The sequence below is a fragment of the Runella sp. R0.1_18 genome (genome assembly GCF_057652155.1).
Map to the genome: position 1 here is coordinate 1 of NZ_JBYFCK010000032.1, position 56,841 is coordinate 56,841.

The 56,841-nt window shown below is 43.1% G+C and carries 51 protein-coding genes; 28 read left to right on the plus strand and 23 right to left on the minus strand.

Annotated elements, in window-relative coordinates; all coding sequences use genetic code 11:
* Positions 1 to 163 precede the first annotated feature (163 nt).
* Both AC23P2_RS28975 and AC23P2_RS28980 read right to left on the minus strand, forming a co-directional pair.
* Positions 164 to 991: a transposase gene (locus AC23P2_RS28975; protein ID WP_487776480.1), complete on the minus strand. Its 828-nt coding sequence runs from the start codon at positions 989 to 991 to the stop codon at positions 164 to 166.
* 24 nt (positions 992 to 1,015) lie between these two features.
* Positions 1,016 to 1,360: a hypothetical protein gene (locus AC23P2_RS28980; protein ID WP_487776437.1), complete on the minus strand. Its 345-nt coding sequence runs from the start codon at positions 1,358 to 1,360 to the stop codon at positions 1,016 to 1,018.
* Between the two features lie 293 nt (positions 1,361 to 1,653).
* On the opposite strand from AC23P2_RS28980, the gene AC23P2_RS28985 reads away from it, so the two are divergent.
* Positions 1,654 to 2,397 carry a hypothetical protein gene (locus AC23P2_RS28985; RefSeq protein ID WP_487776438.1) on the plus strand — a complete coding sequence of 248 codons (744 nt, stop codon included), beginning with the start codon at positions 1,654 to 1,656 and terminating at the stop codon, positions 2,395 to 2,397.
* A gap of 74 nt (positions 2,398 to 2,471) precedes the next feature.
* Positions 2,472 to 2,663, plus strand: coding sequence for a hypothetical protein (locus tag AC23P2_RS28990; RefSeq protein WP_487776439.1), 192 nt, complete (start codon positions 2,472 to 2,474; stop codon positions 2,661 to 2,663).
* Positions 2,664 to 2,678: 15 nt separating this feature from the next.
* On the opposite strand, the gene AC23P2_RS28995 is transcribed toward AC23P2_RS28990, so the two are convergent.
* A complete protein-coding gene (locus AC23P2_RS28995) occupies positions 2,679 to 3,188 on the minus strand; it encodes a peptidylprolyl isomerase (RefSeq protein WP_487776440.1) in 510 nt (169 codons plus the stop codon).
* 461 nt (positions 3,189 to 3,649) lie between these two features.
* On the opposite strand from AC23P2_RS28995, the gene AC23P2_RS29000 reads away from it, so the two are divergent.
* From AC23P2_RS29000 to AC23P2_RS29010, 3 genes are all read left to right on the plus strand, one after another.
* Positions 3,650 to 6,727 (plus strand): PVC-type heme-binding CxxCH protein, encoded by a 3,078-nt coding sequence (locus AC23P2_RS29000; protein ID WP_487776441.1) that lies wholly within the window; start codon positions 3,650 to 3,652, stop codon positions 6,725 to 6,727.
* On the plus strand, positions 6,728 to 7,567 hold the full coding sequence (locus AC23P2_RS29005) for an endonuclease/exonuclease/phosphatase family protein (protein ID WP_487776442.1): 840 nt from the start codon (positions 6,728 to 6,730) through the stop codon (positions 7,565 to 7,567). It abuts the gene before it with no gap.
* Between the two features lie 220 nt (positions 7,568 to 7,787).
* Entirely contained in the window at positions 7,788 to 8,606 is an 819-nt protein-coding gene (locus tag AC23P2_RS29010) for a DUF6973 domain-containing protein (RefSeq protein ID WP_487776443.1), read from the plus strand.
* A 4-nt stretch (positions 8,607 to 8,610) separates the two neighbouring features.
* Here AC23P2_RS29010 and AC23P2_RS29015 read toward each other — a convergent pair whose 3' ends face one another.
* The gene (locus tag AC23P2_RS29015) at positions 8,611 to 9,258 is read right to left on the minus strand and encodes an alpha/beta hydrolase (protein ID WP_487776444.1); all 648 of its coding nucleotides are present in this window, start codon (positions 9,256 to 9,258) and stop codon (positions 8,611 to 8,613) included.
* A gap of 53 nt (positions 9,259 to 9,311) precedes the next feature.
* On the opposite strand from AC23P2_RS29015, the gene AC23P2_RS29020 reads away from it, so the two are divergent.
* The gene (locus AC23P2_RS29020; RefSeq protein ID WP_487776445.1) at positions 9,312 to 9,716 is read left to right on the plus strand and encodes a hypothetical protein; all 405 of its coding nucleotides are present in this window, start codon (positions 9,312 to 9,314) and stop codon (positions 9,714 to 9,716) included.
* Positions 9,717 to 9,857: 141 nt separating this feature from the next.
* Here the strand turns inward: AC23P2_RS29020 and AC23P2_RS29025 are convergent, their stop codons facing one another.
* Both AC23P2_RS29025 and AC23P2_RS29030 read right to left on the minus strand, forming a co-directional pair.
* The gene (locus tag AC23P2_RS29025) at positions 9,858 to 10,103 is read right to left on the minus strand and encodes a hypothetical protein (protein WP_164489995.1); all 246 of its coding nucleotides are present in this window, start codon (positions 10,101 to 10,103) and stop codon (positions 9,858 to 9,860) included.
* A 430-nt stretch (positions 10,104 to 10,533) separates the two neighbouring features.
* Positions 10,534 to 12,621 carry a TonB-dependent receptor family protein gene (locus AC23P2_RS29030; RefSeq protein ID WP_487776446.1) on the minus strand — a complete coding sequence of 696 codons (2,088 nt, stop codon included), beginning with the start codon at positions 12,619 to 12,621 and terminating at the stop codon, positions 10,534 to 10,536.
* Positions 12,622 to 12,687: 66 nt separating this feature from the next.
* Between AC23P2_RS29030 and AC23P2_RS29035 the strand changes: the two genes are divergently transcribed.
* The 5 genes from AC23P2_RS29035 (at position 12,688) to AC23P2_RS29055 (ending at position 18,233) form a co-directional block, all read left to right on the plus strand.
* Positions 12,688 to 13,605 carry an AraC family transcriptional regulator gene (locus AC23P2_RS29035; RefSeq protein WP_487776447.1) on the plus strand — a complete coding sequence of 306 codons (918 nt, stop codon included), beginning with the start codon at positions 12,688 to 12,690 and terminating at the stop codon, positions 13,603 to 13,605.
* Between the two features lie 126 nt (positions 13,606 to 13,731).
* Positions 13,732 to 14,178, plus strand: coding sequence for an SRPBCC family protein (locus tag AC23P2_RS29040; RefSeq protein WP_487776448.1), 447 nt, complete (start codon positions 13,732 to 13,734; stop codon positions 14,176 to 14,178).
* A 147-nt stretch (positions 14,179 to 14,325) separates the two neighbouring features.
* Positions 14,326 to 14,799, plus strand: a complete 474-nt coding sequence (locus AC23P2_RS29045; protein ID WP_487776449.1) for a (2Fe-2S)-binding protein — start codon at positions 14,326 to 14,328, stop codon at positions 14,797 to 14,799.
* A gap of 123 nt (positions 14,800 to 14,922) precedes the next feature.
* The gene (locus AC23P2_RS29050; RefSeq protein ID WP_487776450.1) at positions 14,923 to 17,289 is read left to right on the plus strand and encodes a xanthine dehydrogenase family protein molybdopterin-binding subunit; all 2,367 of its coding nucleotides are present in this window, start codon (positions 14,923 to 14,925) and stop codon (positions 17,287 to 17,289) included.
* Positions 17,290 to 17,375: 86 nt separating this feature from the next.
* A complete protein-coding gene (locus AC23P2_RS29055) occupies positions 17,376 to 18,233 on the plus strand; it encodes an FAD binding domain-containing protein (RefSeq protein WP_472491211.1) in 858 nt (285 codons plus the stop codon).
* 65 nt (positions 18,234 to 18,298) lie between these two features.
* Here AC23P2_RS29055 and AC23P2_RS29060 read toward each other — a convergent pair whose 3' ends face one another.
* From AC23P2_RS29060 to AC23P2_RS29105, 10 genes are all read right to left on the minus strand, one after another.
* Positions 18,299 to 18,871, minus strand: coding sequence for a dihydrofolate reductase family protein (locus tag AC23P2_RS29060; protein WP_472491213.1), 573 nt, complete (start codon positions 18,869 to 18,871; stop codon positions 18,299 to 18,301).
* A gap of 107 nt (positions 18,872 to 18,978) precedes the next feature.
* Positions 18,979 to 19,575 carry a hypothetical protein gene (locus AC23P2_RS29065; RefSeq protein ID WP_487776451.1) on the minus strand — a complete coding sequence of 199 codons (597 nt, stop codon included), beginning with the start codon at positions 19,573 to 19,575 and terminating at the stop codon, positions 18,979 to 18,981.
* 526 nt (positions 19,576 to 20,101) lie between these two features.
* The gene (gene ccsA, locus AC23P2_RS29070; RefSeq protein WP_487776452.1) at positions 20,102 to 22,666 is read right to left on the minus strand and encodes a cytochrome c biogenesis protein CcsA; all 2,565 of its coding nucleotides are present in this window, start codon (positions 22,664 to 22,666) and stop codon (positions 20,102 to 20,104) included.
* 13 nt (positions 22,667 to 22,679) lie between these two features.
* Entirely contained in the window at positions 22,680 to 23,114 is a 435-nt protein-coding gene (locus AC23P2_RS29075) for a cytochrome c maturation protein CcmE domain-containing protein (RefSeq protein WP_487776453.1), read from the minus strand.
* On the minus strand, positions 23,111 to 23,353 hold the full coding sequence (locus AC23P2_RS29080; protein WP_487776454.1) for a CcmD family protein: 243 nt from the start codon (positions 23,351 to 23,353) through the stop codon (positions 23,111 to 23,113). Before AC23P2_RS29080 ends, AC23P2_RS29075 begins: the two co-directional genes overlap by 4 nt.
* A gap of 19 nt (positions 23,354 to 23,372) precedes the next feature.
* A complete protein-coding gene (locus AC23P2_RS29085; RefSeq protein ID WP_487776455.1) occupies positions 23,373 to 24,050 on the minus strand; it encodes a hypothetical protein in 678 nt (225 codons plus the stop codon).
* Between the two features lie 9 nt (positions 24,051 to 24,059).
* Entirely contained in the window at positions 24,060 to 24,716 is a 657-nt protein-coding gene (gene ccsA / locus AC23P2_RS29090; protein WP_472491221.1) for a cytochrome c biogenesis protein CcsA, read from the minus strand.
* A 19-nt stretch (positions 24,717 to 24,735) separates the two neighbouring features.
* Entirely contained in the window at positions 24,736 to 25,398 is a 663-nt protein-coding gene (locus AC23P2_RS29095) for a heme exporter protein CcmB (RefSeq protein ID WP_487776456.1), read from the minus strand.
* 63 nt (positions 25,399 to 25,461) lie between these two features.
* Positions 25,462 to 26,619 (minus strand): MFS transporter, encoded by a 1,158-nt coding sequence (locus AC23P2_RS29100; protein WP_487776457.1) that lies wholly within the window; start codon positions 26,617 to 26,619, stop codon positions 25,462 to 25,464.
* Positions 26,620 to 26,713: 94 nt separating this feature from the next.
* Positions 26,714 to 27,346, minus strand: coding sequence for a Uma2 family endonuclease (locus AC23P2_RS29105; protein WP_487776458.1), 633 nt, complete (start codon positions 27,344 to 27,346; stop codon positions 26,714 to 26,716).
* 106 nt (positions 27,347 to 27,452) lie between these two features.
* On the opposite strand from AC23P2_RS29105, the gene AC23P2_RS29110 reads away from it, so the two are divergent.
* Together AC23P2_RS29110 and AC23P2_RS29115 are read left to right on the plus strand one after the other, a co-directional pair.
* Entirely contained in the window at positions 27,453 to 27,791 is a 339-nt protein-coding gene (locus AC23P2_RS29110; protein WP_472491227.1) for a PadR family transcriptional regulator, read from the plus strand.
* Positions 27,788 to 28,519: a hypothetical protein gene (locus tag AC23P2_RS29115; protein ID WP_487776459.1), complete on the plus strand. Its 732-nt coding sequence runs from the start codon at positions 27,788 to 27,790 to the stop codon at positions 28,517 to 28,519. The genes AC23P2_RS29110 and AC23P2_RS29115 overlap by 4 nt, the downstream gene beginning before the upstream one ends.
* Positions 28,520 to 28,883: 364 nt before the next feature.
* Here AC23P2_RS29115 and AC23P2_RS29120 read toward each other — a convergent pair whose 3' ends face one another.
* A complete protein-coding gene (locus AC23P2_RS29120) occupies positions 28,884 to 30,368 on the minus strand; it encodes a glycine--tRNA ligase (protein ID WP_487776460.1) in 1,485 nt (494 codons plus the stop codon).
* Positions 30,369 to 30,511: 143 nt separating this feature from the next.
* Between AC23P2_RS29120 and AC23P2_RS29125 the strand changes: the two genes are divergently transcribed.
* The 3 genes from AC23P2_RS29125 (at position 30,512) to AC23P2_RS29135 (ending at position 32,233) form a co-directional block, all read left to right on the plus strand.
* Complete coding sequence (locus tag AC23P2_RS29125; RefSeq protein WP_037299252.1) at positions 30,512 to 30,718, plus strand: type II toxin-antitoxin system VapB family antitoxin; 207 nt, start codon at positions 30,512 to 30,514, stop codon at positions 30,716 to 30,718.
* Positions 30,699 to 31,100, plus strand: a complete 402-nt coding sequence (gene vapC / locus AC23P2_RS29130; RefSeq protein ID WP_487776461.1) for a type II toxin-antitoxin system VapC family toxin — start codon at positions 30,699 to 30,701, stop codon at positions 31,098 to 31,100. Before AC23P2_RS29125 ends, vapC begins: the two co-directional genes overlap by 20 nt.
* 164 nt (positions 31,101 to 31,264) lie before the next feature.
* Positions 31,265 to 32,233 (plus strand): ComEA family DNA-binding protein, encoded by a 969-nt coding sequence (locus AC23P2_RS29135; protein WP_487776462.1) that lies wholly within the window; start codon positions 31,265 to 31,267, stop codon positions 32,231 to 32,233.
* Positions 32,234 to 32,240: 7 nt separating this feature from the next.
* Here the strand turns inward: AC23P2_RS29135 and AC23P2_RS29140 are convergent, their stop codons facing one another.
* Entirely contained in the window at positions 32,241 to 33,269 is a 1,029-nt protein-coding gene (locus tag AC23P2_RS29140; protein WP_487776463.1) for a WD40/YVTN/BNR-like repeat-containing protein, read from the minus strand.
* An 81-nt stretch (positions 33,270 to 33,350) separates the two neighbouring features.
* Here AC23P2_RS29140 and AC23P2_RS29145 point away from each other — a divergent pair, with 81 nt between their 5' ends.
* Positions 33,351 to 34,751, plus strand: coding sequence for a S41 family peptidase (locus tag AC23P2_RS29145; RefSeq protein ID WP_487776464.1), 1,401 nt, complete (start codon positions 33,351 to 33,353; stop codon positions 34,749 to 34,751).
* 144 nt (positions 34,752 to 34,895) lie between these two features.
* Here the strand turns inward: AC23P2_RS29145 and AC23P2_RS29150 are convergent, their stop codons facing one another.
* The 5 genes from AC23P2_RS29150 to AC23P2_RS29170 form a co-directional block, all read right to left on the minus strand.
* Positions 34,896 to 35,618: an ABC transporter ATP-binding protein gene (locus tag AC23P2_RS29150; RefSeq protein WP_472491987.1), complete on the minus strand. Its 723-nt coding sequence runs from the start codon at positions 35,616 to 35,618 to the stop codon at positions 34,896 to 34,898.
* Positions 35,615 to 36,706: a serine hydrolase gene (locus AC23P2_RS29155; protein WP_487776465.1), complete on the minus strand. Its 1,092-nt coding sequence runs from the start codon at positions 36,704 to 36,706 to the stop codon at positions 35,615 to 35,617. The genes AC23P2_RS29150 and AC23P2_RS29155 overlap by 4 nt, the downstream gene beginning before the upstream one ends.
* 69 nt (positions 36,707 to 36,775) lie before the next feature.
* The gene (locus AC23P2_RS29160; RefSeq protein WP_487776466.1) at positions 36,776 to 39,301 is read right to left on the minus strand and encodes a tetratricopeptide repeat protein; all 2,526 of its coding nucleotides are present in this window, start codon (positions 39,299 to 39,301) and stop codon (positions 36,776 to 36,778) included.
* Between the two features lie 52 nt (positions 39,302 to 39,353).
* Positions 39,354 to 40,832: a TolC family protein gene (locus AC23P2_RS29165; protein ID WP_487776467.1), complete on the minus strand. Its 1,479-nt coding sequence runs from the start codon at positions 40,830 to 40,832 to the stop codon at positions 39,354 to 39,356.
* Between the two features lie 26 nt (positions 40,833 to 40,858).
* The gene (locus AC23P2_RS29170; protein WP_487776468.1) at positions 40,859 to 44,095 is read right to left on the minus strand and encodes an efflux RND transporter permease subunit; all 3,237 of its coding nucleotides are present in this window, start codon (positions 44,093 to 44,095) and stop codon (positions 40,859 to 40,861) included.
* A gap of 457 nt (positions 44,096 to 44,552) precedes the next feature.
* Here AC23P2_RS29170 and AC23P2_RS29175 point away from each other — a divergent pair, with 457 nt between their 5' ends.
* The 11 genes from AC23P2_RS29175 to AC23P2_RS29225 all read left to right on the plus strand — a co-directional run.
* Entirely contained in the window at positions 44,553 to 44,807 is a 255-nt protein-coding gene (locus AC23P2_RS29175) for a helix-turn-helix domain-containing protein (RefSeq protein WP_487776469.1), read from the plus strand.
* Positions 44,808 to 45,479: 672 nt separating this feature from the next.
* Positions 45,480 to 46,679, plus strand: a complete 1,200-nt coding sequence (locus tag AC23P2_RS29180) for a hypothetical protein (RefSeq protein ID WP_487776470.1) — start codon at positions 45,480 to 45,482, stop codon at positions 46,677 to 46,679.
* Between the two features lie 512 nt (positions 46,680 to 47,191).
* Positions 47,192 to 47,365 (plus strand): hypothetical protein, encoded by a 174-nt coding sequence (locus AC23P2_RS29185; RefSeq protein WP_487776471.1) that lies wholly within the window; start codon positions 47,192 to 47,194, stop codon positions 47,363 to 47,365.
* An 82-nt stretch (positions 47,366 to 47,447) separates the two neighbouring features.
* Complete coding sequence (locus AC23P2_RS29190; RefSeq protein WP_487776472.1) at positions 47,448 to 48,632, plus strand: DUF4221 family protein; 1,185 nt, start codon at positions 47,448 to 47,450, stop codon at positions 48,630 to 48,632.
* A 30-nt stretch (positions 48,633 to 48,662) separates the two neighbouring features.
* Positions 48,663 to 49,733 (plus strand): efflux RND transporter periplasmic adaptor subunit, encoded by a 1,071-nt coding sequence (locus tag AC23P2_RS29195; protein WP_487776473.1) that lies wholly within the window; start codon positions 48,663 to 48,665, stop codon positions 49,731 to 49,733.
* Between the two features lie 7 nt (positions 49,734 to 49,740).
* Positions 49,741 to 50,394, plus strand: coding sequence for a response regulator transcription factor (locus AC23P2_RS29200; protein WP_487776474.1), 654 nt, complete (start codon positions 49,741 to 49,743; stop codon positions 50,392 to 50,394).
* A gap of 87 nt (positions 50,395 to 50,481) precedes the next feature.
* Entirely contained in the window at positions 50,482 to 50,682 is a 201-nt protein-coding gene (locus AC23P2_RS29205) for a hypothetical protein (protein ID WP_487776475.1), read from the plus strand.
* 306 nt (positions 50,683 to 50,988) lie between these two features.
* Positions 50,989 to 52,095 (plus strand): 6-bladed beta-propeller, encoded by a 1,107-nt coding sequence (locus tag AC23P2_RS29210; protein WP_487776476.1) that lies wholly within the window; start codon positions 50,989 to 50,991, stop codon positions 52,093 to 52,095.
* Positions 52,092 to 52,967, plus strand: coding sequence for a carboxypeptidase-like regulatory domain-containing protein (locus AC23P2_RS29215; RefSeq protein ID WP_487776477.1), 876 nt, complete (start codon positions 52,092 to 52,094; stop codon positions 52,965 to 52,967). The genes AC23P2_RS29210 and AC23P2_RS29215 overlap by 4 nt, the downstream gene beginning before the upstream one ends.
* A 15-nt stretch (positions 52,968 to 52,982) precedes the next feature.
* On the plus strand, positions 52,983 to 56,027 hold the full coding sequence (locus AC23P2_RS29220; RefSeq protein ID WP_487776478.1) for an efflux RND transporter permease subunit: 3,045 nt from the start codon (positions 52,983 to 52,985) through the stop codon (positions 56,025 to 56,027).
* A 176-nt stretch (positions 56,028 to 56,203) separates the two neighbouring features.
* A partial coding sequence (locus AC23P2_RS29225; RefSeq protein ID WP_487776479.1) for a hypothetical protein occupies positions 56,204 to 56,841 on the plus strand: 638 nt, incomplete at its 3' end.

Genomic DNA, 56,841 nt, shown 5'->3' on the forward strand with positions numbered 1-56,841 from the left:
CTCTTTTTACCGATGGACAAGATGCCGCCATTGTAACTATAGAAACGGCCAAAAACACCAAAACTGTCGCTCAGTTTTGGTTAGTGAATAATTTAAGTTTTGAAAACAATAGATACCTTGCAAATCAGCCATTAACATTAAAAGATTGAAAACTCAGTAAAATTCAAGATACTCTGTTATATAATTGTATTACCTCCTGATGTGACAACTTGTGTTGTTTGATGAATTGTTGAAATATGATCGAATGGGCGATTATTTTCAGCCCCTGCAAGTAAAAGTGTTTGGTAATTTTGCCTTTGCTGTTCGCCAGTGAGCAAATGAATTTAGCTTGTGAATCATTGACTATCTGTGTTTGATGTTCATAGAAGTACCCAGCCACAAAGAAGCAGAGAGATAAGACATTTTGGATAGCGAGAAAATCATGGATACGAAAAGTTTGCCACCCCATATTTTCTTTTAAGAATTTGAATACGGTCTCTATTTTAGAGCGTCTCAAATAACTTTCATAGATAGCAAAAGCATGGTCAAAATCTTTCACCAACTCATTTGTTATGAGCAACATAGGTTCTTTAAATATACTTTTACCCTCACGGTCGAAGACTTTAATTCTAATGATTCGATAGCTATTTTGGCCTAATGTAAGCCCAGTGATAGCAATATCAAGTTGGGCTTGTTGGTAACATTTATTTTTCCAAACGAATTTTTCTAAAGGTTTAACAAAACTATGCGCAAAACTAGCCTCCATGAGTTTGATAGCTTGTTTTTTAGCGTTGGCATCAACTTGAAACTCATCTGAATTGCGATTTGATTTGACTCGTATGACAAAAGTGCTTTGTAGTCGGTCAATATGCTCAAAAGTACTTTGGTCATCGTGACCTCTATCAAGAATATGGCGTATAGCAAGCCCGCCAAACTGCGATTTGAGTGCTTGGTCACAGCGAGTGATTTGTTCAAAAATAATGTCTTGGGCATTAAAACCTGCCCCTACCATCAAGTTATAGTGAGGGTCTGATGTTTAATATGGAGTTGAGTTTAATAAATGAATACTTTTGTCTAGGTCACTGATAACCAAGCTATTGAAAGTGCTATACCCATTAATAATGTCCCCATCAAGGTCTCGTACCTTCCCCAAATCTGGCAAGCTTTTGCTATGAGGTTTGCGGATGTCGCTGCCATCATGGACAAGCTCTATACAATCTTTAAAACCAACCTTAGACATACCCATTGCTAAGGTTTGGGCATTGATAGATTCGGGCGTTACACTATTTTTTAGCCGACCGCTCAACAGATTCCGAAAACGTTCATATTCGTTGCTATCTGAGCTCATTGCCCATAATTGTGTATGTTGAGACGTTAACATCTTTTTTAAAAGTTGCTCGTAGTTTTTTTACAACGTGAATCTTTGATGCCTAATAATAGGCTTGAAATATAGCTATCAAAATTTTCCATAACCAATATTAACTCTCGTAAGAATACTATTCAACGCTATTTTAAACAAAATGCCTACAATAAATTGAAAACCAATACATTATCTTGGCACGAAAGTTTTACTGAGTTTTCAATAAAAGAAGTTTCCAAAGTAGCCACCCAAACAACAAGCGGCCAAGTAAATTTGGTGCGGCGTATAGAAATAGAACAATAACCTTTTTTGATATGGTACATTTTGAAGATGTAGAAAAATACCTGATTGAGATAGCAACTGACTACCTCAAAAGCCAAGGTTTCGAGCATTTGGCAGAAGACCCTGCTTATGTATTTACCCGATTACTTCCGTTTGGATTTGACCAAATCACTTTTGATGTTTCTAAAGTGATTCATGGCAGTAGCATAAAATATGACCTCATCAGGGGATACAAAGATATTGAAAAATACTGGGATAAGTATTTTGAGCAGGCAAGGGGATTTACATTTTTATCTCATTTGCCAACATTAGCCACATTCGGGACCAATGCTATTTGTATTGATAAAAAATATGAAAAATATCCCGACGACGCTATGATGCATGGCGGGGCTGATTTAATTAGATACAACAGCGAGGAAGAGGATATAGTGCGTTATTTCGAGGAGTTCAAATGGCAATATGAGAATCTGATTATCCCCGTTTTGGAAAAGTCGAGAGATGTAAGGTGGTTAGACCAAAAAATAAATACCGAACCATTGAAATTTAATTATTTTGGAGAAATTGGGCCAATAGGATATAGTATTGAATTTCACAAACTCATTATTGCCAAGTTAGCAGGCAATCCTAATTATGAGCAAATCTATCAGCTCGTCAGAGGCACGCTGGTAGAGTGGGCTAATGAAGAAGAGGAAGGCAAAAATATGCTGGCTGCTTTTGATAAAGTCTATGAGGATTTAAAACAGGTAAAGCCTTTGGAAAATCCTATTTTAGAGTGATTATCAAACCCCATCCATCAACCTTTCATGACCTTCAACACATTCAATAATTCATTTCATTTAACCATTTATTTATGTTCAAACACCTTGCTGCTTTTTTCATTATTGCTGTTTTATTTATCGGCTGTAGCTCCAAATCCGAGGAGTGCGTTGCCCCCACCATTGAAAAAAACCTAGTCGGTACGTGGAAAGCCGTCATAGTGGAAGATGGAAAAGCCACTGGCGAGCCTCGCCCCAAACTACAATTTGGGGCGCGCTCGGTCTAGCGTCTCCGACGCCCACTAGCTCACAGTACTAATTTCACCACAATCACTTATCACAATCTTCTTAGAAGTCCGCCCACTCGGGCTGCCGTAGCTTTCGGCTTGTAGCACCACATCCATTCCCTCTATCACTTCCCCAAAAACGACGTGGTTTCCGTCGAGCCATGCGGTAGTTACCGTCGTGATAAAAAACTGAGAACCATTGGTATTGCGGCCTGCATTGGCCATGCTCAATATTCCTGGCCCTGTGTGCTTCAACTGAAAATTTTCATCGGCAAACTTTTCTCCGTAAATAGACTTTCCACCCGTTCCGTTGCCTTTGGTAATATCGCCCCCTTGGAGCATGAAACGAGGAATAATGCGGTGAAAGACGCTTCCTTTGAAGCCAAAACCCTTTTCACCCGTAGCCAACGCTCGGAAATTCTCGGCTGTTTTGGGCACCACATCTGCCCTAAGTTCAAAAATAACTCTACCCAACGGAGCGCCATCGGCGGTAATATCAAAGAAAACTTTTGGATTTGCTGACATCTGTTTTGTACGTTTTAAATAAGCCCTAAAGGTAGCTCTTTCTTCAATTTTCTCCTATTTCTTGGGTTTCGGCCAGTTGAACACATTAAAATAAAAAGCTACTATTTATTGCTCCAATAGAGCTACATTCTAGTAGAAAAAATGAAGCAGGTCTGAGGCTTACTTTGTTTAGTAGTTGCGCAAACGCACAAAGTTGTGCTTCTCCGAAGCAAAGATTTAAAAAAAATCTCTTGCTACTACTACAAATGTTGCACCTCTACCGAGGCTGCTTTAAATTCCTCAAAAACTTTTGATCAAATACTTAAAATGTTTAAACAAAAAAGCTTCCAAAGAGCAATCTATGTCAATATTGAATATTACCAATCCTTAACACGAGTTAGTTACCCACAGATAGGTTAAAAAGAAAGGGCTTCGGCCTTTTACTGAAGTTGTTGTACCATCACCTAAAATGAACGACCTCCATGAAAAAATACCTTTGGGGACTAGGCGCACTGGCCATGACCAGTGGATTAGTCGCTAGTTATCAAAACGATAACCCAAGTCGAGGCGCACAAAACAGCCTCGATAGCGTGTATGCCAAGCTTACGCAAGAGCAAAAACACGACCTAAAGTATGCCACAGGAGCGCTGGAAGTGGCCGATGGCTTGGAAGCTAATCTCTTCGCTTCTGAACCCATGATTACCAACCCTACCAACATCGACATCGACCATCGGGGACGGGTTTGGGTGCTCGAAGCCTACAACTACCGCCCTGCCATTACGGGAAATCCCACCCATACCGAAGGTGACCGCATTCTTATCTTGGAAGATACCAACGGCGACGGCAAAGCTGACCTTAGCAAAGTATTTTATCAAGGGCCAGAAGTGGCCGCTCCACTGGGAGTTTTGGTGATGGGCAATAAGGTACTGGTATCTCAAAGCCCTTATGTGTGGCTCTTTACCGACGAAAACGGTGACGACAAAGCCGACAAAAAAGAAATTATTTTTCAGGGAATCAAAGGCGAACAACACGACCACGGGATGCACGCCTTTACCTTTGGCCCCGACGGAAAACTGTATTTTAACTTTGGAAACGAAGGAAATCAGCTGTTGGACGGCAAAGGTCAACCCGTACTCGACCAAGACGGGCAGCCCATCGACCGCAAAAAATACAAGCAAGGGATGGTGTTCCGCTGCGACCCTGATTTTAAAAATGTAGAAGTACTTGGGCACAATTTCCGCAATAACTACGAAGTGGCCGTGGACAGCTACGGCACCATGTGGCAGTCGGACAACGACGATGATGGCAACAAGGGAGTCCGTATCAATTACGTGATGGAATACGGCAACTACGGCTACACCGACGAGATGACGGGGGCGGGTTGGAGTGCCAATCGCACCAATATCGAAACCGAAATCCCGCACCGCCACTGGCACCTCAACGACCCAGGCGTAGTTCCGAACTTGCTTCAGACGGGCGCAGGCTCGCCTACGGGTATGGTGATTTATGAAGGCGATATGTTGCCAAGTGTTTTTCAAAATCAAATGATTCACTGTGATGCAGGACCAAACGTAGTTCGTTCGTATCCCGTTGAAAAAAATGGCGCGGGCTACAAAGCCAACATGGTAAACGTACTGTACGGCAAACGCAACCAGTGGTTCCGCCCGTCGGATGTGTGCGTGGCTCCTGATGGTTCGCTTTTTGCCGCCGACTGGTACGACCCAGGCGTAGGTGGTCACCAAGCGGGCGATTTGAACCGTGGACGCATCTACCGCATCACGCCCCCAAATACTTCATACAAAACTCCTGCCCACGATTTCACAACGTTGGAAGGTGCGCTCAAAGCTATTCAAAGTCCTAACGTTTCGGTGCGCTATTTGGCGTGGAACAAAATTCGTAGCCTCGGCCAAGCTGCTGAAGGTGAGCTTTCTAAAATGTACCAAACGTCGCCCAACCCCCGCATCAAAGCGCGCGCGTTGTGGTTGTTGAGCAAACTTCCCAACGGGCATTCATACGTCAGTGCGGCTTTAAAAGATGCCAACGCTGATTTACGCATTACCGCCATTCGGGCCGCGCGCCAAATTACGGCCAAAGGAGTATTGCCGTTGACTGTTGAGCAATTGAATCTCTTAGCTTCTGACTCAGAACCGCAGGTCCGTCGTGAAGTGGCATTAGCGATTCGTCATAATACCGACGACCTCGCGGCGGATATTTGGGCTCAATTGGCCAACCGCTACGACGGACAAGACCGCTGGTACCTCGAAGCCTTGGGGGTATCGGCCGATGGTCAATGGGATAAGTTTTTTGGCACTTGGCTCAAACTTGCTGGGCCTAACCCAACTGCCTCAGCCAAAGGAAAAGACCTCGTTTGGCGGGCACGGACGGCAGCTTCGGTGCCGTTGTTGGCCTCGTTGGCGGGTGATAAAAACGTGGCGTTGAAAGACCGTCTTCGTTATTTCAGGGCTTTTGATTTTAACCCAGGGGCTACCGAAAAATCGACGGCGTTGCTGGATTTGATGAAAACCAATACCGACACCGAAATCACTAAATTATGCCTCCGTCACCTCGACCCAGGTTTTGTTAAAACTTCGCCTTTAGCGCAGCAAAACCTTCAAAAACTACTCGACGCCAGCTACGGTACGGGTGAATACATGGATTTGGTACAACGGTTTGAGCCTGCCAGCGAAGCAAAACGGTTGTTGCAACTCGCCCTCGACAAACCCATGCAGCGCGAAGGCCGCGACGCGGCTCGACAGTTGCTGAAACAAGAGCAAACTCCGCTTCTTTGGGCTACCATCAACGGTAAAGACGCCGCCAAAGCCCAAAATACGTTGATTGCACTTCGTGGAATTGGTAGCAAACAATCATTGGACATCCTAAAAACCGTAGCACTAGACCCCAAACGTCCCAAGGCCATTCGGACGGAAGCTACGCGGGCATTGGGCGGAAGTATGGACGGCGAAGACCTCGTGCTTGACTTACTCCAACAAGGTAAAATCGCCAACGATTACAAAGCGGTGGCCGTGCAGGGTGTAAGCGGTGCTTGGCGCAAAAACGTCAAGATTCAGGCGGCCAAATACCTTGACGCAGCTCCAACTAAAACGGGCAAAAAACTCCCTCCTGTCAGCGAGCTAATGACCCTCACAGGAAACATAACCAACGGTAAAACGGTGTTTGCAAACTACTGCGCTATTTGCCACCAAGTCAACGGCGAAGGGTCAGATTTTGGGCCTAAATTATCCGAAATTGGCAGCAAACTTGGCAAAGACGGTCAATACATGGCTATTTTTTACCCAAGTGCGGGGGTAAGTTTTGGCTATGAAGGCTACGAAGTGAAATTCAAAGATGGCAGCACGACAGTCGGAATTGTAGCCAGCAAGACCGAAACTGACTTGCTGCTCAAATTCCCAGGAGGAACTTCCCAAAGCTATAAAATGAGTCAGGTGGTTTCGATGAAAAAACTTGACGAATCGCTGATGACGGCTGGCCTTCACGAATCCATGAGTCAGCAAGAGTTGGTTGATTTAATTGAGTATTTATCCAGTCTTAAACGTAAATAAATGAAAACACTATTTCTAGTTCCAATTCTCACCTTTTGTGCATTTTTTGCCAGTCACGCACAGCCATCAAAGGCCATCAATGTAGCCACCTACAATTTGCGCTACGATACGCCCAACGACGGCCCGAACGCTTGGCCAAACCGCAAAGAAAATGTCAAAGCGCTTGTTCGTTTTCACGAATGGGATATTTTTGGAACACAAGAGGCATTACGACACCAACTTAACGGGGTTGCTGAATTAACTGAATTTGCGTTTGTTGGCAAAGGTCGTGACGACGGAAAAGAAGCAGGCGAGCACTCAGCGATTTTTTACAAAAAAGACCGTTTTAAATTACTCCAATCAGGAGATTTTTGGCTCCGTGAAACCCCCGAAACGCCAGGAAAAGGCTGGGACGCCACTTGCTGTAATCGAATTTGCAGTTGGGCAAAATTCAAAGACCTCAACACCAAAAAAGAGTTTTACTTTTTCAACGTCCACTTCGACCACCAAGGGGTAGAAGCGCGCCGTCAATCGGGGCATTTGATGGTCAAAAAAATGAAGGAAATTGCGGGTAATGCGTTGGTCATTTGCACGGGAGATTTTAACTCAACCCCCGAAACTGAACAAATTCAACTCATGAAAGGCGCACTTAACGATACCCACGATGTATCAGTAACTCCAGCCTATGGTCCCGAAGGAACTTTCAACGCTTTCAAATTCGACGCTCCTATGAAACAGCGCATCGACTATATCTTTGTCAGTTCGCCCATCAAAGTGTTGAAATACGGTGTTTTAACCGATGCCAAAGACCAACGCTATCCATCTGACCATCAGCCTGTAGTTGCCAAAATTATATTTTAAGTAAAGTTTAAGGCTAATTTAATCTTGTTTTAAGAATATTTTTGCAGCTTTGAATATCAAACAAAGGCGTTTGGTACAAGCAAAAGCCTTCTGTTTTTTGTGGTGTTATCAAGGACATTGATACCCGATCCGCCAATTTAGAGTGGGTCGGGTATTTTGTTGTAAAATATCCCTATTTTCACGTACCTTTACTAGCCTAACTCCTCCCTAACCAACCAATATGCTACGTCGTTTTATTACGTCGCTACTGCTTATTTTTGTCGTACTTTCGGTTCATTCCAAAGGACATTTCTCTACTTCATTTTTGGGATTTAATCCGCGCGTTCAAGCACTGGTCTATCAGTATCCCGTCCAAGCCCAATTAATTTTTGACGCAGGAAACGAAGCTAACACCTATACCGACCAGCGCTTTGGGGCGGGTGCGCAGGCACAAAACGACAATAGCTCCAATGCCTTTCGGCACTCGGTTTGGAATGCCTTGGCGGTCAAAAAACTCAAAGATATCGGGGCTACTGAAGCTACGGCTACTGAAGTGGTGAGGCTGTTTACCTCGGCTTACGAATACAACGACGCAGGTACGGCGCTGGTCAAAAATGCTGCTTCCGCCATGGATTTGCACAACAATTTGGTAGGTCGTTCTTTCAAAAACTACACAACCGTCAATCAGCTCCTTGACAGTTTGCATTTAAAAGCCATTGAACCTAAAGTGGTTACGGTTAGTCTTGAACAAAATTTAGCCAGCCATGACGCAGATACCGATACCGCTTGGACACTGCTCGAAAACACCGCAAGTTCGCCGCTGGAGGTGAATAAACTTTTGTACCGAATCGACCCTTGTACAACCGTTTTGCTTTTAAATCACCCCATAACAGAGGCTGTAAAATTTGAAGTGAGCGCAAACATTCAAGCCAAAAACGTCATCACAGCCACGGCAAAAGTGACCTACGACGCCCAAAAATACGTGCAGTTAAACCCAGGTTTTAAGGCCGAAACTGGCAGTGTTTTTACGGCCTATATTGATGGCTGTGGTAATAAATAGGTATTTACCCTTTCACAATTTGGTGTAAAACAGCACTGCCAACGGTGTGGCGGCCTTCAAATGTCACCACTTCTATGTGTGGAATGGCCATTCGTATATCTTCTTCGTACTTTTTGGTATCAATTTGCACCAAATACTCATCTTGCAAACCATACACAAGCGTAGTGGGAACAGTAGCCAGTTTGTTGGGCTCAATCACGTCGGCTATGCCATTCCCAAAAAAGCCCGCCCAAATAAGTAAACGGTCACAGCGAACGTGGTCGCTGTTGAGCCACCGAAGCAAAGTCGCATTTCCCTGCGAAAACCCGAGAAAATTAATGGTCAACGTAGATATATCTCTGCCTTCCAACAGCGTGTCGTACAGGTGATTGAGGTAATAAATATAGTCTGAGATTTCGTGGGTACGTTCTTCTTTCGTCATCCACGTCGCTCCTACCCTACCCGAAACGCCTTCTAGGTAAAACCGAGATAAAGCTTCAGGGGCAACGACAAAGGTTTGGCCGTCGTTCAACACTTCAAATTTTCGGATAAAAAACTGCGCCAATTGTCCGTATCCGTGCAACACAAACCAAACGTTTTGGGTGGACTCGTTGAGTTCGCCCAGCGTAAAATAACGCGCCGTTCGCTTTACCTCTAAGTGATGTTCTTGCATAAAATGAAGTATATTTGTTGGCAATATTCGTACTTAAAACCCGAACCGACAACATGAAATCAAACCTTTTTTTCTACCTTATTTTAGCTGTATTGGTAGTTGTAGATGCGTGGCTGCTCGCTCATCCCAATCTTCTAGGCAAAATAGGGGTAATGATGTTCAAATATGACATGATTAGAACCTTTCCCCGAGCCCTTGCCACGGTAGGGCTTACGGCATTGGTATGCCAAGGGATTGTGCTAGGTCTTCACTTAAAAGCCACCAAAAAGACTACCTTCGCCGTGTTAGGTGCTTTTCTTGTGCTATCTATCGGTATATTAATCAATACTTATTTCAAATTTTCGTCAGGCACTTACGCCATGACCGGCGCAGGTTTTAAAACGGGTGCGCACCTCACGCCGCTGATTTTGATACTTATTTTTGGGAATGGGCTGTACGAAACCTCCTCAAGAAAATAAAAAAACACGCCCCAACTAAAAGTCGAGGCGTGTCCAACCCATACAGCCATTTTAAAAATATTTTGTCTTAACGTAAGATCGCTTGGATAAATTGTGTAACAACTTCTGTTGTTCTAACAACTATATAACATTCAATCCCTTTTAATTAGTTCCCTTACGTCGGTCTCTTCTATCTTCTTTTCGATCGCGAACATCTTCGCGGCGGTCGCGTTTGTCTTCTTTTCGGTCTCTGACGTCCTCGCGGCGGTCACGGCGGTCTTCCAAACGGTCACGACGCCCTCCGTGGTGTCTCGCGTCGCGACGATCTTCCTTCCGATCACGAATATCTTCTTTTCGATCGCGTCGGTCTTCGCGATGATCGCGTTTGTCTTCTCTTCTATCTCTCACATCCTCGCGGCGATCGTGACGGTGATGTTTTCTGTGCTCAAATTTACGGGGTTTTTCCGTTGCCTGAGCCGAGATTGAGATAAATCCAATTAATAACGCGGCAAAAATGAGTTTTGTTTTCATGGTAGCTGATTGTCTAGGTAGATTTCTTAGTGTTCATCCTTTAGACGCAGCATTTTGAAAAAGGTTTAATGACTGCTCATTTTTTTGTTTTTTTATTTCAAAAGCAGTTTGTAAGCTACTCACTGCACGGCCTAAGACCTTCCAAGTTTTAATGCTACGTTAACCAAACTTGGAAGGTCTAACTTCTCCCTTTCAAGACCTTCCAAGTTTTAATGCTACGTTAACCAAACTTGGAAGGTCTAGCTTCTCCCTTTCAAGACCTTCCAAGTTTTTATTCTACGCTATCCAAACTTGGAAGGTCTTCTGATTACCGATTCACTCCTACTTTCAGCCCACCAAACCAAAAACGGCCTTGCGCTGGCTCAAAATAACGGTTGACACTCGCATTTATTTGAACATTCTGAAAATAGGTCTCGTCCAACAAATTATTTACTCCCACAAAAGGTTCAATGTGAAACTTCCGCCACGTCTTTTGCCCCCCTAAACGCAGATTCAAAAGGCTATATCCATTGGCCGTCACGGCATTGGCATCATCGGCATATAGTTGGCTCGCATGGCGTACCTGAGCAATTGCAAATAACCCCGAAGACATAAAATAACGAAGTTCGACCTGCTCCGCGTGTTTAGGAATACCTGGCAACACATTTCCGTCAAATTTCCCCGTGGCGGTTTGGTACTCACGGTAAGTAAAGTCCGAATACGTATAGTTTGAAAACAAGGTTAAACCTTTGGCTAACATGGCATTCAAACTTGCTTCAATTCCCTGCCGTTTTGAACGGCCCGCGTTTCGGTAAAACACCCGTCCCGCTTGGCCCGTAATTTGGTACGGCACCAGTTCGTCCTTTACTTCAATGGTAAACAGCGCCAAATCAGCCCGTACACGCTGTCCAAAATAAGTCTTTGCCCCTATCTCGTAATTCAAGGCTTGCTGCGGATTTAGCTCGGGGTTAAATCCACCCGTTCCAGAAGGGTTATTCGACAACTCACTCATGGTTGGGGTTTCAAAGCTGCTCCCTAAGTTAGAGTACAAATTTACCGCTGGGGATACCTCCCACGAAAGTCCCAACGTAGGATTGATTCGACTATAATTACGGCCACCCGACTGGTCGCCATCCGATATAAAATAATCGGTTGCTTTTAAGCGAATCACGTCCGAACGTAGTCCTACCAGCATCGTTATTTTTTTGTACGATAGCTCTTGAGTAATATACGAGGCAATGTTCTTAAACGATTCCAATTGGTCGAAAGTTAATTTTCCTCTCACCCCCGTCATATTATCGAATCGTCGGCGCGTGTCTCCTTGCGACTCCAAGTCAAGCCCCATCCGAAAACGATAGCTGAGGAAATCAAATTTTTGGGAAAATTGATACTGAAAACTTCCTCCTGCAAAAGTTCGATTGATGGTTCCTGCCCCTGCGGCCTGAAACGCCAAATAATTGGCAAAATCACGTTTTGTCCCAAAAGCACGCACAAAAATCAGGTGGTTACCCATCGTTTTTTCAAACGTGATTCCAATGCGGCCTTGGGTCACCGACTCCCCTGCCAAAAACCGAAGGTTGTTTGGGTGAGCTTGACGACGGTTTTCGGCCACTTGCGCCAGCGTCAAACCGCCTGGGTCATCAGCTACGGGGCTAGTGCCGTAGTTGGCCAACACCGAAAGTCGGGTCAACGAATCAAAATCATAGCGCAGTTTAAGGTTCAAAATCGTATTTTCCATGCGGCTGTTTCCCCGATAACCTTCTGATTGATTACGAGTTGCGACAAACACCATTTGTAGTTTTCTATGTTGAACACCCGTTTTAAAACGCCAACTCCGCAAACCGTACGAACCCACCGTACCTTGTACTTCGGCCAACGGCATTTGGGCCGCATTTTCGGTTTGTAGGCTTATTACCCCTCCCGCTGCATTCCCAAACAACCCCGACGACGGCCCGCGCATCACCTCCAACCGCTGCATTGCTCCCATGTCAAGATTATCCACATCGGCTTGACCGTCGGGTGTGGACTCAGGAATGCCGTCCACGTAGAGGCGAATCCCACGAATCCCAAACGCGGCACGTGCCCCAAATCCCCGAATTGAAATGCGTAAATCTTGGGTATAATTATCTGGATTTTGAGCAAAAAGCCCTGCCACACCTCCCAGCGATTCAAACATCGACAGTTGCGGCTGCCCAATTTGAATCCGCCCGCCGTTGAGCACTGTCAATGCTGCTGGCAAACGTTTTTCATTGATTTCAAGTCGCGTAGCTGTCACGGTCACGGGAGCAAGTTGGCGCAGTAAAACCGTATCTTTTTTCTGAGCTTTTGCAGGCCGCCCCCCAAGGAAAACAAATATTGAAAGGCTTAATAGAATTTTAATAGCCAAGCCCTGTTGTTTTTGTATAAAAATAATCATAAAATTGTTGGTATATATCCAATAATCAGTGTGAACGGTCGCTATTCAAATTAACATTTCCTTTTTATGAATTCGTTCGACATTACAACCCATCTTCAAAGCAGAAAGTTAGAACTCGTTGTCGAAAACCGTACTGCTTACACCCTCGATAATGCCGAACTCAATATTTACGAGACCCACCAAGCCGCCCAAAACGTAGAACTTACTTTTTCTAATCCCGTGCTGGCCAGCATGATTCGGGGTAAAAAAGTAATGCACCTGACCAACTCCCCTTCCTTTGATTTTTTTCCAGGTGAATCGGTGATTGTTCCTTCCAATCAAACCATGCGCATCGACTTTCCCGAAGCCAATAGCAAAAATCCTACCCAATGTTTGGCGTTGGCGATTTCGCCTTCTAAAATCCGCACCATTGTTGAAACCCTCAACGAGCATTCTCCGCTGGTGGACAACAACGAAGGTTGGCAGTTTGCCAACGATAATTTTTATTTTACCAACGAGACCGCCATTCACCAGCTCATCGGTCGGCTTATTTACCTCTTTACGGAAAATAACGCCGCTAAAGATTATTTTGCCAATTTGGTATTGCTAGAACTCATCGTCCGACTTATGCAAACCAAAGCCCGAATGGTGCTCAGTACTAACCTACAGCAATTGGCCAATACCAATCGGCTTGCCTACGCGGTTAAATATGTACAAGAGAATATCCACCGAAATCTAACTATCAAGGACTTAGCCGACAAAGCCTGCATGAGTGAACCTAATTTCTTTCGGTGCTTCAAACAGCAGTATGGCATTACCCCCGTAGAGTACATTAATCAACAACGGATTCAACTGGCAATGAAGCTTTTGTATAACACATCGTACAGTGTTTCAGATATTTGCTTTGCCTGTGGTTATAACAACCTTAATTATTTTCAAAAAGTCTTCAAAAAAGCTGCTGGCGACACCCCCGCCAATTACCGCAAAAAAATCGTTAAGTTTTAACGACGCCTTTTGATAGAATTGTTCTATTTTTTAATACAATAGTGCCATTCATATCCTATTAGATTGTTGTAGCTTTGAAATATTATTATTTTAATAATTTCTATTACTTAATCACGTCTTTGCTACATGGAACTTACAGGAACTCATACCCTCAATGCACCCGCAGAAACCATTTGGGCGATGTTGATGAATCCCGATACGCTAGCCAAAGTAACGCCAGGTATCTCCCGCCTTGAGCTCGAAAGCGAAGGCGTTTATAAAGCCATTGCTGAGGTAAAAATTGGACCAGTTGCGGGCAAATTTGAAGGGAAAGCGGAGGTAGCTAATGCCGTAGCTCCCGAGAGTTTTACGTTGCGTGTGGTACAAAACAGCAAAATCGGCAACGTCAATGCCGACATCAACATGACGTTGAAGCCGCTCTCCGATTCCCAAACCGAATTATCATTTGACGGCAAAGCTGATATGTCGGGGCTATTGGCTCGTACAGGCAACCGCGTCATGAGTGGCGTCGCTAGCACTTTGACCAAACAATTTTTCAAAAATTTCGAAGACGAACTAGCAGCCGCAAGTTAAAAAGTGCCAAGGTTTTTTTAGCTAACGTGATAAGGGTTTCTCAAAACCCGACCGAGGAGACCTTCCAAGTTTTGGAAACTTGGAAGGTCTGAAATACAAAACATCTTTCCTTTAAACCGTGCGAAAGCACATAACCTTTTAAGAAGTATGCCAAAAATAACAGTAACTGTCAACGGTACTCAACGCACTCACGACGTAGAAGGCCGTTTGCTTTTGGTACATTACCTACGCGATGTTCTTGGCCTAACTGGCACGCACGTAGGCTGTGATACCAGTAGCTGCGGCGCTTGCACAATTCACCTCGACGGTAATGCAGTAAAATCATGTTCTATGCTTGCCGCTCAAGCCGACGGCGCTACCATCACCACCATTGAAGGTTTGGCCTCAGGCGACGAATTGCACCCACTCCAAGTAGGCTTTAAAGAAGAGCATGGCCTTCAGTGCGGTTTCTGCACCCCAGGCATGATTATGTGTGCTGCCGATTTGCTCAAGCGTAATCCAAACCCTACCGAGCAAGAAATCCGCGAAGGGTTAGAAGGAAACATTTGCCGTTGCACGGGTTATCACAATATCGTTCGGGCGGTACAGCACGCCGCTGGGCAGTTAGAAATTGCCCCCTAGCCCCCAATGGGGGAAATATAACCCAATTTTTAGCGATTTAACAAAACCAATTGACTCCCTAATCAATGACGGTTAACAAGAGATAAAAAAACTCCCCCATCGGGGGCTGGGGGGCTAACTATCATGAGCAATAAATTCATTGGAAAATCAGTAAAACGCATTGAGGATAAGCGTTTTATTACGGGCAAAGGTCGCTATACTGACGACATTAACCTCCCAGGTATGACCCACGCCTACATACTTAGAAGTCCGTACGCCCACGCACGCATCAAGAGCATAGATACCTCAGCCGCCGCCGCGATGCAAGGGGTTGTAACCATTATGACTGGCGATGAAGTAGGTCATTATGGCGTTCCTTGTGGCTGGCAGGTCAACTTCAAAAATGGCGAAACAATGAAAGAACCGCCACATCCGCTGTTGGTCAAAGACAAAGTGCGCCACGTAGGGGATGCGGTTGTGATGGTTGTCGCTGAAAGTCGCGAAATAGCGCAAGACGCTGCCGAGGCTATTATTGTTGATTATGAAGTACTTCCTGCCATCACCGACGCCTCCAAGGCCGTAGAAGCAGGTGCGCCTTTGGTTCACGACGATGTTCCCAACAATATCTGTTTTGACTGGGAAATTGGTAATCCGAAAGCTGAGGTGGATGAGGCCATGGCCTCCGCTGCACATATCACGACGTTAGAATTTGTCAACCAGCGGGTTTCGCCCAATGCCATGGAGCCTCGCAGCTACATTGGCCACTATGACGGCGTCTATGATAAATATACCCTTTATACCTCCACCCAAAACCCGCACCTCATTCGTTTGTTGATGTGTGCCTTTGTCCTTGGTTTGCCCGAGCACAAGGTTCGCGTCGTTGGGCCAGACGTAGGTGGTGGTTTTGGTTCAAAAATTTATCACTATACTGAAGAGGCATTGGTTACTCTTGCGGCTAAAAAAACTGGCCGCCCTGTCAAGTGGACCGAAACACGCTCTGAGGCATTTTTGACCGATGCCCACGGCCGCGACCACGTCACCAAAGCAGAAATGGGTTTTGATGGTGACGGCAAAATCGTTGGCCTTCGTATCAAGACGTTTGCCAATTTGGGCGCTTACCTTTCAACCTTCTCAACGGCTGTTCCGACTTACCTGCACGGTACGCTTCTGCAAGGACTTTACACCACGCCTAAGATTCACTTAGACATGACATGTGTGTTTACCAATACGACCGCCGTCGATGCGTATCGTGGTGCAGGCCGCCCCGAAGCTACCTATTTATTGGAACGTCTTCTCGACCTTTCGGCTTTAGAAATGGGGGTTGATCCTACCGAATTACGCCTCAAAAACTTTATTCCTGCGTTTGATGGGGTGACTCAACCTGGGTATCAAACCAACGTGGCCTTACAGTACGACAGTGGTAACTACCACGGGGTACTCCACCGTGGTCTCGAAATGCTTGGCTACGAAGATTTCCGCAAAGCCCAAAAAGAAGCCGCCGCTTCGGGAAAACTCCTGGGCGTAGGTTTCTCTACCTACATTGAGGCTTGCGGTATTGCCCCGTCAGCCGTTGTGGGTTCGTTGGGAGCGCGAGCAGGTTTGTATGAAGTAGGTCAAGTACGCGTTCAGCCTACGGGCAAAGTCAGCGTATTTACGGGAGCCCATTCGCACGGACAAGGCCACGAGACTACGTTTGCCCAAGTAGTAGCCGACCGTCTCGGTATTCCAATGGAAGACGTGGACATCATTCACGGTGATTCCGATACCGTTGCGTTTGGGATGGGTACGTACGGCTCGCGTTCGTTGGCCGTGGGCGGTAGCGCCATCGTAAAAAGTTTGGATAAAATCATCGAAAAAGGCGCTAAAATCGCGGCGCATAAACTCGAATGCTCACCCGATGATATTGAATTTGTCGATGGTAAGTTTACCGTAAAAGGTACAGATAAATCGCTGGGTTTTGGAGACATTGCCCTGACGGCTTACGTACCACACGTGTATCCTGCCAACCTTGAGCCTGGGCTTGACTTTAGCAGTTTCTACGACCCTACCAACTTTACGTATCCGTTTGGTTGTCACATTGCGGTGGTAGAAGTTGACAAAGAAACGGGAGCGACCAAGGTAAAACGCTTCATCGCCGTTGACGACGTAGGAAATGTCATTAACCCAATGATTGTGGACGGACAAATCCACGGTGGTTTGGCACAAGGTATCGGGCAAGCACTGCTCGAAGGAGTTGAATTTGACGGAAATGGTCAAATCATCAACGGCTCGTACATGGACTATGCCATGCCTCGCGCCGATGATTTGCCAATGTTTGAGCTTGACCGTCAAGTAACGCCTTGCCCACACAACCCACTTGGGGTAAAAGGAGCGGGAGAAGCTGGCTGTATTGGTTCAACTCCTGCGGTGGTTAATGCCGTCATCGACGCACTTTGGTCAGCAGGTCATCAAGTCAAAGACATCCGTATGCCGCTTACTTCTGAGCGCGTTTGGTCGGCAATGCAATCATAAGTTTCGATTGCAGAATGCAGAGTGTCCAAAATTCGACACTCTGCATTCTGCAATCGCCATTCATCCACTTATTTACTACTCAAAACATGATACCACAAGCAGTTGATTATAAACGCGCAGGGTCGGTGAGCGAGGCGATTAGCCTTTTGGCAGAAAACCCAGACGCAAAAATTTTGGCAGGTGGCCACAGCCTTATTCCTGCCATGAAGCTTCGCCTCAACAGCCCTTCGTTGTTGATTGACATCGCTCGGATTCCTGAGTTACGCTATATCGAAGTCCGTGATGGTGGCGTAGCCATTGGTGCAGCCAGTACACACCACGACATTATTTCTAATGCCGATATTCAGAGTCGCTACGGCGTGATGATTGAAGCTGGTGAGCTAATTGGCGATACCCAAGTACGCAATGTAGGTACTTTGGGCGGAAGCATTGCCCACGCCGACCCCTCAGCCGACTGGCCTGCGGCCTTGATTGCCCTCAATGCCAGCATTAAAGTAGAAGGCCCCAGCGGTACCCGTGAGATTCCAGCGACGGAGTTTTTTTTAGGGTTTTTCTACACCGCCCTCGAAGAAGGTGAAATTGTCACTGAAGTAGTTCTTCCAGCCCCTGCGGCAGGTTCGCGGAGCGTTTATCGTAAATTTATGCAGCCTGCCTCTCGTTTTGCTATTGTAGGCTGTGCCGCTTCGGTCACCATTGATGGCGGCACTATCACCGACGCCACTGTTGCCTTTACGGGCGTAAGCGCCGACGGTGCCTTTTTGGACGAAGCCGTAGGAGCTGCGCTTGTCGGTAAGTCTGCCTCTCTTGAAACCATTGAAGCCGCCGCTAATGCTGCGGCCGAAAGTGCTGAGTTGAACGAGGATCATTATGCTTCGAAAACCTACCGTAAACATCTAGCCAAGGTATATGCCAAACGCGCATTGGTAGGTGCCTGTGGTTTATAAGTAGTGTGAGCGGGCGGGTTATGAGTAACCCGCCCCACTCAAAACCGTGATTAAACCAAAAAAACTTATTGCGTTTTTTTACGGTAATTCATCACCGTAATTCCACAATCAAAAGGCTTTGAAGTCACGAGTTCAAAGGGTAATTTCCCGTCCAACGCTGCAAAAATGGGCATTCCGTTACCAATGGCAACTGGGTTAACAAACAAATGAAGCTCGTCAATCAAATTTTCTTTCAACAATGAGGACACAAATTTTCCTCCACCGTACGCAATGATGTCTTTCCCTTCTTGTTGCTTCAACTGATTCAGTTCTTCCGCCAACTCACCGTTTGTCACCACCGTATTTTCCCAAGGAGATGACGTTAATGTCTTTGAGAAAACTACCTTTGGTGTTTCTGTAAAAATTTTACCCACTTCAACTTCTGGGCTGTCGGCATTATCGGCTACTCCCTTCCAATGCGGGATAAAGCCTTCGGCAAGGTTTCTTCCCAACACAATAGTATCAAATGAGTTGGTCAATTCGGTGACATAGTTGATGATATCCTCGGTCCATGGAAAGGTCATCCAATCCATTTCTCCGTTTGGTCCTGCCACAAACCCATCGAGGGTCATTTGCATTTGTAATTTTAGTTTTTTCACGCTGTGTATTTTTTGTCGTTTAATTGATAGAACAAAGGTAGGAAGCTTTTGGCTATCGTGAGGGGTGGAATTACGCCATTCTAAGGGGCGATTACGACAAGCCTAGGTTACTCTGGAATCAACACCAGTCGTTTCTCAATGTCCTGTAATTTGTATTTTATCTTCCGAATCCCGCCAGTTGCTTTGGCATTGATGTCACCTGCAAGATAGATAGGAAACTGCCGAACCAGGTGGTCATCTTCCATTCTGAACATGTCGTGCCCCATGTATCCTTTCGATAATTCGGGCGTCAGAGGAGCCATGTGTATTTTGTCAAACGAGTCGGGGAAAAATTGGTAGCCATATACTTTTCCAAAAGCTCCGCTGCCGTACGTACACGAGTAGATGTAAATCTCGGGCGCGTTGTTTTGGTCCAAATCGGCGGTTTCGGCGTTGATGACCCAACCGTCAGTTTTTTGGCGAATCGTAATTAATAATTGATTATTACGGCTTACTTTCATCACCATTTCACGCACAGCTCCTGCCTCGCTCGTGCTGATTTCAAATTGGTGTTTCTTAAAGATAAGTGTTTTTGTAAAGCGCTCGGCGTTGATTTCTTCCGTTGTAGGCGGGCGCAGTGAAGCCACCATTGTTACGATAACAAGGCCACTCAACAGCAGTATTTTCCCAAATTGAATCAAATTTTCAGAAGTACCTAGCTTCAAACTAGGCCATTATGTGTTTTCATTTAACGATATTAAGCGTCTTTCTGTTAAAACACAAGCAAAAAGACGGCCAAAATTGCCTTCATTCAGATTTAATAATACTTGTACCCACGAATACCTCCAATAAATAACCAGTAAAGCCTCAAAATATTCCCAACTAATTGTATAACAATAACAACCTTAAACTGTATTTATCAAATAACTTCTTTATAAACAGCAATTAATCAAGTTGTTACAGGGTATTTTTATGCTTTTTACTGTATATTTATTAACTGGCTTCCTCAATCATTATTTTGTTATGAAAAATTTTTCAACCACCGTATCGGCCTCCCGAAAGTGTACTTACTGCGGCTCAAGTGCCATTGAACGGGTTCCTCGTCCTTTTTTGTTAAAATTTTTACCAATTCGACGGTACCATTGTGATGATTGTTCACGCAGTTTTTACAAGTTTGTTTTATGAGGTAGAAACAAAAAAGCAAGGACTTCCGCCCTTGCTTTTTTGTTGTGCTAGTTTTAGAACAACGGTTTAATCCAAAACCTTTTCCAATTCAACACCTTTATCACGAATCAAACGAAACTCCCTAAAGCGACGCAAAGTTGACATGGTAAAACCAACCACCAATATCAGCGTTCCAATCCAAAGTACGTTGATGAGCGGCTTTTCTACGGCTTTCATCACAATATAATCGCGTTGCTTTGAATTGGCATCAAAGCTGAACGTTCCCGTTTTAGGATCAATCTCCATAAATTGAATCCGAAGCCCTAATTCTTCGCTCACTTCGGGTTTGCGCATCACCATGCGATCTTGATTAATGGCAAAAGTAGGAGCAACATAGTACTCACGTTCTTTGTCCAAAATCTTGATTTGTGCTTTTACTGCAATGTCATTCGGGTTTAAAGCCACCCCTTCAACGGCATTCGTACGGGTAACACTTTCGAGCACCGCCACGTAGTCGTTTACGAAGAAAGTGTCCTGCAACGCCACTCTGAAGTTTTCAGTAGGCGACCACTCCTCACTTTCACTTGGGTTGCTCCCAATCATAGCGTATGAATACAAATCTTTATTGAGTTCACGCTTAATATCTGGAGAAGTTACCATACCCATTCGCTCATTAAATTGTACACGAGGGAAGAGCGTCGTAATTCGACCCGTCGGTTCGCGATATTCTACTTCATAAAACACGTTTTCGGGATAGACCGCTACGGTGTCGCCTTTTTTATGGTAGGTTTTTTCACCAACCGTAATATCACGTAAACATACCGCGTGGAAATCTCCCTCGATGATGTCTAGCCAGCTGCTTGGCACGTACTGTGGCACATCCCGAATTTCGGTGCGTGGGCCGCGGTAGGTCAACAGATAGTCGCCCATACGTGTTGATTGACCCAACCAGAGCAGTACATTTTCTTTATTTTCTTTGTTATTTTCTTTCGTAAAAAAGTCTTCTTTTGAAATCAATAACCCTGAGCCATTGAGCGAAACTACTTTTTGGTAACCCGACGACCACAGAATCCCAATCAGCATCAATGCCACACCAATGTGGGTAACAGCCCCACCCGAAAGACGATAACTTCCTTTCAAAACCCCCAAAATAATGGTCATGTTGGCCACCAATGCAAACACTGAGGCCGTCAGTAAAGCGATGTAAGGAAGTTTATTGATACCACCAAAAGTGATGAGTAAAGCGGTGATAAACAACGAGATCCAAACGGGAGTAAGCAAATCTTGCATTTTACCCTTTTGAACCCGTTTCCACCAAAAATACTGGCCTATACCCGTCAAAATGGCAATGACAGCAAAAAACCAAAGCTGGAATTTTGTATAATATGAGATGGCGTCGGTAGGAGGCGCCAATTTAGAAACACCCCCGAAACTCTCTACAATTTTGTTCCAAACAGGAATAGACGTCGGAATAATAACTTGAAAACTTGCCAAACAAATCACTGTAGCACCGATAAAGAGCCAAAACTCCCGCGAATAAGTCGAAACTTCTTCGGCATCGGAAGGGAGCAATTTCCAAGCACGGGCCGAAATAATTACCGAAACTGCAATAAAGGCCAATAAATAGAGCAATAGCTGACCTGAAAGCCCTAAATCAGTGAAAGAGTGTACCGATGAATTTCCTAAAATTCCGCTTCGGGTAAGGAAGGTTGAATACAAAATGAGGATAAACTGGGCTATTACAAGAATAATCGACGATTTGAGAGCCGAGGCATTTTTTTTGGCAATAATCATCGTGTGCAAGGCCGCAATTCCTACCAGCCAAGGCACATATATTGCATTTTCGACGGGATCCCAGCTCCAGTAGCTGTTGAAGCTAAGGGTTTCGTAGGCCCAATAGCCTCCCATCAAAATACCGACACCCAAAATCACGCCCGTCAAAAGCATCCAAGGCAATGCAGGGCGAAGCCACTCAGTCACTTGCTTCCTCCATAGTCCCGCCATCAAATACGCAAACGGAACCAACGTAAGGGCAAATCCCAAAAACAACGTAGGCGGGTGAATCACCATCCAGTAGTTTTGAAGCAATGGGTTAAGGCCATTTCCGTCTTTTGGAACAAAATTAGGGTTCATTGCCCAAACTTGTAAATCAGGCATGGCTTCCTGCATGGTCAAGAAAGGCGTACTTCCGATTTTGAAATCGATGCCTGGGATGATGACCCCCAAAATCATTGACGTCAAAAATGCCTGTACCAAGGTATAAACCGTCATCATGGGAGCTTCCCAGAGCTTATTAGTACGAATAAGGATCACCCCTAAAACGGCTTGCCAAAACATCCAAAGCATAAAGCTACCTTCTTGGCCTTCCCAAAAGCACGAAAGCCTGTAGTACCATGGTAACGCTTTTGAAGAGTGGCTCCACGCATAATGATACTCAAAATGGTGACCATAAATAATGGTATATAACGTCGCACATACGCCCACAATGGCCGCTGCATGTGCATAAAAAGCTCCTCTTGCGAAGCGCTTCCAAGAGCTGAGTTCTAAGGAATTGGTTCGTAACAGCGTGACACGCAGATAAGCGTAAGTAGCCACTAATGCCGTTACAAACGATAAAATTACGAGAAGGTGTCCTAAATTTCCGAGGGTCATGGTTGGGTATAATCTACAGTTTAGCAGCCGTCGCTTCTTTAAAATCTGGCTTTTCGTTGGTATATTTAGAAGGGCACTTCATCAAGATTTTATTACAAGCGAAGTGGTCGCCTTCCATGCGCCCAATGACCACTACTTGTTCCGACTTATCAAAATCTTGCGGTTTAGGGCTGCCATATACTACTTTCTTAACGACTCTATTGGTATCGGCCAACATAAACTCAAAATGGTTGGGATCCATAACGGGATCGTACTTCATTCCAACTATCTGTCCGTTTCCGTCTTTGGTGAGTTTACCCACCACGTGAATTTCCGATTTTTCACCTTCTTTTGCCAATTCCTCTGCTTCCGTAAAATTGGAATACGTACTGGCGTTTCCGTAGGTCGAAACAATGATTCCAATCGCAATCGCGATGACTATAAGTCCAAAAATGTGTATCTTTTTCATTTGTTTACTGATTTTTGCTTTTCCAATTTTGAAACTTTCCTATCTATATTTACCAAAAAGGCAATAATCCCCACAAAAATGACCGATATAACCGCAAATACCACCCAAATTTTACCATCGGCACGCATCTGGTCAGCCATTGAAATCTCCTGTTCAACGGCTTGTTGAGCAAATAGGTTTAAAGAAACCAACACAAAAAGAAGGGAAGAAATAAAGGTATTTTTGCTATTTTTTTTCATTTTGATTCGTTATTTTAAATTATTCAGTTCCTTTCCAAAGTACATACCCCAATTTGAAACCCATCGACGGGTGAGGTAGCATTTCAACATTGACTGGACGGGCTCGATTAAAAGGTGAATCACTCGATGGCTTTCCTTCCATTCTTTTTTCGTCCCACAACTCAAAGTTTGAACGATGAAGCCGAACTCCTAAGCCTATAAACATTTCTAATCGCCAATATTTATTCAAATTGTACAACACGCCTATTTTTGAGGCTGTTCCAAACACAAGTCGGTCATATTCGGCCCTACCAAAGGTGTAGTACAGAGAATCTTGATTCGAATACCCATTCCTTAGCTTATAGTTGTCTCTCATCACAAATACTTCTTGGGCAAAATACCATTCTGGGTTAGGGCCAGGCGTCATGTACCACCGAAACTCCTCTTTCATTTTGAAGTTTGCATGATAATACTGCTTCCCCGAACAAGAAAAACAAGTGAACCCGTAACGCAATCCGCTTAGATTTGACCCAAATTCCGTGTTTATTCCAAAACTTTTTTTGGGACGGTATTCAAAACCAGCTTGCCACGCTGGACTTGTTAACGACATCAACGTGCTCGGCGTAAACTTAAAAGTTACTTTATCATACTCTCGGCTGGATGTTTGCCCCATCACCAACAAAGGTCCAACCACAAGAACTATCCACAATCCTTTCATTCATCTACTTTAGTCTGCCTGCTCCTCCAACATTCGTACTCGCACCCGTACCGTGGCCATCCATGTTCCAAGTAATCCCCAGCCAATCACTGCGGGGTAAAAAATTCGTCGCATTTGGTTGTCCATATCCAACTCGCTAAACGCTGGATTTCCACCGTTGCCTGGGTGCAATGAATCCGTCAAACGAGGGAGAATAAAAATAAGGGGAATAAACACCGCATACGCCAAAATATTGTACACGGCCGAAATACGCGCCCGACGCTGTTCATCGTCAAAAGACCCGCGCAAAATTAAGTAAGCAAAATACATCAACATACTGATTGCCACGCTATTGAGTTTGGGGTCACTTGGCCAAGGGTCTCCCCAAGTCACGGAAGCCCACAGCGAGCCCGTAGCGCAACCCAAAATTCCCAACAGAATAGCGACATTGGTAAACTCTACCGACTTGAGATCGTATTGTAAATCATTGGTACGTAAATACTTAATGGCATATACCAACGAGGTAGTGAGCATGGCAATCATGGCAAACCACATCGGTACATGGAAATACACGTTACGGATACTTTCGTTCAAAATGGCACGGCGAGGAACAGTCCCCATCAATCCAAAGTAAAGTGTATAAGTCAGCAGTAGCACCGCTACTATTTTCCACCAGTTATTTTTCATAAGGTATTACTTTAATTCTCTAACTACGCCACAAATAAGGAAACAAAATTAAGGACAAACTAACCACGATGGCATCCAAGGCCAACAAAATCATCACTTCTTCCGAGCTAGACCCACGGTCTAAGCCATCGAGGGCATTTTTTGCTAACTTCATCACCATCAACAACATAGGTATAATCACTGGAAAACTCAGAATTGCCATCAAGGCACCATTGTTTTCTGCTTTGGAGGCAATCCCCGCCACCATTGTCAACGACGAGGCAAACCCTATGCTTGACAAAAAAATCGTTACTAAATACATCCACAAATCGCCGACAGGGTTGCCCATCACAAAAGCGTAAAACCCAAACCCCGTCAGTGACAATACCAGCATCAATCCCGAATTATAAATGATTTTGGAAAGAATAATGCCTTGAGGGCTTGCTAAGGTATAATAGTACAAAAGACGTCCAGCGCGTTCTTGGGTAAAACTTTTGGAAATGGCATTAACCGCCGTAAATAAGATAATAATCCAAAATAGCGTGTTCCACGTAATGGGTGTCAACTGGTTAGCTTTGAGTTTAAAGCTCAAATAACAGACAAACACCGTGCTTACAATGTACAACAGCATCCCATTGAGGGCGTAGCGTTGGCGCCATTCGAGGGTTATTTCTTTTCCGATGAGGGTACGAAGTTCTTGCATCAGGGGCAAAATTACGACACAAACCAACGCGTTGTACTGAGGAAGGTCATTAGTTTTTAATTTTTATCCAACTACGGTGCGATGCGCGCGTTTCCACCACAATAAGTAACCCAACGAAGCTAAGGCCAAAACCGACGAAACGTAAAAGGCTACGGGGATATTGGCGAGTTTTCCGCCGTACCACCAACCCGACCACCACGCTCCTACCCCAATGCCTGCTTCAAGCGCAATGTACATAGTTGCCAACGCTCTTCCGCGATAATCGGGATGACTCAAATCAATCGTCCAAGCAGTTAGTGTAGGGGTGTTAAGCCCCCATGAAAAGCCGAACAATATCGCCGCCGTCCAAAAACTCCACACCGATTGACTAACGCCCAAAACACCCATCCCAAGCGCCAAAAGTATGGACGAAATAATCATCACAGGAACCCGTCCGTAAACATCAGACGACTTACTAGCAAACACCCGTATCACCAACGAAGCAATGGTATAGACCGTAAAAAACAGCCCTTTGTTATGAATCCCGAGGGTTTTACTCACGTCTGGAATGAGCGTCAGAATGACCCCTGACGAAAAAGAAACGGCAAACATCACCAAAAACACGTTGAGTACGCGCGGCTCAAACAAATCGGAACGGCTGATTTTGAGCATACTAAATCGGAAACGTTCTTTCTGAACCAATGTTTCTTTCATGTTTAACAGAATCAAAATCGACAACAGCGCAAACGCCGACGATACAAAAAACATAGGGTTAATGCCCATCGACATCGTGAGGTAACTACCAATAGCAGGCCCCAACGACATTCCAGTAGCGGTAAAAATACCCAACATCCCCGCCGCTTCCCCACGACGATTTTCGGGAATAATATCGGCGACGTACGCTGCCGTAGCCGTAGGTTTCGTTCCTGTAGAAAAGCCGTGTAAAAAACGAAGCAACAAAAAGCCCCACACCACGTGGACAAAAGGGTAAAACAAGCTCGCTACACAACATACCAAAGATCCAAAAGCCATCACAGGTACTCGGCCAATGGTATCGGTCAGCTTGCCACTAAATGGACGCGACAAACCTGCCGTAAAAGTGAAAAGGGCAATAATCAACCCGATGTGCGCTTGTCCTCCCATTGCGGTTAGGTAATCGGGCAATTCGGGAATCATCATTTGAAAACTGGCAGAAAACAAGAAGTTACTAAGGCATAAAAGCCAAAATTGCAAATTGTACATATCGACACTAATCGGTGGAACAAAAAAACAAAAGGGCTGAAAGTACCTCGCGGAGTTCACTTTCAGCCCTTTTGCATATCAATTTCTTTTACGTTTATCGAACCCTAAAAACCATCTCTGGTAAATCTTCCGTATTGGCATACAAATCGGCTAGTAACAAATCAGCCCCAATCGTTTCCAAATGTATTACTGCTTCTAGCGACTTACTTTCCAACATCAACGACCAAATTCCCTGCTCACTTTTGCGCCAAAGCTCCACCCACACACGACGCGAATCTATGAGTAGGTATTCTTTGAACGTCGGAATGTCGCGATAAAGTTCAAATTTTTCGCTTCTATCGTAGTTAGCGGTACTCTGAGATAACACTTCCACAATCAGCACAGGATTTGTTAAACTTCCCGTCTGACTATCCGAAAACTCAGGCTTTCCACAAACCACGACCAAATCGGGATACGCGTAGAGACCCGTAGTAGGAATTAAAACGCGCTGGTCGCTTGAATAAGAGCGACATGACTTCTTTTTTAAAAAAGAACCAATTTCGATAGAAAGATTTTCTCGAATAGCATTATGAGCAGGTTTAGCCCCTGCCATTGCTTCGGGCGTATCGCCTTCAAAATCACCCATTGGAAAGATTTCCCCATGAATATATTCACTTTTATAAGCGGCTTTTTCTTCCAATTCTAGGTATTCTTCGGGAGTGTAGTATTTTTTGGAAAGCTTTGTCATAAAGCCTACTTAGTTGAGACCTAAACTTTGAACAAAATTAAAAAAAAGAAGGAAACTTTATACCTAAGAAAATTTTGTATTTAGAAATGTAATGTATATTTGCAGTATGCAACAACAAACGTACCTCAAAGGCTGTCTGAGCGCCATTGTTCTCCAACTTTTGCAAGAAAATAGGCGCATGTATGGTTATGAAATCACCCAAAGAGTTCGCGAAATCACCGCTGGTGAGCTCCTTCTCACGGAAGGCGCACTCTACCCTACGCTTCATAAATTAGAAGCCGAAGGGGTGCTCTCGACCGAAAATGCCCTCGTTGACGGGCGCAACCGAAAGTACTACAAATTGACCGAAAATGGCCACCAACAAGCGCAAACCGCAGTCTCAGAATTGAGCGATTTTGTTTCTAACCTTCAAAAGATTTTAAACCTCAAACCTTCGCTAGGATGAAATTGACGACGGAACAACTCGACCTGATCAGCAAAGAAATCATAACAGGTGGCATTAAATACCAAGACCTGTACGAAGAGCTTCTTGATCACTATGTACTGGCGATAGAGAACCGTGTGACCCATGGGCAGACTTTTGAAGAGGCTTTGGAAGAGATTAATTCCAGCTTTGAAAATTATCGACCTCCACTTATCGAAAGGTATTATTACGATGTCAGAAAATTTAAAAAAGTTTTTCTATATAGCAGTGGGCTTTCAAGGTTACAAAGAGATTATGAAAGAAATTTGAATGATGAAATCTCAAAAAGACATTGGCAAATTGTGAAGAAGTATTTTCGTTGGCCCACTATTCTAAGTACGTTTTTGACAGTAGGTCTTGTATTTCTGTTTGCGTCCTCAATCCCACAATTGTACTTTGAATGGGTCGTATATACTTGTATTTTAGGACCATTGTTAATAGTATTAGTCCAAGTCTTGAATAGCCTTTTTAGATATTTTTTAAACAACAGAAGATTTACTCATTCCTTGAAAAGCAAAGCTATCAATAACAGAATTTGGCTTTTAACAGGAGCAACAAATTTGGCTTTTCATTTCCCATCTTCTACGGACTACAATATTATCAAACAAGGAAATACAATCATAATCACCTTGTTTTTATGCTTTTACCTCGCTTATTCCCTCAGCTTTTACCAGCTTTACCGCGAGCGGTTTAAAATTAAGGCAACATAAAAAACCGATGGCGTGAGCTTTCACGGCTGTTCACAACTGTTCCCGAACTGCAATTCGGGAACTTTATGGCCCAGCGTCTCCGACGCCAAAACGACTCAATTATCCCGCTCCTACCCTTTAGAGCAAGCGCCAAAATAGGCTCGAAGCCTTGGAATAGAAAGCACTAGCAAAATGCTCGCGCTATCGAGCAGGTCTTTGTTTCCCTTTCCTACTAAGATTTCACCTCTCTGAGGCTATTTTTCACCTAAATAAAAAAAGCCTTTGTCAAAGTTTTGAACTCTAACAAAGGCTTAAAGCTGTTCACAGCTGTTCCCGAACTGCAATTCGGGAACATTATGGCCTAGCGTCTCCGACGCCGCTACAATTAAATCGCCTCCAAAATACGCTGCTCCGATACGGCGTAGCCAATCTTCGATTTGAGTTCGTTGATGTGTACGCGCTCTTGCTCCATGCTATCGCGGTGGCGAATTGTCACGGTGTTGTCTTCGAGCGTTTGGTAATCCACTGCAATACAAAACGGCGTTCCAATAAGGTCTTGGCGCGTGTAACGCTTACCAATCGCGTCACGCTCTTCGTAAAACACGCGGAATTCGGTTTTCAATGCTTTTTCAATTTCGCGGGCTTTTTCTGGCAAACCATCTTTTTTCACCAATGGGAAAATTGCCGCTTTGAAAGGCGCCAACGCAGGGTGTAATTTCAACACTGTACGTTCTTTTTGAGTCTCACCTTCACCTACCATTTCTTTGGTAAAGGCATTACAGAATACCGCCAAGAACAAACGATCTGCCCCTACCGACGTTTCAACCACGTACGGAATATAGTTTCCAAACGGCTTACCATTTTCGTCGAGGTCGTTATCAAAATACTGTTGTTTCTTCTTCGAAAGCTCTTGGTGATTTTTCAAATCAAAATCCGTACGCGAGTGAATCCCTTCGATTTCGCGGAAACCAAACGGAAACTGATACTCAATGTCCACGGCAGCATTGGCATAGTGCGCCAATTTTTCGTGAATGTGGAATTTCAATTTTTCCGTAGGAAGACCCACCGCTTGGTGAAACTTCAAACGGGTGTCGCGCCATTGTTCGTACCATGCCATTTCGGTGCCAGGGCGTACAAAAAACTGCATTTCCATTTGTTCAAACTCCCGCATACGGAACGTAAACTGACGCGCCACAATCTCGTTACGGAACGCTTTACCGATTTGGGCAATGCCAAACGGAATTTTCATCCGACCCGATTTTTGTACGTTCAAAAAGTTCACAAAAATCCCTTGTGCGGTCTCGGGGCGTAGATAAATCAAATTTGAATCTTCGGCCACCGAACCTACTTGCGTACTAAACATGAGGTTAAACTGACGTACTTCTGTCCAGTTGGAAGTTCCCGAGATTGGACATTTGATTCCTTCCGAAATAATCAATTCACGAACTGCCTCAAGGTTATTGTCGCCCAACAAACGCCCCATTTCGTTCAACAACTCCTGTGCTTTTTCGGCCTGACCTTCAGCGGCATACTGCTCAGCTTTCCCTTCGAGAAGTTGGTCGGCACGATAACGCTTCTTTGAATCTTTGTTATCAATCATCGGGTCATTAAAACCATCCACGTGACCTGAAGCCTTCCACGTGAGCGGGTGCATAAAAATAGCCGCGTCAATCCCAACGATGTTATCATTGAGCTGCGTCATGGCTTTCCACCACATGTTTTTGAGGTTATTTTTCAGCTCTACCCCGTTTTGACCGTAGTCATAAACTGCTTGTAAACCGTCATAAATTTCAGAAGAAGGAAATACAAAACCGTATTCTTTGGCATGAGATACGATGTCTTGTAAGGAAGTTGCTGGAGCTTGGCTCATGAGAACGTTATGCGTTATTGGTTAATTGCGGGTATCTTCCGCCTATAATTATCTATTCTTATTGGGGCGCAAAATTACGCAATTTGTGGCTAAACTTGGCGATGTGTATAATTTTTCTATTTTTGTGTGTAAAAAAAAGCAAGATGAGAACGAATATTGAAATTGACGAAAGCAAAATTGCTGCCATACGCCAACTGAATTCAAATCTGAAGACGAAAAAAGAAATTATTGATATTGCCTTGGAAGAGCTTATCAACACCATGAGACGGCAACGTTTACGCCAAATGCGCGGTAAAGGTTGGGATGGGGATTTAGATGAAATGAGAACCTATGAAGTACCGCTTATATGACACCTCCGCTTGGATAGATTTCCGAAAAAATGTAGCCTCTGCTCTAACCAATCAGTTGGATGAAGACTTGCAAGACAATTTGGTATGTATCTGTCCAGTCATTATTCAGGAAGTATTGCAAGGAATCCGAGAAGATGCTGATTTTGAGTCGTTAAAAGAAGATTTCAAAGCCCTGAAAATACTACAATTAGAGGCTACCGAAGTAGCTGTTGCAGCCGCCCAACTCTACCGCCAACTCCGCAAAAAAGGCGTCACCATCCGCAAACCAAATGACTGCTTGATTGCGGCTTATGCCCTCCATTTTGGCCTCGAACTTTGCCACAACGATGTGGATTTCGACCACATCGCCGCTCATACTGACTTAAAAATTTGGAAACCGTAACGATATGTTAATCCAGAATCAATAATTCAGGATTTTGTGGCATTCATTCCTAAATACCTAGAGCACACTTGAATTTTTACACAGTAACCATAGCTAAAAGAATAATCTAGGCCGCATTTAGTAACTCCAAAGCGCTCCTTTCGTCAAAGGCTAAAAAACAATCTATGTTTCAGCGCCTTTTATTAGCAATTCGTGACGAATTTGGGATTTCTCGCAGTCAAGCGCGTGGTTTTATGGTGCTTGCCACCCTGATGGTAGTGTGTTGGTTTGGGCCTTTTTTAGTGGGAAGGCTTCTTCCACTTCCCTCCCCCGAAATAAGTCAAGCCGACCGCCAAACGGCCGATAGCTTGGTAGCCGTTTTGGAAGCCATTCAGCCCAAGAAACCAACGTATTTTTCTACCAATTACGCTAATTACGCCTCTAAAACACCCGAAAACGCCAAGCCCCTCTCCGAGCCTTTCCTTTTTGACCCCAATACCGCCACCGTACAACAATTTCAAACCTTAGGAATGCCAAAATTCATTGCTGAGCGCATCGAAAAGTACCGTTCAAAGGGTGGAAAATTTCGTAAAAAAGAAGATTTACAACGAATTTATGGACTGCAACCCACCCTCTACCAACGCCTCGAACCGTACATTAGCCTACCCGCACCACCCAGCGAAAAAAATGCGACTACGGCAATCTCCGCTCCCACTTCACCGCTACCTGCCCCTCCTGCATTTGCTAAAAAAGCTGCTCCTGTTCTTTTCGACATCAACACAGCAGACACAACCCAACTCATTCGTTTAAAAGGAATTGGCAGTAAACTTGCCGCACGCATTGTGAAGTTCAGGGATGGTTTGGGAGGTTTTACCTCCACGGCTCAATACAACGAAATTTTTGGACTTGATTCATTGGCTTTAAGCGAATTGAACCGCCTAGCAGCCATCCGTACACCTGCTCACAAAATCAATATCAACACGGCTTCGGCAGAAGACATCGACCGACATCCTTACATTTCCAAGCGCCAAGCAGAAATCATTGTGCGTTACCGCGAGCAGCACGGTGCTTACAAATCAGCACAAGAGCTACTGAATATCAAAATTTTAGACGAAAAACTGGTTTCAAAAATAGCGCCTTACTTGGCCTTCTAGGTGAGTTTTACGGAAAACTAATATAAACAAGTACGCCCTTGGCTCCAACCGCCCAACAAGCATTTCCAACACAGGTCATGGCATGTAAGCCCACAGGGGCATTTGTCAGGGCTTGCCACGTCTGGGCATTATCTTTGGATAGGCTTGTCCCTGCTGGGCCAACCGCGACAAAGTAACCATTTTTCAATTTACGAACGGCTTCTTTTAAACCCGCTGGCTGAGTAGCAGTCGCTTTTTGCCATGATTTTCCACCGTCGTGAGTTACGATGACATTATCTGACGCTTCTTTATCGGCTTTGTAATTGCCCCCAACGGCTATTCCATTTTTTGCATCCCAAAAATTCAAACCAAAAATCCCAGAAGAAGCATTGGCCGCCATCGGGGTATCTGTCACTTGCCAAGTTTTGCCACGGTCGGTCGAATAAAAAACACGGGCGTGATCACTTCCACCCGTGCCAATCCACACGTTTTTCTTACCTTGAAGTACCATCGTAGAATTACTAGCTGCAAAAGCCGCTTCGCCTGCCTTGTTTTCGGGCAATTGCGACGGTGAAATGCGTTGCCAAGTTTGTCCGCCGTCAGTAGTTTTAAGCAAATAAATTTTATTACCAATGGGATCTCCAAAAATCAACCCATTTTTTGCATCCCAAAAAGAAATACCATCCAGAAATACGCCTTTTTCGGTCGTTTGCCATACTTCTTTCCATGTTTTTCCTCCGTCATTCGTTCTAAAAATTCGAGCTTGACCCTCCTCTGCCAAACCCGCGCTGACTGCCACGGCCGTTTGGGCATTGATGCCATGAATCCCACGAAAATCTAGCTTTTCTGCACCTTGTACGTGCAAAACTTCCCAAGTGATGCCACCATTTACGGTATGAAGCACTGTGCCTTTAGCGCCTCCAGCCCATACAATTTTCTCATTTACGGCCGAAATTGAACGAAAATGAGCGTCGGTACCGCTACTTTGCGGCACCAACTGGGCATAACTTAAAGACAGTGAGAGTTGTAGTAAAAAAAAGGGCGCAATAAATTTCATCGGAATCTTATATTTGTCGTAAATATAGTCAAAACAATCTTTGACATTTTACGTTTTTGCTTCATCAACCTTATTAACACTATGTGCAAAACGGCCTTCAAACCGCTCTCTTACACAGCTCTTGCGCTGCTGGTCACTCTTTCGTCGTGTAGTTTGTTCAAAGAGGTGGCCTCTGGCGATGCCTTGGTGAACGAGTTTATCAAAGTGAATATGGAATATTGGTATTATTGGAACGACAAAATTCCAAGTGAGGTTGACAAAAAACTTGCCTCTTCCGACTATTTTAATGCCATGCTTTATACCTATGACAAGCAAGCACGACCTGACGGAGACCGATTTTCTCGTTTTTTGGACAATGCCGAAACTACCGAAGCATCGCTCTCGGGCGAAAGTAAAACAACTGGTGCTAGGCTTAGTTTGTACAATATCAACAATACCATTTCAGCCCTGGTTCTTTACGTCATTCCAGGCTCTCCCGCCGCTCAAAGTGGCATCAAGCGAGGCGATATTATTGCAAAAATGACCGTTGATGGACAAGCAGTTACGGCCGATAACTACGCAAATTTGCTTGCTGTCGGCACCAATTATGTCTTTACCCTAGGTAAATATGAAAACGCGGCTTTTATAAGTACGGGTCAAACCAAAACAGTAGTGGCACAATCCCTCCAAGAAGACCCCATGCCGTTTGATACCATTTATACCAAAGGCAACAATAAAATTGGGTACTTGGTCTATAACCGTTTTTACTCCAAACCAAACAACAGCGACCAAGCCCTTTATGACCAGAAAATGGCGCAGATTTTTGGTAAGTTCAAAGCAGCAGGCGTCAACGAATTTGTGCTTGACCTTCGCTACAATGGCGGGGGATACATTTCTACGGCGGTGACGCTAGGGAGTTTTATTGCCAGAGGCGCTAATGACAAAGTGCTGATGACCCGCGATGAATACAACAAAAACGTAACGCCTGACTTACAGAAGCAGTACGGTGCCAATTATGGTCAGCGTTTCTTTGAAAACCGTCCCGAAAACATTGGCAGCAATCTAAGTCGGGTTTATGTTTTGACCAGTACGCGCACGGCATCAGCCAGTGAAATGGTCATCAACTCACTCAAACCGTTTATGGAAGTGTTTTTGATTGGAGATGTAACGGTCGGTAAAAATGTCGGCTCAACAGTCATAAAAGACAATAAAAAGCGGTTTGTGCAAGGAATCATGCCCATTATTCTCAAAACCTACAACTCCGCAGGGCAATCTGACTACACCGCAGGGTTTACGCCCAATGTCACTGTAAAGGAAAGCATTACACAACCATTTTATGCCTTTGGCGACTTGAGAGATCCCCTACTTTCTGAAGCCTTCTATCAAATTACAGGCACACGCAACGCTCGTAGAGGCATAAGCGAATCTGAGCCTATCGAGAAGTATAAAATACAACCACAAGGTCCCGAAACCGAAATGTTTGTAGAAAATTCACTAAAATAGATGTGTGTTGGCTTGTGCTGTGGGTTACTCATAACCCACACGAGGGGTTTCTCAAAATCGAACAATTTCGAGGTTTTGAGAAACCTCTTTTGCTAGCTGTGGGCATCTAGCAAGACTTAGCAAGTAACCCACCGCACATTCATCCTACTCTGCTTTCAACTGCGTTAGTTTTACTTTCGTTGGATTTGCGTTTACTACGTCGGTTTCTACTAGCCCGTCGCGCAAGCGGATGATGCGGTGGGCATACTTGGCAATATCGTCTTCGTGTGTAACAACCACAATCGTGTTTCCTTTAGAATGAAGTTGGTCAAACAAATCCATGATTTCGTAAGAAGTACGGGTGTCCAAGTTACCAGTAGGTTCGTCGGCCAACAAAATACTCGGATCATTGACCAAGGCACGAGCAACGGCCACACGCTGACGCTGCCCTCCCGAAAGTTCATTAGGGCGGTGTCCTGCGCGTTGTTCCAAACCTACACTTTTCAGAGCAGCCATGGCCCGTTCAGTACGTTCTGACTTTGTATATCCTGCATAAATCAAGGGAAGTGCCACATTTTCGAGCGAAGTCATCCGAGGTAAAAGATTAAAAGTTTGAAACACAAACCCAATCTCTTTGTTTCGCACCTCAGCCAATTCATTTTCGGTCATATCGCTTACGTCCTTACTATTTAAGATATACTTTCCCGAAGTAGGCGAATCCAAACACCCAATGATATTCATTAGTGTTGACTTTCCCGATCCAGAAGGCCCCATGAAAGCCACATATTCTCCTTTACTCACCGAGATGGTCACATCTTTAAGGGCGTCGATGATTTCGGTACCCATGATGTAGCGTTTGGCGATGTGCGATGTTTCGATAATTTTCATGACTGTATTTTTTTCAAAATGTCTAACACTTCCTTACTATCAGCGTCATTTTTCATGATTCGCTTTAAAAACTCCTGAAACTCAGCCTGCAAAAGGGTTTGGTCGAACACCTTTAATTCATTGGTAAACAGGACAAATTCTATTTTATTTCCTTTTTTATCGGTGGCATACAAAGCATAGTTCAACACAAATGCCGTAGAACCGCCCTTTGCCCCGAAATGGGTAAAATACCGCTTATTTTCAGGGTTTAATCGCATTGGCCACTCCATCAGGTCATCGAGTACGGTTTGGGTGGCAGTGTCAAAATAGGTACGACTATTGATTTTTTGCATCAAAGAACCGTATTCCGACGCCGTTGAAGCTGGCAAGCGATTCGACCACACTTTTTGTACTGGCAACGGAATATTGGCTAACTTAAAATTGGCCTTGGTTGTTGTGTCTATTTTCAGTAATTCAAAATATTTATTGGCGCGTTCCAAATAAACCGACATGGGCAAATTTTTCATCGCAGCCTCTGAATGCTCGTCCGAACAAACATACAAAGCCGACACAAAAGGGTACAATGGCTGATGTTTGGTCAGGCCAAGTTTGGGCAAATTGGCATTGATATTGTTCAAACCCAATTTCCACATCAAGTACTCCGTATTGGCATTGCTACTGTATTGAAGCATTCCTTTGGCTACTTCTAACAGCGGCACTGCGTTATTTTGCAATTTTTTGGTTTTTCTTTGTTCGGCCAACCATTGCGGATGAGCGCCCCCGTCTGTTTCTGGAATGTAAAACCGCGCTAGTTCCCCTATCGCAATCGGCTCTTCTGGTTTGATTTTCCCTGAAGCTACCTGCTGGGCAAACTCCACAGCAATAATAACCTTTACAGTACTTGCCAACGGCATCAAGGTGTCCACCCTGTGGGCGACCTCCACCTTCCCGTTTTTAGCATAATAAATCGCACATTTTTGAGGATTTTTCTGAAGATATTCAGCTACAAAATCGGTTTCATAGCGTAAATACTTAAAATAAAAATACCCAAATACACCGCTAAACAACAAGGCAAGTATGCCAAGACCCGTGGCAACAACTTTCCACATAATACGTGGTTTTTAAAAAATTAACGAAAGTTCAAAAGCAGGGAAAAAACAATGCGTAAAGGTACATTTTTACCTGAAACTTTCGCGTTCTTTTTCGATGAGTGCGCGTTGGGCTTGATAGGTTTTCAAAAATGCTTGATAATCGGTAGCGGTGGTCATTTGGGCCAAGTCCTGTAGCCCCTCTTCTGCAAAGTCTGTTAGGTATAATTTTAAACACTGAAGAACATACAATTTTTGCAACTCAGGCGCTGTCCGACGAAAGCGTAAGGCATTGAGCAGCATATCATAGGCTGCTTTTGGATTTTTTTGTGCATTAAAATATTGGGTCGCTGCCGTCAATACCCCCATGTCAAACGGATGCTGTCTCACAGCCGTCCAATAGTCGGCTGTTGTTTTCAAAGTAGCAAGGTTGACAAAGCTTGGGCGGGCTTCTTTGATGAGCCAAAAATCCAGCATCTGGCGGGCCATCGCTACCTTTTGGGAAGTATCCGCTACTGTTTCTGACGCCAAAATATCGAGGGCAGTTAGTTTGTTTCGGGGATATTCCGCGTACGCCTGGGCTACTTGCAGCTCATGGTAAAAATTGCCGTTGTTGCCCGTATTTATCAGTTTTTTAAATAAATTGGCTTGGTTTGTGTCTTTCGTAAATTGCCCTAAGTTGTACAAATAAGCAAAGTTATTGACACTCAATGCCGAATCTTTGGAAAAATCAGGGGCTACCTTCACGGCTTCGGTGCGGGTGTTTGTTAGCTGCGCAACAGCCAATCGGTTGGCTTCGTGCGAAAGATTGACGGCTTTGTTTTCGAGCAACTGCGTTTCTTCTACGTCCTTTTTGGTAAGCCCCAACGACGCCAACGAACCTTTCCCCGACGAGATAGTAAGTGCTTTTGCCCAAAAAGCAAGCAAATTACTCTCCGCCACGTCACGATTTTTAGCATTCTGACGTGCCAGCTCAAAGTAATAATACGTAGAGTCGGCAATGGCCGTCCGGGAATACAAATACCCTAAATTGTTTTGAATTTCGCCATTGTCAGGAAACGTTTTTAAGCCTTTTCGTAAGTTAAAAACCGCATCAAAAAATAGGTTTTCATTTAGCAGTGCTTGCCCTAAACCCACATACGCTTGAGGCGTCGGGTCTTTTTGCAAAGCCTGTTGGAAAAACGAACCTGCAGTAGCTTGGTCGCCTTGCCGCAAAGCTAATGAAGCCAAGGCAAAAGCCGACTTATGATTCTGATAATCAATATCCAATGCTTGTTGATAATAACCGCTCGCGACTGTCCACTCCCGCGTGACAGTATGTAAATCGCCCAGCCCACTGTAATAACCCGCCTGCGCTTGGTCGATGGTATAAAAGCGGTTAAAGGCCAAAAGCGCAATCCAAGCCATGCCCCCAATCAGCCAAGCCTGCGACTGTAAAAACCGCATGGGTTTATACAACACCTTATACACAGCTTTGCCTTGTTTGAACAACGGCCAAAAGTTTAGGCCGACATACACCACAAACAACGTTCCGATGCACAATTGACTATAGACTATCGCATCTTCAAAAACTTCAATCAACGAATTGTTGTGAGTAAAAAGCGCAAAAGCCATCACGGTGGTCGTCACCAACCCTAACCCTACGTATAGCCAAGCGCCAATCTCGCGAAATGGCAAAAAAGCTTCTGTTCGTTTCGCAAAACTCCATATACCTAAAATCAGGCTTATAACATAAATAACAACAGGACTAATATACCAAAACGCTGCGTCGCTCTGACGGGTTACTTTGAGATACAATAGATACGTACTAAAAATGTACAACACCGACAAAAACAGAAAGTTGAGCAAACTCGTCTTACCAAAACCAGTACGAGGGTTGGTCACAACATACACAAAACCCGCTAAAATTTCGATTGATAGCCACCCGATAAACCCAACGCTCAACATCAACATGGGGAGCAAACTGTACGTAGTCGCCGTTAGGGATTGCGCAAGTGCTTTTGCACCTAAAACAAACATTGCCACTAAGCATCCAACAACGCCTGCAAATAGAAAAATTCGCTGAACCATGGGCATATCCTCCCGAAAAGCATGGATATAGTAACTTACCATCCCCAATACCGCAGCTACCACCACAAAGCCCGTTGAGTTGTCGGTGCCAAAAAGTTGCAGCACTTCAAAATGAGATAGCGAAAGCAACGTGATGACTAACATCATGGCGCCAATGTACCACCTACGCGGCAAGCCTGAAATAGCGGCTAACAACAGCACAAAACCCGCCAACACCCCGCCCAAATATCCCCAACCTAGCCATTCTGGGGTATCTATTTGAACTGGAACAAACTGTTCTTTCAGGATATAAGATTTGCCAAGCAAAACAAGCGTCTCTGCCCGCTGACTGCTATCTGCTAACTGCTGCCCGCTGACTTGAAGACTATCAAGCTTGACAGGAACTTCGTCCAATTCGCTCAGGACTTTCCACTCTATCGAATTTTCGATGCCTCGATAGTGAAAAAAGAGAAGGCAAACCAAGCTAAACGTCAAAAGCCCTAAGGCAGTAAGATACAAAAACCGCTCAGAACGGCTCCAATTTTGCCAAAAAAGAAGAAATCTCATTGAATTTGAATAAATACTAAATGCCCGCAGGTAAACCCTGAACCAAGTGTTATTAAAAACGCCCCTCCGAATAGGTTATTTTCTCATTCTTCAAAAAATCGAAAAGCGTTAATCGCCGCAAGGTATAAAAGGATGTCCAGTATGCCTTCAACACATTCACATAATTTTGACGGGCTTGCACGGTTTCGTTGAGCGCAATATTCAAATCTGTAATAGAAAGTTTACCCAAAAAATAGCGTTGCTTGGTGATTTCAAGTCGTTTTTGGGCGATGGTGTCGGCTTTTTGTGCTACTTTCAATTGCCCCTGCTGCTGGTTAAATCGCAGGGCTTGTAAATAAATTTCTTGTTCAAAAGTAATTTCCTCCTGTTTTACGGTGACTTCCACCAGTTCGCGGTTGGCCTTGGCAAGTTTGATTTGGGACTTACGGTAGCCCCAATCTTGCAGGGGAACGTCGATATTAATTCCAAGATATTGACGGTTTTGAAGGTTTTGGTACGACTCTCCCAAGCGATTGGCAGTTTGTTGCGTACCAACATTAGCAACCATTCCCAAAGTTAGGCTATTCGAGCCCTTTGCCTCCGCGATTTGGCGATCGGCTTCTAAACGTTGGTTCTTGAAATCGAGTAATGCTTTTCGATTGGCTTTGGCTTCCGTCAGAGCAACCTCGGGCGAAACCGTCAAAACGGGCAATTGCGCTGGAAGCGAAAACTTCAGAACTTCTTGCAAAGAAATACCAACTATTCTTTTCAGTGTCTGAGTCGTAATTTCAAAAGCGACTTTAGCCTCATTAAGCTGATTCTGAGCATTGAGGCTATTTAATTCTAACTGTAAAAGTTCATTTTCGGTTACTTTTCCAATCAAAAAACGCTCTTTTGATACTTTGTAAAGTGTATCAGTATTAGCACTATTTGACTCCGCAATTTCCAAGGCCGCTTGCGCGACCAGGCCATCAAAAAAAAGCCCGACGGCTTTCAGCCCAGCTTCTTCCATTTCTTCGATATACCCTCGTTGGGCCAAATCATAATTCAACGGTTCTAGCAACTTCCGCCATTTTAGTTCATTATACAGCAGTGAGTTTTGCTCATACGACACTGTAAAGGGAGACGATAAGAAAAAGCTTGCTTGCCCTGCCAAAAAATTATCTGTTCTCTGAAGCGCCGTTCCGAGCCGCAGTTGCCCCCCTGTCAAGCCCACATTCTGTACCACAGTTAACCCTACTGAGTTGTTGGCCTGACTCACTTTTCTAAACTCAAGCGAACCGTCTGGCTGGGTAACGGGGTTGATGGAACGATAAAAAGTAGGAGCGCTGGCATTGAGCCGAATCTGAGGTTTAAAATTTGCTTTAAAATTTTGGTATCGCCAATAGCTACGTTCATACGTATTTTTAGCCCGATAATAGTACGGAGAATTGCTTTTCGCTAATTCTATCACCTCTTGAATACCAATGGTTCGCGTTTGAGCTATCAACATCAAACTACCAACACTTGATGCACCTAAAAACACCAACAGCCTTAATAAAAAATATTTCATATTAATAGTAATTTATAAAATATTAATTATTTTTTGTTTTTCAATAAAAAAGAAGGTAAAAATATGATTAAAACTACCAGTGAAGCCACCAGTCCCCCAATAGTGCCTACTCCAAAAGCAAACCAAAAAGGTTCGTTTTCATACATTAAAAAAGGAACTAAACCTACGATGGTAGAAGCAACAGTGAGCCAAATTGGGGTAATTTTATGCTTAAATGCCATTACGTACATTTCAAGTTTATTTTTTTCTGGATTTTTTTTCTGAAGTATATTCCATTCAGAAATGATAAAAATACCTGCACAAACTACGTTTCCTGCTAACAATACAAAAGACGCATAACCACCCTGATCAAAGTTAAAATCAAACCAATAAAACGCTAAAAATACCCCAACGTAAGACAAAGGTATCATCGCAATTAAAGCAAAGGGTTGCCACACATTTTCAAAAATAACAGCGCAAACGATATAAATCAATATCATTACTAAACCGATAAGTTCATATTGTTTTCCAGTCTCTTCACTAAACCAATTATATTCTGATTTTTTTACACTGTAGCCAACGGGCAAGATTGGTCGAAACTCATCTAAAGTCTTTGTTAAAAATTTACTACCAAAATGCCCACTACCAAAATATTCAAAACTAACCATACGAATATACTGCTGATTTTCTTTAAATACTTCAGGAATTACTTTTTCTTTCATGATTTTAGAAATACCACCTAATTTAAACATCATAGAGTCCGAATAAAATGGCTCGTGCGTGAGCTGGTAAATGTCAAACTTTGCTGCTTCTACTGGTACAATTTTAATAGATTCGTATTTACCATCCAAGAACGTATATATATCAGAGTTTGGTCTATTATTTTGTTGTTCTATTCCTTGATATACTCCCAGCAATGTTGTGTGCTGAGTAGCTAAATCATTGCTATTTGTTTCTAACGTATATTCATATAAGTTCTTATTTGAAAATAACCCCATTCCTCGATTAATGTTCACTTCTTGTACCCTCGGGTGTACCTCCAGCATCTTTTTCAACTGAGATGCCTGTTTCTCCAATTCTTGATAGTTATATCCCATCATTCGTACATTAAAGCTAGGCGTCTGATTTTCTTCCAAGGACTGACTAAACCCCTGTCCAACCCCGTATATATCCCAACTAATGCCGCTCATTTCGGTCGAAAGGGCAATCATTCGGTTTTTGAGTAGGTAGGGAAAGGAGCTTTCTTCATGGTTCTTTTTGAAGTAAACAACCAAACTTCCTTCTTGCCCATTATAGACTTGGGTGATAAAACGGTCCACTTCTGGATAAACTTTAAGCTCATTTTCAAGCCGCTCAAAAATCAAATTCATTTGGGTCAGCGTGCTGTTGTTGGGCAATTCTGCCACTACGTATAAGGCTGTACGTTCGGTCTTACCAAAATAGGCCCCTTCATAGACATAATTCACAAAAAGACGAAGCGTTCCACCTAGCCATTTGTTTAAAAAAGGACGTACTTCTTCATTAAACCACTCATTATCAGCCAGTAAATTATATGTCTCTTTCCCCCAGCCTGTTCCTTCCAACCGATTGGGCAACAAAAAGATAGGTGTACCAAAAAGTAAAATACCTGTTACTATCACCGTTTTGCGAAAACGGAGCAGTTGTTTCAGCAGACGCCCATAAAACGAACCAAAAACGAATGACCCATCACCTTCCTCATGCTGTTGATAAAAAACTCCTCTCCTACCAGGAGAATGCTGGGGTGAGGTTGACATCATCGCAGGGACAAATCCCACTGCAACCACCAATGACACCCCTAACGTAATGATCATCACTACGGCAAAATCAAGCAAATCGACCCGCGCTTCTTCGGGCAAAAACCAAATAACCACCAGCCCCGCACAGGTAGTCAGCGTAGCGCCTAATAAGGCCGAAAACACGTTTAAGTTTCGGTGGCGGCGGTAGTGTTCAACCATCACAATGACATTGTCGATGATGATTCCCAACGAGGTTGTCAAGGCCGCTAATGAATAGATATGAATCTCGACTTGGAAGACATAAAACACAATTACCGAAAGCAGCAAACTCACCACCATACTAACGCCAATCAAACCTACGTACGCCCAGCTTCGCATTGTCAACAACACAAACAAAAAGAGAATTAATACCGCCATACCTGACTGAATACCAATGCGTTGTAGATTTTCTTCAATGTATTTAGTAGCGTCATATTCTACCCGCAGCTGATAGCCGTTGGGTAGCTGCTTACGAATCGTCGTTATACTTTTTCGTAACTCTTTTGCCACCTCAAGTTGATTGGCTCCCGCTGCTGCCGTTATCGACAAATTAAGCGCATTTTGGCCATTGACACGATAATAAGCGGTAGCAGGTTTTGCTTGACGAGCAACAGTCGCAACCTCGCCCAAGCGAACGATTCGCCCCTCAATACCAGCAATTGGAATGTTACGAAGCACCTCATCGACAACCACAATACCGTCCGCCCGCGTCACAAGTCCCCTCTCCTGCAAGGAGACACCGTTCTCATCATTTACAAGTCCCCTCTCCTGCAAGGAGAGGGGATTTAGGGGTGAGGTTCCAGGCACCAAGCTCACCAAAATCCGATGCCCATTAAGCAGCACCTCACTCCCCAATGCCTCGCGCCGAAAATAACTTTCGATAGCGCTAACCACTTGTTTTTCTGACAATTGAACATTGTCTAATTCTTGCTTATTGTAGCTCACTACCCACTCTTCTTGACTACCGCCACTCACTTGTACCTGATATACTCCCCTTACCTGTGCCAAAATGGGTTTAAGTTGTTGGTCAGCATAGGTTAAAAGTGTGGAAGCCGCATCAGGCCCATCTAGCTGAAGCGTTAGAAATGCTTTTTGACGCTCTTGTTGGCTAGGTGTATTTAATTCAACCACGGGATAGGTCAGGTCTTTGGGCAATCGCTTGTACAATTGACGAACCAGTGAGACTACTTCCAAACGCAACGCATCGGCATCGGCTCTTTTGTCTAATTCTAATGTGACATATCCATAACCATAGCCCGATACGGAAGATACTTTTTGCACCCCCTGCACGGTACCAAACGCCCCCTCTAGCAAAGCCGTAGCTTGCCCCTCTACCACCAACGGAGAAGCCCCCGCCCATGTGTAACTTACTGTAAGTCTCTGCCCACCACCCGAGGGAGCCAACTGCACCGAAAGCTTAGGAATAAGCAACAAACCCACCAAACTCAGCACCGCAAAGCCCAATAAAATTGGGTAAACTCTTTTCATATTTTTTGGTTACGCTAATTTTAAACTTTTTGTCATTCCGACAAAGGAGGAATCCATATCAGTTTCAATATATTGGTCTATTTTTTTGGCATATTTTATCAGAAACCTATAAAAAGTCATAAAACTACTTGCAGAACTTAATTTTTTTTAATTACTTTGGAAACATTAGCATATCGTTAGTAAAAATAACGAATTGTTTTTTTACCTTACTTTAAAAACACATAATCGTCAATTGAGACGAGCAACCGTTAAAACTACCTACCACAATAAGGTGATTTGTGGGTGAGTAGTGATTAATAATTTTGTGTAAATAAAAGTAAAACTAAAGACAAAAATATGCAATCAGTTGACTATCAGCAAATTACTCCCCCCACGGAAAGTGCAACACACGTGCCGTTTGTATTGTGTTTATCTTCCTACATCACCTAAACCAATCATCCCTTAACCTTTCACAGCCATGAGCACCATCATGCCCAATGAACGTTATTTTCACTACAACGGCCAGCGCATCTCTTACCGAGAAGCCGAAGTACTGTTGGCCTGTGCCCAAGGCTTGACGATTGAGCAAACGGCCGACAAACTTTTCATTAGCCCTAGTACCATCAAACGCCACCGTGAAAACCTCCGCTTGCGTTTTTCGTTACAAGGATACAGTACTTTAGTGTGTTTTGCTAGTAAATTAGAACCCGAACTTGAAAAATGGGTAAAGTAGCCCATTGACATTTTTAGTAAAAACCCCACCTTCGTATCAACCAAACTCAATACGCGCGGTGGGGGCGGGAAAATGAATTAATTAAACTAATACTCATAAATCTATGAAAATTACTTCAAAACATAAAGTAACATTCTTAAGCGTTTTAACCATTATTTCATTAGTGGCTAATACTATGAGTAGTGCTTGTGAATGTATGAAAATAAAGTTACTGCTGTATATGATACTAAAAATGACATTGTTTATTGCGGTACTCCAGGTAATTTCAGTTGTTGCACTCCAAAAGCACCACAGGAGAAGTAAGCATAAAAGTGGCTTTACTTCGTCTTTTTAATTTTTCACTTTCATCTTAAATCGCAAATGTATGAAAAAAATCAAGTTTGTTTTTCCGATGATTACAAGTTTAGTTATGGCAACGATAATAGAGGCTACCTCTTGTCCTGATTCTCAAAATCAAGCCCGCGCCCATTTTAATCCACGAACCTACGAATTTATGTATCCGGGTCAGGCGGTATCAATTTGCTGTTACACTCCTCCTCCCTGCGAGCAGTAGAGTTTAATGAGTTAAACTTTATACAAAACCTTAATGTAAATAACTGTGATACGAGTTTATTACATTTAAAATCTTGTGTCACAGTTTACTCTATATTATGTACAAATCATATTTATAATATGCCTTTCAATAAAGCAACCTTTTACATTTATAAAACCTACACATCTGCTATTTTTTTGTGTATATATACTCTTTTGTTTTCTTGTGGAAAAGAAGAAAGCGTCATTGATGAGAATTTGCCTACTTACGAACTGGCTATTATAGACTCCATAAGATTAGATATAATAGGTGATTATAGAATAGCCCATTATAGCGATTCACTAAAGTATTATCTTGGAGTTGCCGACCGAACTGGCGATATTGTTATATTTAAAGCAAATGGTGAAATAATAACTAAATTCAACAAAATAGGAGAATATCACGATGCTATTGGCGAATATGTACTTGGAGCATCCTTCTACAACACTTCAGAAATTGTGCTTTTAGGTAAACGAGGGCTTTTTTTTTATAGCCTTGACGGAACCTTAAAGCGAAAAATAACTCGTTCAACCAAAGGGGTTGTTGCAATAACTAATCAGTTTAAATTAGAACCTATTGCTATCCAAAGAAAAAAATACATAGCTTGTGTTTTAGAAACTTCTGTTTTTAATCAACTGGGTACTAAGTCAACACCGAAATTCTACGAATTGTCAAAATTAGTCACATTGATTGATTTAGAAGAAAAAAGTTTCAAGGAAGTAATAAGTTATCCGAAAGAAGGATTGTTCAGAGGTCAAAAATGGTATTATGACCAAGACAAACCTATTTTTGATTATTCCCCTGAAGATTCTTCCTTCTATTTTCTATTTGGTTGTGAAAATAAACTTTACAGATTTCATGGAGATGATTTTACCACCTGCTACAAAACTGCAACGACCAATCCTACACATATGCAAGTATTGTCAGGTGAAAATTTTGCAATAAATCCTCCCCAAGAAAACATTCTGAAATACACCTTCATGTCGGGATTTTATAGTGATATTTTTAAAGTAAGAGATACTATATATACCACTTACTGTTCTGGAATTTCGAAAGACAAAGTAGACCATAATTTAAGCATGCAAGAGTATATTAGTTTATATAAACAGTTTAATAAACACTATTTACAAGTATTCTTAAAAAATAAAAAAGTATGCACAGATATAGCTATTCCTAACAAAGCTGCCTATATTGATCATATTACTTCAAACGGTACTATTCTCCTTCACAGAAATAAACTTTTACTGACGGAAGATACCAATTATGATTTATTTTATATTGCCAAATTGTCTAAAAAATGAAACACACCTTTTTGATTTTTATTTTAATATTTATTGTTAGTTGCGGTGGGTCTGATAAAGAAACACTATTAAACAAGATTAGCAATATTACTAAGTGTAAACAGAAAAAATTCTACGTTATTATTATCAGTGACTCCGATTGCTCTTCTTGTATAGAAAATGTCATCAAAAAAGCATCAAAATTAAACGCTTCAGAAGTATATGGAATTTACTTTACAGATTCCAAGATAAATCACGAATTCTCAGGGCATATTGAACACATAATAAATCAAAAAAAACTCCTTTTAAATGGATTAAAGATAATGATATATCATTAATGAATCTCTTATATAAAAATAGCGGCATAATTACAGGACCTTACCTCATCAAGGTTACTGAAAATGAAATTATAAACATAGATTTTTAAGTATGATAGCAAATGGCTTTGTTTCATCACTCGAAACCCATGCTCTGCATCTCCACAGACCTAAACAACGGAAAGAACCAATATCCCGAAACCTACTGATGGCTCTTTGACACACTATCAAGAACGTTTTGGAAAATTCACCAAGATACAAGACCACTGTGCAGGAAAAAGCTTACTTTCTTCATTGCAAGGAGACAACGCTATGGTGCATTTTTTGTACTGTCAATACAGTCAGCAAATCCCAACCCAAGCTCGAAAAATGGGTAAAGTAGCCCATTGACTTTCCTCCAATAATTTACGTCCTTGCAATTGAATGATACCGTACAACAGTACAACTCTTGTTTCACAAGCATTAGAGCTCTATGTTTCATAATTTTTTCATTAAAAAATTATTTATATTTTCTTTCCCACTACTCATAATTTCTTGCAGTAAAACCGAACAGCAAGGTATGAATAGTGACAGAATTTCAATTAATAAAATCAAGTCTATTTCTCTAAGCCTAGATTCAAAAAGCAGAAATTGGTCGAAAAACAACCAATACTACCTTGGGAACGACGGTCAACAAGATTTTATCTGTTTACTAAACTCACCCACTAACTCTTTACAATTCTACAACCTGAAGGGAGAAAAATTGAATGAAATAAAATTCAACACTGAGGGGCCTCAGGGTACGGGCATAATAAGTGGTTTTCTGTACATAAATCAAGATTCAATAGTTATTTTAAATTACCAAAAAAATCAACTTTTTTTATCCAATACAAAAGGAAAAATCATAAAAACTTATTCGCTTTATTCTACAGTCCAGAGTGACTACGCTTTGAGAGCTTGGTCGGAAGATGGGTCGGAAATTTTTCTCAAGAAAAATCACTTATTTTTACCTGCAATACCTTTTTTAAACTATCGTAAAAACCCCAAAGAGTACTATAATAAAGGCTTACTAGGAATAGACCTAGACTTGACTACTTCTTCGGTTCGGTTTCAGATTCCGTATCCGAATAAAGAACAGCTCATAGATAAACCACACACTACCCAAAGCATATATCCTAAATGTATCTCCAATCCTGCCTCAGGAAGCCTCATTTATTCATTTGGTATTGACCCATACGTGTACGAATACACTACGGATGGGGTATTGGTAAAAAAGCATTTCTTGGGAACCAAAAATACTGATGAAAAGGCAAAGCCGATGGAGAACAGAAAAGAACTAGAAGACCCCATTGAAGAAGCACTAAATTATACAAATAATTTGTGTTACGAAAGGTTATTTTTCGATAAGTTCGCCAACCTTTACTATCGAATCGTCAAACATAGCATTCCTTCCTCCAATGAATATACAAGAAAGGACTTTAACATGGGCAAAAAACCATGGTTTACCTATTCACTTATTATCGCAGACAATAATTTCAACATTTTAGACGAAATAACACTTAATAAAGATATTGGCTCTGGCGCATTTATTATTACCAAAGATGGCGTTTTAATTCAAAGAGAAAATGATGACGAGAACCACATGGTATTTGATTTGTATAAAATAGCAAAAAAATAGCTAATATCGTATTCCTAAACTATGCGCTTAATGAAACACCGATTGTTAATCGCCCTCGTTTCACTTGCTTCCTGCACCTCTTCTCAGCCCACCGAAGAGGAAACCAATACTGCCAAACCCTCTAGTAACGCCACGCCCGTAGTAACAACCCAAGCCGCCCAGCGCAAAACGTTTCGGTGGCTGTTGATGTCTAATGGCAAAGTGAGCCACCAAAGTGCGTCCAAAATCAACTTTGCCTCCAACGGTATTATCGCCCAGTTAACGATTCAAAACGGCTCGGTCGTTCGGGCGGGACAACTGCTGGCCCAACTCGAAAACCGTGAACAACAACTCGCCCTCCGCCAAGCCGAACTACAACTCGCCGAAGCCCGCATCGAAATCAACGACTTGCTTATCTCGCAAGGCGGGCGAAAGGCCGACAGTACTTCCGTCAAAGCCGATGTGTGGGCCTACATCAAGCTCCGCAGTGGTTACGAACGCGCCCTTTTGGCGGTTCAAAAAGCTAAAAATGACCTTGAAAACACTTATCTACGTGCTCCCTTTGCGGGAATAGTGGCCAATCTCAAAGCCAAACCTTTTACGCCAACTTCGACGGATTTTTGTACGCTTCTCAGCCAAACCGCCCCCATGGTGGAGTTTTCGGTGCTCGAAACCGAACTGATGGCGGTGCAAGTAGGCCAATTGGTCACAATTCAGCCCATTGCTTTGGGCGGGCGCAGTTACCGAGGACAGGTAGCCGAAATCAATCCCTTTGTGAGCGAGCAGGGGCTGGTACAAGTGAAGGCACGTCTCCAACAAGCCGACAAATACTTGTACGAAGGCATGAACGTGCGGGTGCAAGTGGAGAAAAGCATTCCCAACCAAATCGTCGTCCCAAAAACGGCAGTGGTGGAGCGTAGCAACCGCAAAGTGGTCTTTACCTACGCCACCGAAACCGACACCAGCGGCCTAGCGAAGTGGAATTATGTAAGCGTAGCCCACGAAAATGATACCGAAATTGCCCTTAGCGAAGGAATCAAAGCAGGGGACGTTGTCATTACCAACGGGAATTTGAACGTAGGGCACGTCGCGCGCGTGAGATTGAAGAAACCCTTAGACTAGACCTTGTATGCTTAAAAATAAAAAAATTATTCTCATTGAGCTTCAAAATGCCACACAACTGTACGCTTATTTTAGTGTTCTCCAAGCAGATGTATCTATGTATGAGGCTTGTACCCTCACCACGGCCCTCTCACTTAGTCTGGCAGCCCAGGCGGATTATGTCGTTGTTGAAGTAAACAACGAGACAAATATGGAACTAGCTCGTATGTTTGCCAAAAATGCCCCTCTTTCTCGCATCATTGTCATCACATCACAAAAAAAAGTCAAAGAAGTAGTCGCTACCAATATTCAGATTCACGCCCTCATCTCTGCTACCTATACTTTTGACGAGTTCCTTACCTGCTTTTGGCAATTGAGCGAAGGATACTTTTATTTTAGTAAAGAACTAGAATTGCCATTAAGAAGAGAGCAAGTAGCCTCTCCAACCCAACTTGACTTTTTTAAAACCCTAAGCCAACGCGAGCGAGAAGTAATTTCCCTTCTGTCAGAAGGGCTTACCAATCGTCAAATAAGCGAAAGTTTATTTATAAGTCCCGAAACTGTCAAAAATCACAAGAAGAACATTATCCAGAAACTTAATCTAACTAGCAACAATGATTTACTTCTGTTTGTCGGTAAGTTACCACAACTATGGAGAGAGCAATTAAAAATAGCCCAATAGGCTACTAACAATTGACCTTTTAGGGGATTGATTTAAGGAGTGATAACATTTTAAATTTGTATCGTTAAATCAAACCAATTAAATAACATGAAAAAAGTAATCAAAACTCAATTTTTAGCAGGGATAGCTATTTGTACCCTAGGAGCAGGATTAGTATTTACAAGCAATACCGCTAAAGCAGGTGACCATGTTGGATACAAAAAAGTATTTCTTCGTAACCACTGTAAATCAGACCCTTCTTATGTGTGCCGTCTGACAGATTATCCTGACATAACTGTTAAAATTTAGTTAATAATTTTTCAGCCCAGTTTTTCGTAGTTATTTATTAACTGGGCTGGTTTTAACCTATTCAATAATATGAAAAATAGAATAACATATATCGGCACATTTGTTCTAGCCTCAATAATGATGTACTTATTCACTTATCGTCCTGTAAGAGCAGGCGACTTTGTAGGAAAAAAAGTATTTCTAAAGCAAGATTGCAAATCAAATCCAGACTACATCTGCCATCTTAGAGGGGATAATACTCCTTCTCATAAATAAAAAACTACACACAGATACTTTGCTAAAGTAATGAGGCCGATTTTTTCAACAATGTTTCTTTTTTTATTGGGTTTTTCATTTTTTTCTTGTAATCATAATGATACAGAAGAAAAGACCAATATACTTCAATTAGCCTCTGATGAGGCTACTACTCAAAACTTTGAAAGTATCTGTGATACACTATTTTTTGAGCAACTAACAATGCCTGAATCCGTCCAGTTTGGCACTGTTACTACCTTGAAGAGAGAAGGAGATTTTACCTGTCTGCTATCGGTAAATACAAATTCACTAGTTTGCTTCAAGAAAAACCAATTTCGCTATCATTTAAATCGTATTGGGGGCGGCGTCGGCGAATACATGACCTTACATACATTCGCCATCGATACTCTTAAAAGCGAGCTTATTGTGTATGATCGGAGTCAATTTAAAGTTTGTTATTATGACTTGTCAAGTGGTGAATTTAAAAGAGAAAAGAAAGTCCAAAAATGGATATCGAATATTGAAATTTTATCAAGCGATACCCAAGTTATTACTTCTGATTATGGTGATGAAGATTATTTTCAAATAACTGACTGTGACTTTGATAAGCCATCCATCTCGCTAAAGACAGAATATCCTTTAATTACGGATGCTATTTTTGCTTCAAGTTTTAGTAAATCAGGCTCAGAGTTATATTTCGTTGAGCCATTTAATGAAGTAATATACAAGGTTTTACCTCAAGCAATTTCTCCTATCTTAAAGATTGATTTTGGAAAATATGTATTCCCTAGTAAAAATTGGAAATCAAGTGATACTGAATCAACAGAACAACGCCTTAGTAAAGGAGAATATGCGTTTATGGCTCACCTTCTGAGTATTGACAAACATTCTGTTCAGTTCTTTCATTACTTTACTCCAACTTCTTTTCATTTTGTCAATCACAGTTTAAAAACTGGCAAAACTATACAGCTAAAAAATGTATCAGAAGAAATTGAAGCAAACTCTATTCCCTTTCCAATAGCAGTTTATCAAAACACCTACCTCAAACCTGTTTATATTGAGGAGTTAGATAAAACAAAACCAACAGCTTGGTGGAATAAATTAGGAACTTGGCAAAAAGTACCTAAACAACTTGAAGCCAAAACTATTTTACTGTTAAATTATCGACTTAGCAAATGAAGTATTTTTTGACCTTTTCTATATTGGTACTGAGTACGTTGGTTATGGCTCAAACAAATGCCGTCAAAGGCAAAGTCGTTAACTCTAAAGGGCAAGGCGTCGCTTTTGCTACCCTGTTGAGCTTGTCGGATGCCAAAACGGGAACCGTAGCCCAAGAAGACGGTTCGTTTTCGTTAACCGTGGCCTCCTCAGTACAAGGACACAAAATTGTCGTTTCTGCCCTTGGCTATGCTGACACCACCCTCGTTTTAACCAAGGAAGATTTTACTTCATTTAAAACGCTACGCCTTAGCGAACGCCCCCTTTCATTACCCGAAGTAACCGTAAAAAGAAGCAAAGGAGCGACTTTTCTTTTGGGAGACCCTCAATTAGACCTTCTGAAATACTCGGAGGGGAAATATTATTTTGCCAAAGCCAGTCAATCGGGCGCAAGTGTAGGTACCGTTTTTTCGACTAAAAAACGGAAGGGTAAACTTGAAAGTATTTCGATTTTTATGGGCGAAACCCAGCCTGCCACCTACATCATGACGCTCTATGCGCTCAACGAACTTGGAGAGGACTATCGGCTATACCCCAAACAGCAGCTCGTTCCGATTATCAATCAGCCGATTTCGTTTACCACCACTAAAGTAGGCTGGCTTGACATTGAGCATTTGAACATCGAGTTACCAGCGGAAAACCTTGTGGTGTTAGTAAACAAAGTGACTCCAAGTCCCGCTCAAGAAAGCGCTAATAAAACCTTTGAATACCGCATTGGGCGGCAGTTTCCTAGAGGAATAGCCGCCCGTCATATTTATTTATTCGGAAACCAATACGCCGTTTTAGCAAAAAGAGATGATGTTTCAGCCATCTACGTTACGTGTCGTGAGTAATTGGACTCTCACAGTATGACACGCTTTCTCCTTCATCGCCCCGTGGGCGTTCTTATCATTACCCTTGCGCTGTCGGTGTTGGGGGTTATTGTGTTTCGGTTGCTGCCCGTGTCGCTGCTGCCCGATATTCCCGTACCCGAAATCACCGTCCAAGTCAACTACCCCGCTGCTGCCGCCCGCGAGTTGCAGCAATCGGTCGTGCTTCCGCTCAAAAATCAATTACTCCAAGTCAATCATTTAGAAGATATTGAGGCGGTTTCCCAAGACGGATTCGCGCTTTTAAAACTTCGGTTTGATTTTGGAACCGACATCCGACTGGCTTATGTTGAGACCAACGAAAAAATCGACGGAATTATCGCGCAGTTCCCGCGCGATATGGAACGCCCCAAAGTCATTAAGGCTGGTGCAAGCGACATCCCCGTTTTCCAACTCAACGTAGCCCCCAAAGACAATCCCCCCTCTCCAGAAAGGAGAGGGGCAGGGGGTGAGGTCGAACTCTCCGATTTTTGCCAAAACGTGCTCAAACGACGTATCGAACAACTGCCAGAAGTAGCACTCGTGGACGCTTCGGGCTTGTCACTCCCCCAAATTGTCGTTACACTGCAGCAAGATATACTGCAAAGCTTGGGCGTTTCGGAAGCCCAAATTGCCACTTTACTTCAACAAAACAACATCGACCTTGGTAACATTGCCGTCAAAGATGGACAATACCAATACAACATTCGGTTTTCGTCCGTGCTTCGAACTCCCCAAGACATTGAAAACATTACGTTTCGCGTGGGCGATAATAAGTCAATGACTAACGGCGGACGCTTGATACGTTTGGGAGAGTTGGTAAAGGTTTCGGTCAACGAACAACCCCAACAAGGTTTTTATACATTTAACGGGAAACGCGCCATTGCGCTTGCTATTATTAAACAATCGGATGCTCAGTTGCTCGAAATGAAGGCACAGCTCGACCAACTTCTAGCCCAATTTCAACGCGATTATCCCCAACTAGCATTTACCCTCTCGCAAGACCAAACCGAACTCCTCGACCTTTCTATCAACAACCTTATCAGTAACATTTTAACGGGGGCGTTGCTCACGTTTGTGATGATTTTTTTCTTCCTGCCCAACCCTCGCGTTCCTGTCTTGATTGGCATTGTAATTCCCGTTTCGCTCAGTATCACCTTTTTAGGATTTTACCTTCTCGGCTTGAGTATCAACATTGTTTCACTGGCAGGATTGGTTTTGGGAATTGGTGAAATCATCGACAGCGCCATTATTTTGATTGAAAACATTGAGGAAAAACGAGAACAGGGACTTCCGCTTGAACATGCTTGTGTGGATGGAGCAGAAGAAGTTATACGCCCTCTTTTTACTTCGGTTATGACCAATTCCGCCGTTTTTTTGCCCCTCATTTTTTTGAGTGGTCTGGCGGGAGCGTTGTTTTTTGACCAATCAGTTTCGGTTACTTTGGCCTTGGGGGTTTCGCTGCTTACTTCTTATACTTTGGTGCCTGTGTTGTATCGGTTGGCTTTTCGCTCAGCAAAAAGTTCGTCCACAGCGCAGGAAACGTGGCTCACCCGCCGAATCGAGCGAGTTTATAATGGCACGTTTAAGGTCGCTTTTCGTTTTCGGAAACTGGCTTGGGTGGCCGTTGTTAGCCTTATTGGAGCTGCCATAGTATCGGTTCAGCACCTCGAAAAACGCGGAATGCCCGCCATTAGTCGTAGCGAATTAGAAGTTAAAATTGACTGGAATGAACCGTTGAATGTGGAGCAAAATTACCAACGAGTGGCGGAATTGCTAAAGGGAGTTTCGTCGCTCTACGTCTGTAATTATGTGGGTCAGCAGCAGTTTTTACTGAACCGCCACTTACAACAATCACCCAATCAGACCACGCTTTACCTCAAAACCAAAGATGCGCAAGCATATCAACAGGCTTCAGCGTTAATCGCAAAGCGGCTTCGTCAGCAATATCCATCGGCGGTCGCGGCTATCAGGCCCGCCCAAAATGTCTTTGAACAATTGTTTGGTTCGCAAGCTCCGCCTCTTCAAATTCGGCTCTATACGACCCAAACCGATGGCACTCCCAGCCCCCAGCAGGCCGCAGCCGTTTACGACATTTTGACAAGGAATGGCCTAAAAACCAATCCCATTGCCCTACAAAAACGAATTGCGGTCAGTTTAGACCAAGAACGATTGTTACTTTACGGCATTACCCCTGAGCAGGCTTATCTCAGCCTAAAAACGCTCTTCAACGAAAATCAAGTAGGGCAGCTGCAAGCCGAGCAGAAATTCATTCCTATTGTTCTGGCGTCGCAAGCTTCCAATAAACTTGCCTCTACCTTCGTCTATAACCGCGAAAACCAACCTATTCCCCTTAAAGCACTTGTTCAGTTTCGTACGGTTGAGGATTATCGTCAATTTTATTTGGGAAAAGAAGGCAGTTACCTGCCTATGGATGTCGCATCGGCGCAATCCACCTTGAACACCATCCAGTCGTTAGAGCAGCTCCTCCGTCAGCTTCCTAATCTTCACTATCGTTTGGTCGGTGAGTATTTTCAAAACATCAAATACCTCAATGAATTGGCGTGGACGGTTCTGATTGCAGTTGCCTTGTTGTTTTGCATTCTTACGGCCCAATTTGAATCATTATTACAGCCGTTGATTGTGATGCTCACAGCCTTATTGGGCATTTCTGGAGCGATTTTCACCTTAGCACTATTTGGGGAAAGTTTGAACGCGCTCTCCATGATTGGCATAGTGGTGTTGATAGGTTTGATTGACAACGACTCCATCTTAAAGATTGACACCATGAACCGCGAACGTGCCAACATTGGGTTAATGGAGGCGATTCGATTGTCGGGTAAAAGAAGGCTAAAATCGCAATTGATGACCTACCTAACCACAGTTTTGGGACTATTTCCCGTTTTATTTTCGGGAGGTTTGGGAGCAGAACTTCAACGTCCGTTGGCACTGACGGTTATTGGGGGAATGACCGTGGGCGTCATTGCTTCCTGGACGATTATACCGTTGTTGTATTATTGGATTGCGCAACGCCAACAGCGTTAAAATAAACGGGTGGTGAGCAACTCGTTTTACCAATTTGCAATCTACTATTATTTTATTTTTTTACACTAAGTTTTTTTTAACTTTACCTTACCTTAGAACGGCCAAAATACTCTTAGCCGACAAGCAAAATAGGCTTTTCACTGTAACGATAGAGCACTTTTTTAACAAACCATACCATGAAAACTCTTTTTCTCACACTATTTATTATAACCTTTAAGGTTTTAGATACTTTTGGCAACAATGAAAGTTACCAAAAAGACAACCAATTTTCAAACCAAGATAGTGCACAAATCGAATCAACCATTCGGTTTGAAGTAAAAAACTTATCAGCTCCTTACATACTTTTAAATTACAGTTTAAATTATTTGACGAGTATTACCGACACTTTAATAATCAACAATGGAATATGCGAAAAGAAATACCGCTTTCCAAAATCAATGAATATGGAAGTGGTTGCCAATGGAATTGGCCGTAAAATATTCATTGTACCAGGCCATCAACTTACAGTAAGCATTGATATGAACAATAAAAAAAATGGGTTTGTATCTTTTCAATATCAAGGCGACTACAAAATCGCCAACGATTATTTACAAGAGATAAACACTACTAGCAGAATGCCACTTTTAAGAGATATAGGAAAAACTATAACGGATGAAGGTTATTTAACAAAAATAGAAACTCACTATAACAAGTTAGATTCGGTATATATCATTTATAAAAACCTGGTTAATTTATCATCAAATGAGTTAATGCAGTCTTTCTTCGCAACTGAAAAAACTGAATTAACTTATCATAGATTGGGAAGATTAATTAA

What these genes read in the sequence shown, in the direction of transcription:
- AC23P2_RS28975 (WP_487776480.1), bottom strand. Translation starts at nt 991, where the DNA reads ATGGTAGGGGCAGGTTTTAATGCCCAAGACATTATTTTTGAACAAATC.
- AC23P2_RS28980 (WP_487776437.1), bottom strand. Translation starts at nt 1,360, where the DNA reads ATGTTAACGTCTCAACATACACAATTATGGGCAATGAGCTCAGATAGC.
- AC23P2_RS28985 (WP_487776438.1), top strand. Translation starts at nt 1,654, where the DNA reads ATGGTACATTTTGAAGATGTAGAAAAATACCTGATTGAGATAGCAACT.
- AC23P2_RS28990 (WP_487776439.1), top strand. Translation starts at nt 2,472, where the DNA reads ATGTTCAAACACCTTGCTGCTTTTTTCATTATTGCTGTTTTATTTATC.
- AC23P2_RS28995 (WP_487776440.1), bottom strand. Translation starts at nt 3,188, where the DNA reads ATGTCAGCAAATCCAAAAGTTTTCTTTGATATTACCGCCGATGGCGCT.
- AC23P2_RS29000 (WP_487776441.1), top strand. Translation starts at nt 3,650, where the DNA reads ATGAAAAAATACCTTTGGGGACTAGGCGCACTGGCCATGACCAGTGGA.
- AC23P2_RS29005 (WP_487776442.1), top strand. Translation starts at nt 6,728, where the DNA reads ATGAAAACACTATTTCTAGTTCCAATTCTCACCTTTTGTGCATTTTTT.
- AC23P2_RS29010 (WP_487776443.1), top strand. Translation starts at nt 7,788, where the DNA reads ATGCTACGTCGTTTTATTACGTCGCTACTGCTTATTTTTGTCGTACTT.
- AC23P2_RS29015 (WP_487776444.1), bottom strand. Translation starts at nt 9,258, where the DNA reads ATGCAAGAACATCACTTAGAGGTAAAGCGAACGGCGCGTTATTTTACG.
- AC23P2_RS29020 (WP_487776445.1), top strand. Translation starts at nt 9,312, where the DNA reads ATGAAATCAAACCTTTTTTTCTACCTTATTTTAGCTGTATTGGTAGTT.
- AC23P2_RS29030 (WP_487776446.1), bottom strand. Translation starts at nt 12,621, where the DNA reads ATGATTATTTTTATACAAAAACAACAGGGCTTGGCTATTAAAATTCTA.
- AC23P2_RS29035 (WP_487776447.1), top strand. Translation starts at nt 12,688, where the DNA reads ATGAATTCGTTCGACATTACAACCCATCTTCAAAGCAGAAAGTTAGAA.
- AC23P2_RS29040 (WP_487776448.1), top strand. Translation starts at nt 13,732, where the DNA reads ATGGAACTTACAGGAACTCATACCCTCAATGCACCCGCAGAAACCATT.
- AC23P2_RS29045 (WP_487776449.1), top strand. Translation starts at nt 14,326, where the DNA reads ATGCCAAAAATAACAGTAACTGTCAACGGTACTCAACGCACTCACGAC.
- AC23P2_RS29050 (WP_487776450.1), top strand. Translation starts at nt 14,923, where the DNA reads ATGAGCAATAAATTCATTGGAAAATCAGTAAAACGCATTGAGGATAAG.
- AC23P2_RS29055 (WP_472491211.1), top strand. Translation starts at nt 17,376, where the DNA reads ATGATACCACAAGCAGTTGATTATAAACGCGCAGGGTCGGTGAGCGAG.
- ccsA (WP_487776452.1), bottom strand. Translation starts at nt 22,666, where the DNA reads ATGACCCTCGGAAATTTAGGACACCTTCTCGTAATTTTATCGTTTGTA.
- AC23P2_RS29075 (WP_487776453.1), bottom strand. Translation starts at nt 23,114, where the DNA reads ATGAAAAAGATACACATTTTTGGACTTATAGTCATCGCGATTGCGATT.
- AC23P2_RS29080 (WP_487776454.1), bottom strand. Translation starts at nt 23,353, where the DNA reads ATGAAAAAAAATAGCAAAAATACCTTTATTTCTTCCCTTCTTTTTGTG.
- AC23P2_RS29085 (WP_487776455.1), bottom strand. Translation starts at nt 24,050, where the DNA reads ATGAAAGGATTGTGGATAGTTCTTGTGGTTGGACCTTTGTTGGTGATG.
- ccsA (WP_472491221.1), bottom strand. Translation starts at nt 24,716, where the DNA reads ATGAAAAATAACTGGTGGAAAATAGTAGCGGTGCTACTGCTGACTTAT.
- AC23P2_RS29095 (WP_487776456.1), bottom strand. Translation starts at nt 25,398, where the DNA reads ATGCAAGAACTTCGTACCCTCATCGGAAAAGAAATAACCCTCGAATGG.
- AC23P2_RS29100 (WP_487776457.1), bottom strand. Translation starts at nt 26,619, where the DNA reads ATGTACAATTTGCAATTTTGGCTTTTATGCCTTAGTAACTTCTTGTTT.
- AC23P2_RS29105 (WP_487776458.1), bottom strand. Translation starts at nt 27,346, where the DNA reads ATGACAAAGCTTTCCAAAAAATACTACACTCCCGAAGAATACCTAGAA.
- AC23P2_RS29110 (WP_472491227.1), top strand. Translation starts at nt 27,453, where the DNA reads ATGCAACAACAAACGTACCTCAAAGGCTGTCTGAGCGCCATTGTTCTC.
- AC23P2_RS29115 (WP_487776459.1), top strand. Translation starts at nt 27,788, where the DNA reads ATGAAATTGACGACGGAACAACTCGACCTGATCAGCAAAGAAATCATA.
- AC23P2_RS29120 (WP_487776460.1), bottom strand. Translation starts at nt 30,368, where the DNA reads ATGAGCCAAGCTCCAGCAACTTCCTTACAAGACATCGTATCTCATGCC.
- AC23P2_RS29125 (WP_037299252.1), top strand. Translation starts at nt 30,512, where the DNA reads ATGAGAACGAATATTGAAATTGACGAAAGCAAAATTGCTGCCATACGC.
- vapC (WP_487776461.1), top strand. Translation starts at nt 30,699, where the DNA reads ATGAAGTACCGCTTATATGACACCTCCGCTTGGATAGATTTCCGAAAA.
- AC23P2_RS29135 (WP_487776462.1), top strand. Translation starts at nt 31,265, where the DNA reads ATGTTTCAGCGCCTTTTATTAGCAATTCGTGACGAATTTGGGATTTCT.
- AC23P2_RS29140 (WP_487776463.1), bottom strand. Translation starts at nt 33,269, where the DNA reads ATGAAATTTATTGCGCCCTTTTTTTTACTACAACTCTCACTGTCTTTA.
- AC23P2_RS29145 (WP_487776464.1), top strand. Translation starts at nt 33,351, where the DNA reads ATGTGCAAAACGGCCTTCAAACCGCTCTCTTACACAGCTCTTGCGCTG.
- AC23P2_RS29150 (WP_472491987.1), bottom strand. Translation starts at nt 35,618, where the DNA reads ATGAAAATTATCGAAACATCGCACATCGCCAAACGCTACATCATGGGT.
- AC23P2_RS29155 (WP_487776465.1), bottom strand. Translation starts at nt 36,706, where the DNA reads ATGTGGAAAGTTGTTGCCACGGGTCTTGGCATACTTGCCTTGTTGTTT.
- AC23P2_RS29160 (WP_487776466.1), bottom strand. Translation starts at nt 39,301, where the DNA reads ATGAGATTTCTTCTTTTTTGGCAAAATTGGAGCCGTTCTGAGCGGTTT.
- AC23P2_RS29165 (WP_487776467.1), bottom strand. Translation starts at nt 40,832, where the DNA reads ATGAAATATTTTTTATTAAGGCTGTTGGTGTTTTTAGGTGCATCAAGT.
- AC23P2_RS29170 (WP_487776468.1), bottom strand. Translation starts at nt 44,095, where the DNA reads ATGAAAAGAGTTTACCCAATTTTATTGGGCTTTGCGGTGCTGAGTTTG.
- AC23P2_RS29175 (WP_487776469.1), top strand. Translation starts at nt 44,553, where the DNA reads ATGAGCACCATCATGCCCAATGAACGTTATTTTCACTACAACGGCCAG.
- AC23P2_RS29180 (WP_487776470.1), top strand. Translation starts at nt 45,480, where the DNA reads ATGCCTTTCAATAAAGCAACCTTTTACATTTATAAAACCTACACATCT.
- AC23P2_RS29190 (WP_487776472.1), top strand. Translation starts at nt 47,448, where the DNA reads ATGTTTCATAATTTTTTCATTAAAAAATTATTTATATTTTCTTTCCCA.
- AC23P2_RS29195 (WP_487776473.1), top strand. Translation starts at nt 48,663, where the DNA reads ATGAAACACCGATTGTTAATCGCCCTCGTTTCACTTGCTTCCTGCACC.
- AC23P2_RS29200 (WP_487776474.1), top strand. Translation starts at nt 49,741, where the DNA reads ATGCTTAAAAATAAAAAAATTATTCTCATTGAGCTTCAAAATGCCACA.
- AC23P2_RS29205 (WP_487776475.1), top strand. Translation starts at nt 50,482, where the DNA reads ATGAAAAAAGTAATCAAAACTCAATTTTTAGCAGGGATAGCTATTTGT.
- AC23P2_RS29210 (WP_487776476.1), top strand. Translation starts at nt 50,989, where the DNA reads ATGTTTCTTTTTTTATTGGGTTTTTCATTTTTTTCTTGTAATCATAAT.
- AC23P2_RS29215 (WP_487776477.1), top strand. Translation starts at nt 52,092, where the DNA reads ATGAAGTATTTTTTGACCTTTTCTATATTGGTACTGAGTACGTTGGTT.
- AC23P2_RS29220 (WP_487776478.1), top strand. Translation starts at nt 52,983, where the DNA reads ATGACACGCTTTCTCCTTCATCGCCCCGTGGGCGTTCTTATCATTACC.